The organism is Hymenobacter perfusus, from assembly GCF_003944765.1.
Classification (GTDB): Bacteria; Bacteroidota; Bacteroidia; order Cytophagales; family Hymenobacteraceae; genus Hymenobacter; species Hymenobacter perfusus.
This window is the reverse complement of the sequence record NZ_RWIU01000003.1, coordinates 519,044-576,714: the sequence shown is the minus strand read 5'-3', so window position 1 is coordinate 576,714 and position 57,671 is coordinate 519,044. Positions and strand designations below refer to the sequence as shown.

The 57,671-nt window shown below is 60.9% G+C and carries 42 protein-coding genes and 2 tRNA genes (1 of these 44 cut by a window edge); 25 read left to right on the top strand and 19 right to left on the bottom strand.

The genetic code is table 11. The annotated features are described in order from the left end of the window. Window positions 1–207: 207 nt before the first annotated feature. Window positions 208–1,395: a THUMP domain-containing class I SAM-dependent RNA methyltransferase gene (locus tag EI293_RS12245; RefSeq protein ID WP_125437998.1), complete on the bottom strand. Its 1,188-nt coding sequence runs from the start codon at window positions 1,393–1,395 to the stop codon at window positions 208–210. Between the two features lie 137 nt (window positions 1,396–1,532). Here EI293_RS12245 and EI293_RS12240 point away from each other — a divergent pair, with 137 nt between their 5' ends. After that, entirely contained in the window at window positions 1,533–2,579 is a 1,047-nt protein-coding gene (locus EI293_RS12240) for a hypothetical protein (protein WP_125437996.1), read from the top strand. Window positions 2,580–2,637: 58 nt separating this feature from the next. On the opposite strand, the gene EI293_RS12235 is transcribed toward EI293_RS12240, so the two are convergent. Next, window positions 2,638–3,210, bottom strand: a complete 573-nt coding sequence (locus EI293_RS12235) for a hypothetical protein (protein WP_125437994.1) — start codon at window positions 3,208–3,210, stop codon at window positions 2,638–2,640. A 20-nt stretch (window positions 3,211–3,230) separates the two neighbouring features. Further along, window positions 3,231–4,187: a peptidase associated/transthyretin-like domain-containing protein gene (locus EI293_RS12230; RefSeq protein ID WP_125437992.1), complete on the bottom strand. Its 957-nt coding sequence runs from the start codon at window positions 4,185–4,187 to the stop codon at window positions 3,231–3,233. Between the two features lie 1,258 nt (window positions 4,188–5,445). Here EI293_RS12230 and EI293_RS12225 point away from each other — a divergent pair. The 4 genes from EI293_RS12225 (at window position 5,446) to EI293_RS12210 (ending at window position 11,813) form a co-directional block, all read left to right on the top strand. Next, window positions 5,446–6,843 carry a sugar MFS transporter gene (locus EI293_RS12225; RefSeq protein ID WP_125437990.1) on the top strand — a complete coding sequence of 466 codons (1,398 nt, stop codon included), beginning with the start codon at window positions 5,446–5,448 and terminating at the stop codon, window positions 6,841–6,843. A 149-nt stretch (window positions 6,844–6,992) separates the two neighbouring features. Continuing rightward, window positions 6,993–8,021 carry a UDP-N-acetylmuramate dehydrogenase gene (murB, locus tag EI293_RS12220; RefSeq protein WP_125437988.1) on the top strand — a complete coding sequence of 343 codons (1,029 nt, stop codon included), beginning with the start codon at window positions 6,993–6,995 and terminating at the stop codon, window positions 8,019–8,021. A 205-nt stretch (window positions 8,022–8,226) separates the two neighbouring features. Next, window positions 8,227–9,243 (top strand): hypothetical protein, encoded by a 1,017-nt coding sequence (locus tag EI293_RS12215; protein WP_125437986.1) that lies wholly within the window; start codon window positions 8,227–8,229, stop codon window positions 9,241–9,243. Between the two features lie 269 nt (window positions 9,244–9,512). Beyond that, window positions 9,513–11,813 (top strand): phospholipase D-like domain-containing protein, encoded by a 2,301-nt coding sequence (locus EI293_RS12210; protein WP_125437984.1) that lies wholly within the window; start codon window positions 9,513–9,515, stop codon window positions 11,811–11,813. 91 nt (window positions 11,814–11,904) lie between these two features. On the opposite strand, the gene EI293_RS12205 is transcribed toward EI293_RS12210, so the two are convergent. From EI293_RS12205 to EI293_RS12180, 6 genes are all read right to left on the bottom strand, one after another. Further along, window positions 11,905–12,291, bottom strand: a complete 387-nt coding sequence (locus EI293_RS12205; RefSeq protein ID WP_125437982.1) for a hypothetical protein — start codon at window positions 12,289–12,291, stop codon at window positions 11,905–11,907. Continuing rightward, the gene (rlmF, locus tag EI293_RS12200) at window positions 12,288–13,211 is read right to left on the bottom strand and encodes a 23S rRNA (adenine(1618)-N(6))-methyltransferase RlmF (protein WP_125437980.1); all 924 of its coding nucleotides are present in this window, start codon (window positions 13,209–13,211) and stop codon (window positions 12,288–12,290) included. The genes EI293_RS12205 and rlmF overlap by 4 nt, the downstream gene beginning before the upstream one ends. Before the next feature lie 31 nt (window positions 13,212–13,242). Beyond that, complete coding sequence (locus EI293_RS12195) at window positions 13,243–13,887, bottom strand: Pr6Pr family membrane protein (RefSeq protein ID WP_125437978.1); 645 nt, start codon at window positions 13,885–13,887, stop codon at window positions 13,243–13,245. Window positions 13,888–14,016: 129 nt separating this feature from the next. Next, entirely contained in the window at window positions 14,017–16,434 is a 2,418-nt protein-coding gene (locus tag EI293_RS12190; RefSeq protein ID WP_125437976.1) for an endonuclease MutS2, read from the bottom strand. Window positions 16,435–16,627: 193 nt separating this feature from the next. After that, window positions 16,628–17,386, bottom strand: a complete 759-nt coding sequence (locus EI293_RS12185; RefSeq protein WP_125437974.1) for a TIGR02757 family protein — start codon at window positions 17,384–17,386, stop codon at window positions 16,628–16,630. Window positions 17,387–17,500: 114 nt separating this feature from the next. Then, a complete protein-coding gene (locus tag EI293_RS12180) occupies window positions 17,501–18,511 on the bottom strand; it encodes a LysM peptidoglycan-binding domain-containing protein (RefSeq protein WP_170170357.1) in 1,011 nt (336 codons plus the stop codon). A 213-nt stretch (window positions 18,512–18,724) separates the two neighbouring features. Here EI293_RS12180 and kdsB point away from each other — a divergent pair, with 213 nt between their 5' ends. Beyond that, window positions 18,725–19,474 carry a 3-deoxy-manno-octulosonate cytidylyltransferase gene (kdsB, locus tag EI293_RS12175; protein ID WP_125437970.1) on the top strand — a complete coding sequence of 250 codons (750 nt, stop codon included), beginning with the start codon at window positions 18,725–18,727 and terminating at the stop codon, window positions 19,472–19,474. A 63-nt stretch (window positions 19,475–19,537) separates the two neighbouring features. Here the strand turns inward: kdsB and EI293_RS12170 are convergent, their stop codons facing one another. Beyond that, the gene (locus EI293_RS12170; protein ID WP_125437968.1) at window positions 19,538–21,673 is read right to left on the bottom strand and encodes a glycoside hydrolase family 97 protein; all 2,136 of its coding nucleotides are present in this window, start codon (window positions 21,671–21,673) and stop codon (window positions 19,538–19,540) included. 241 nt (window positions 21,674–21,914) lie between these two features. Between EI293_RS12170 and EI293_RS12165 the strand changes: the two genes are divergently transcribed. From EI293_RS12165 to EI293_RS12145, 5 genes are all read left to right on the top strand, one after another. Further along, window positions 21,915–22,337, top strand: a complete 423-nt coding sequence (locus tag EI293_RS12165; RefSeq protein WP_170170356.1) for a putative quinol monooxygenase — start codon at window positions 21,915–21,917, stop codon at window positions 22,335–22,337. Between the two features lie 82 nt (window positions 22,338–22,419). Next, the gene (locus EI293_RS12160; RefSeq protein WP_125437966.1) at window positions 22,420–23,328 is read left to right on the top strand and encodes an ADP-ribosylglycohydrolase family protein; all 909 of its coding nucleotides are present in this window, start codon (window positions 22,420–22,422) and stop codon (window positions 23,326–23,328) included. Window positions 23,329–23,483: 155 nt separating this feature from the next. Continuing rightward, window positions 23,484–24,572, top strand: coding sequence for an efflux RND transporter periplasmic adaptor subunit (locus tag EI293_RS12155; RefSeq protein WP_125437964.1), 1,089 nt, complete (start codon window positions 23,484–23,486; stop codon window positions 24,570–24,572). A gap of 240 nt (window positions 24,573–24,812) precedes the next feature. Continuing rightward, on the top strand, window positions 24,813–28,010 hold the full coding sequence (locus EI293_RS12150) for an efflux RND transporter permease subunit (RefSeq protein WP_125437962.1): 3,198 nt from the start codon (window positions 24,813–24,815) through the stop codon (window positions 28,008–28,010). After that, window positions 28,003–29,439 carry a TolC family protein gene (locus tag EI293_RS12145; RefSeq protein ID WP_125437960.1) on the top strand — a complete coding sequence of 479 codons (1,437 nt, stop codon included), beginning with the start codon at window positions 28,003–28,005 and terminating at the stop codon, window positions 29,437–29,439. The genes EI293_RS12150 and EI293_RS12145 overlap by 8 nt, the downstream gene beginning before the upstream one ends. A 416-nt stretch (window positions 29,440–29,855) precedes the next feature. Here EI293_RS12145 and EI293_RS12140 read toward each other — a convergent pair whose 3' ends face one another. From EI293_RS12140 to gap, 3 genes are all read right to left on the bottom strand, one after another. Continuing rightward, window positions 29,856–30,200, bottom strand: a complete 345-nt coding sequence (locus EI293_RS12140) for a translation initiation factor (RefSeq protein ID WP_044018934.1) — start codon at window positions 30,198–30,200, stop codon at window positions 29,856–29,858. 109 nt (window positions 30,201–30,309) lie between these two features. Next, window positions 30,310–31,179: a diacylglycerol/lipid kinase family protein gene (locus EI293_RS12135; protein ID WP_246010625.1), complete on the bottom strand. Its 870-nt coding sequence runs from the start codon at window positions 31,177–31,179 to the stop codon at window positions 30,310–30,312. A gap of 220 nt (window positions 31,180–31,399) precedes the next feature. Further along, window positions 31,400–32,407, bottom strand: coding sequence for a type I glyceraldehyde-3-phosphate dehydrogenase (gene gap / locus EI293_RS12130; protein ID WP_125437957.1), 1,008 nt, complete (start codon window positions 32,405–32,407; stop codon window positions 31,400–31,402). Window positions 32,408–32,707: 300 nt separating this feature from the next. Between gap and EI293_RS12125 the strand changes: the two genes are divergently transcribed. The 5 genes from EI293_RS12125 to EI293_RS12105 all read left to right on the top strand — a co-directional run bounded on the left by EI293_RS12125 (window position 32,708) and on the right by EI293_RS12105 (window position 39,257). Next, a tRNA-Glu gene (locus EI293_RS12125) sits at window positions 32,708–32,779 on the top strand. Between the two features lie 117 nt (window positions 32,780–32,896). Next, window positions 32,897–35,650, top strand: coding sequence for an alpha-L-rhamnosidase-related protein (locus EI293_RS12120; RefSeq protein ID WP_125437955.1), 2,754 nt, complete (start codon window positions 32,897–32,899; stop codon window positions 35,648–35,650). Window positions 35,651–35,797: 147 nt separating this feature from the next. After that, entirely contained in the window at window positions 35,798–36,391 is a 594-nt protein-coding gene (locus EI293_RS12115; protein ID WP_246010624.1) for a Crp/Fnr family transcriptional regulator, read from the top strand. A 186-nt stretch (window positions 36,392–36,577) separates the two neighbouring features. Next, window positions 36,578–36,943, top strand: coding sequence for a DUF4260 domain-containing protein (locus EI293_RS12110; protein ID WP_125437951.1), 366 nt, complete (start codon window positions 36,578–36,580; stop codon window positions 36,941–36,943). A gap of 139 nt (window positions 36,944–37,082) precedes the next feature. Beyond that, the gene (locus EI293_RS12105; RefSeq protein WP_125437949.1) at window positions 37,083–39,257 is read left to right on the top strand and encodes a bifunctional alpha,alpha-trehalose-phosphate synthase (UDP-forming)/trehalose-phosphatase; all 2,175 of its coding nucleotides are present in this window, start codon (window positions 37,083–37,085) and stop codon (window positions 39,255–39,257) included. Between the two features lie 357 nt (window positions 39,258–39,614). Here EI293_RS12105 and EI293_RS12100 read toward each other — a convergent pair whose 3' ends face one another. After that, on the bottom strand, window positions 39,615–41,402 hold the full coding sequence (locus EI293_RS12100) for a glycoside hydrolase family 15 protein (protein WP_125437947.1): 1,788 nt from the start codon (window positions 41,400–41,402) through the stop codon (window positions 39,615–39,617). 176 nt (window positions 41,403–41,578) lie between these two features. Between EI293_RS12100 and EI293_RS12095 the strand changes: the two genes are divergently transcribed. The 5 genes from EI293_RS12095 to EI293_RS12075 all read left to right on the top strand — a co-directional run bounded on the left by EI293_RS12095 (window position 41,579) and on the right by EI293_RS12075 (window position 48,721). Next, window positions 41,579–42,304, top strand: coding sequence for a TVP38/TMEM64 family protein (locus tag EI293_RS12095; protein WP_246010623.1), 726 nt, complete (start codon window positions 41,579–41,581; stop codon window positions 42,302–42,304). A 115-nt stretch (window positions 42,305–42,419) separates the two neighbouring features. After that, a tRNA-Glu gene (locus EI293_RS12090) sits at window positions 42,420–42,491 on the top strand. A gap of 168 nt (window positions 42,492–42,659) precedes the next feature. Then, the gene (locus EI293_RS12085) at window positions 42,660–44,819 is read left to right on the top strand and encodes a hypothetical protein (RefSeq protein ID WP_125437943.1); all 2,160 of its coding nucleotides are present in this window, start codon (window positions 42,660–42,662) and stop codon (window positions 44,817–44,819) included. Window positions 44,820–45,067: 248 nt separating this feature from the next. Then, entirely contained in the window at window positions 45,068–46,762 is a 1,695-nt protein-coding gene (locus tag EI293_RS12080; protein ID WP_125437942.1) for an MFS transporter, read from the top strand. A 168-nt stretch (window positions 46,763–46,930) separates the two neighbouring features. Next, window positions 46,931–48,721 carry an ABC transporter ATP-binding protein gene (locus EI293_RS12075; RefSeq protein WP_125437940.1) on the top strand — a complete coding sequence of 597 codons (1,791 nt, stop codon included), beginning with the start codon at window positions 46,931–46,933 and terminating at the stop codon, window positions 48,719–48,721. Window positions 48,722–48,831: 110 nt separating this feature from the next. On the opposite strand, the gene EI293_RS12070 is transcribed toward EI293_RS12075, so the two are convergent. Continuing rightward, complete coding sequence (locus EI293_RS12070; RefSeq protein WP_170170355.1) at window positions 48,832–50,907, bottom strand: T9SS type A sorting domain-containing protein; 2,076 nt, start codon at window positions 50,905–50,907, stop codon at window positions 48,832–48,834. Between the two features lie 185 nt (window positions 50,908–51,092). Between EI293_RS12070 and EI293_RS12065 the strand changes: the two genes are divergently transcribed. The 4 genes from EI293_RS12065 (at window position 51,093) to EI293_RS12050 (ending at window position 54,846) form a co-directional block, all read left to right on the top strand. Then, complete coding sequence (locus EI293_RS12065; protein ID WP_125437936.1) at window positions 51,093–51,983, top strand: M48 family metalloprotease; 891 nt, start codon at window positions 51,093–51,095, stop codon at window positions 51,981–51,983. A 253-nt stretch (window positions 51,984–52,236) separates the two neighbouring features. After that, a complete protein-coding gene (locus EI293_RS12060; protein WP_125437934.1) occupies window positions 52,237–53,139 on the top strand; it encodes a PhzF family phenazine biosynthesis protein in 903 nt (300 codons plus the stop codon). A 71-nt stretch (window positions 53,140–53,210) separates the two neighbouring features. Further along, window positions 53,211–54,029, top strand: coding sequence for a DNA-formamidopyrimidine glycosylase (gene mutM, locus EI293_RS12055; RefSeq protein WP_125437932.1), 819 nt, complete (start codon window positions 53,211–53,213; stop codon window positions 54,027–54,029). Between the two features lie 316 nt (window positions 54,030–54,345). Further along, window positions 54,346–54,846, top strand: a complete 501-nt coding sequence (locus EI293_RS12050) for a DUF5004 domain-containing protein (RefSeq protein WP_170170354.1) — start codon at window positions 54,346–54,348, stop codon at window positions 54,844–54,846. Between the two features lie 104 nt (window positions 54,847–54,950). Here EI293_RS12050 and EI293_RS12045 read toward each other — a convergent pair whose 3' ends face one another. From EI293_RS12045 to EI293_RS12030, 4 genes are all read right to left on the bottom strand, one after another. Beyond that, window positions 54,951–55,232: a hypothetical protein gene (locus EI293_RS12045; protein ID WP_125437928.1), complete on the bottom strand. Its 282-nt coding sequence runs from the start codon at window positions 55,230–55,232 to the stop codon at window positions 54,951–54,953. 15 nt (window positions 55,233–55,247) lie between these two features. Continuing rightward, window positions 55,248–55,526, bottom strand: coding sequence for a hypothetical protein (locus EI293_RS12040; RefSeq protein WP_125437926.1), 279 nt, complete (start codon window positions 55,524–55,526; stop codon window positions 55,248–55,250). Window positions 55,527–55,685: 159 nt separating this feature from the next. Continuing rightward, entirely contained in the window at window positions 55,686–57,086 is a 1,401-nt protein-coding gene (locus EI293_RS12035) for a radical SAM protein (RefSeq protein WP_125437924.1), read from the bottom strand. Window positions 57,087–57,173: 87 nt separating this feature from the next. Beyond that, on the bottom strand, window positions 57,174–57,671 hold the 3' portion of the coding sequence (locus tag EI293_RS12030) for a hypothetical protein (protein ID WP_125437922.1). Its footprint extends 231 nt past the window's final position; the window shows 498 of its 729 coding nt (coding positions 232–729); its start codon lies beyond the right edge, outside the window; the stop codon is at window positions 57,174–57,176.

Here is a 57,671-nt window from a genome sequence, read left to right as displayed (position 1 = left end):
GCGGAAGATACGGGGCAGGCAGCTATAGATAAAGAACGTCATTCCGAGCTTGCCGAGGAATCTCGCGTGCTGACGTTGCTTCACTAGCCCAGGGTTTAAACCCTGGGCTACGGAGCGGTAGTCGTTCGATGGGAAGCCACCATCAGCACGCGAGATTCCTCGACAAGCTCGGAATGACGTTCTACTTGTACTCTGCTATACTGCCGACTACTCCGGCTTGCTCACTTTCCGGGTGCCCTGGTACAGCTCGTATTTCAGCAGGCGGCAGTCGATGGGGCCGTTGTAGAGGGGCGTGCGGCGGCTGGCTTTCAGGCCGATGCGCTTGGCGGCCTCCAGGTTGCCGGTGAAGATGTAGGCGTCGTAGCCCTGGAAACCCGATTTCAGCGTGTCGCCAATGGTTTTGTAGAGGGCATCCATTTCCAGTTCATCACCGATTCGCTCCCCGTAGGGCGGATTCATGATGACGATACCGGGCGCTTCCTTGGCGGGGGCTTTGGCTTCCTTCACGTCGCGCACGCCCAGCCGGATGAAGTCTTCCAGGTCGGCGGCGGCCACGTTCTCGCGGGCCAGCTCGATGAACTCCCTGGACAGATCGGAGCCGGCCAAGTAGGCCTGGGGCTCTTCCAGGCGCATCTGGCGGGCATCCAGCTGCACCGATTCCCAGAGGGCGGCGTCGAAGTCGGCCCAGTTCTCAAACCCGAACTTGCCCTGATGGTAGAGGCCAGGAGCGATGCGCTGGGCAATGAGGGCCGCCTCGGTGAGCAGCGTGCCCGAGCCGCACATGGGGTCGATGAGCGTCTTCTTGCCGTCCCAGCCCGCGAGCAGCAGCAGGCCGGCGGCCAGGGCTTCGTTGAGCGGGGCCACGTTGGTTTGCTGGCGGTAGCCGCGCTTGTGTAGGGATTCGCCGGAGGCATCAAGGCTGAGCACCACCTCATTCTCAATCATGTGCAGATGCAGCCGGATATCGGGGTTCTTCACGTCCACGCTGGGCCGCTCGCCGGTGCGGTTGCGGAACTGGTCCACAATGGCATCCTTGGTGAGCTGGGCCACGAACAGGGAGTGGTCGAAGGTGGATTTGTTGACCACGGCCGTGATGGCAAACGTCTGGTCCTGGCGGATGTACTTGCTCCAGTCAACGCGGCCGACTTCCCGGTACAGGGCTTTCTCGTCGGCGGCGTAGAAGCTGGCGAAGGGTTTGAGGATGCGCATAGCGGTGCGGCACCACAGGCAGGCTTCGTAGAGCAGTTGCGTATTGCCGGTAAACTCAATGGCACGCTGCCCCACCTTTTCGATAGTGGCCCCGAGCTGACGCAGCTCCTCAGCCAGTACTTCTTCCAGCCCGAACTGGGTGGTGGCGGTCATGTAAAACGGGGCGGAGCGGCGGTTATCGGCCATAGAAATGCGGGAACGGTGGCAAAAGTGAAGCCGCAAAGGTCGGCAAAGAAGCCCGCTTCTGCTGCATAGCTTTTGCGGGTAGCGGCCCTGGCTTCGCTCCGCGCCCCACAACCGGCGGCAATCTGCATCTTTGCGCCATGCGTGCCTCTTTTCTATTCGACCCCAACAAAAACTCCCTGTTTTACCTGGTGCTGTTTCTGGCCCTGGCCGTGCTGGGCCTCACGGCCTACGACGCGCTGAACGGCCACTACTCCATTGTGGGCAGCGTGGCCTCGTTTCTGGGGCTGTTCGTGGCATTTCAGAGCTGGAAGGCGGCCGATGAAGCCTCCCGCAACTCCGATCAGGCCATGCAGCAGATGCACCAGCTCACGAGCGAAACCCGGCAGCTGGCCCAGGAAACCCGCCAGCTGGTGGAGCGCTCCAACGTGGTGGAAGAACAAATTCAGAGCGCCGTAGTCACCATCAGCGACGCCACGAGGGAGCTGTACAAGGGGTTTCAGCCGATTATGCAGCGCATGGCCGAGTTTCTGGAGCAGGCTGCCGGCAGCGAGTACTTGGCCCTGCTCACCGACTCGGCCGCCATTGGCACCTTTTACGCCCGCCACCACCGCCCCGAGCTTAACCAGCGCGAAATGCGCGCCCTCACCGACCGGATTCACGACTTGCTGCTGGACCGTGCCCGGGATTCGCGCGAGTTCTACCTGGCCACCCTGGCCGCCGACGAAGCCCCCGAAACCCTCCCCCCCACCGCCGACCAGCACGGCCGCCTGCACCACTTTGTGCAGGGCGTGTGGCAGCAGTTTCACCCCGATGCCGATACCATTTCCCCCGAGTACTGGGAGGAGCACCGGGCTCAGCACCAAGCCACCCTGCGCCAGCTCGACGACGCCTTCCAGACGCTCTCGGAGCACCCCGAGCAGCGGGCCGCCGGCCTGGGCGTGCACCAGTTGGTGCCGGTGCTGCCGTTACAGCTGCTGTTGCGCTTCGATGCCGAGGCTAAGGAGCCATTCCGGGCGCTGGTGGTGTTTCTGGGCCAGTACAACCTCGATAAAGTGGCCGAGGCCCGAGCCCTGCAAACCACCGACCCCGAGCTGGTGCGCACCTTCATCAGCATGTTCGAGAGCCTCACCAGCCTCGATGACCACCCCGGCTACCAGCAGCTGCGCCGGCAGTTTCCGCTGTAGCGCGCCAGTGGTGAGCGGCAACAGGTAGAAGTATCCTATCCCCTTCTGCAGGCAGGCCCTACACCACTGACCCCGGTAAAGAAGTCACCCGACTCGCCCGTGCTACTTTCTCCGGTTTATACTCCAGCACAAACGGCAAACATCCTCCCAGGGCCACCAAGGCACCCAGTAAAGTCGCGCAGGCAACCATCCATTCTTCTAAGCCTGCTTCGTCAAAGCCTCGCTGCATCTGCAGCGCTTCTGCTTTTACCCGCTGGGTCATATTTGCTACCGAATCGATTTTGCGGGCTTCCCAATCCAGCCGCCGCACATAATAGTCATCTATCTGCCGGCCATACACGAATACGCAGGCGGTGCTGAGCAAAACACCCAGCACAGCAGCCCCGATACCATTCCGGAGAAAGAAAGATGCTTTTCGACATTCCTGTTCGTTTGCACCAAGCCGCAGGCTCCGATACAGGAGTACCACCATCAAACCAGCACCAATACCTAATAAGGTCATGTACAGAAAAGGAGAAGCATAAAAGTCCCGACTGATGGTTCTTCCCATAAACAGCAGTAACGACAGTAACGCCAATAGGCTGCCATATCCCAGCATCGTGCCCAATTTGTTAGAGTACATCTGTTTCATTTTTTTTCTTTGAATCCGGGCTAGTCCTGGAGTGCGTCCAATTCCATTCGAACACTGTAAGAATGCGTGATGCGTTGTACCCAGGAGGTAGTAGCACCTGTTCGATACCAGATGGTATTGGTGGGCACAGCATAATTCGCCGTCAATTTTGGATATACCGTCAGAGGAGTAAAAGCCACGACGGATTCTTTTGTAGCCGTGTGGGCTTTTATGAGTAGTTGTGGCTTTTTGCCAGGTTGTAGTTTCACAGATTCCAGCACCAGATCCGGATTCGTCAGCAAACATTCCACCATCACGTACACGCCCTCGGCAGGTACCGTCAGGCTATACGATGCCAAATTCAGCGTCAGGGTTTTGCCGGGCAGATCGGCTAACTCTCGCAAGCCGTACACCATCGGCGTCGGCAGCAAATCCACAACTCCGGGCCGGGGCGGGTTCTGTTCATCGCCTCCCCCAATCACGTTGAGCAGCCGAATGCGCAAACGACCTTCCTTAGGCCGCTCAGCCAGGTAGAGGCGCAAAGTCATCAATTGCAACGCAGTGGCTGTCGTGCGGCGGTCCGGCCGCAAAAGCACGGCCACTGCCTGCCCTGGCAACAACCCTGAGCCGATTAACCGACCGCCGTCGGGAAAGGTAGCCAAGGTAACAGGCCGACCGGGCCGCACCAGTATTTCCTGCAAGGCGGTGGCTTGCGGAAACAGACGGATAGTATCCGGGCGGTTGTCGGAGCGAGCAAGCCGGGTCACTTCCAAGGGGGTATATCCAAGCCTGCTCACCCGAATATGAACCGTTGGGCTGGGCAGAGAGAATTCCCCGTGACTGCTTGCTGTTAACCCACCAATTATTCCTCGGTCATCTAACTGTTCAACGGCAGCAAATTCAACAGGCTGTCCCGTTTTAGCATCCACAATCAATGCTTTATAAACGGGCGCCTGGAGGAAACACCAGAACAAAGCAGCGTAAATCACTTGAAACATGTATATTATTTAGTCAGCGCATAGTACAGGCATCAGACTCTCCTCTGGAGGAAATCTGATGCCTGTATGCTTAGCAAAGCAGAGAATCAATTCGCTTTAGACAGAATCTTTTCGAAAGTAAAACCCTGCTGTATTTTGTTTTTTTCCTACAAAATACAAAATCACTCATCTACCTACAATTAACAGTCAACGGTAGTTACAGATTTGATTTGACCAAACCATCCGTATTCTACTACTTCCGTCTGATTGTTTACACAAGGCATGTATACATCCGTGTGCGGAGCCGGATTCATTATCCTTGCTGATGCCTTATTGAAAACTGCCGTACCGAATACGAGTGACAAAGTCATAGCAGCTGCTACAGCAAATTTAAAATTTTTCATTCTAAAATTTTTACAAAACACTATCCTATGCCTACTCTATCTGCTTTTCGGCCTACGCAACGGTCTGATGTTGGCCAACGTGCGACTGCGTCACATAGATGGGATGATATATTTACAAAAAAAAAATTAAATGATTATTTATATTTAATATCTCAATTGTTCACTTTATGAATTTAAATAGAATCACTACATATCTGATATTTCATCATTAGGCTTCATAATCCGCCCACATGATTTACACGGTCCGGACGTGAACTATGCATTTTCCGGACGTAACATGTATCCTGAGCTTTATAAATAAGTCGTTTACTGTCAAATAACGAAGTGTTCACGCAGCGCCCAGAACAGGTACAACCCACTAACGCCTAACTACGAGCCAACGGCTATGAGGCTCTGTACCAGCGGGTGGCTTCCGCCTATGACTGATGCTGTAACTGCTTTATATAGCTGTTTCGTAAACGCTGTACGTGTGCTGTAGTGGAGACGCGACACTTCGCTTCTCCACGTTGAACGGCCTCAGTGAGGCGGCTCGCATCAGAAGACGCGAAGTGTCGCGTCTCTACACCGTTCGCGAAACTGCTATAAGTCTATATGCACCTCCATCTATTTCTGAGGGGTAAACGCAACTATTCCCCACCAAAAAATAGAAAAAGCTTTTATTTTACTTACCGTACCACCATCAATTACATGAACGCGCAGGTGCAGTTTGCCCGCTGGTAGGCCGGCGGCCGGTGCGCCGGACTCGTGCCCCAGCAAGCCCGTCGGCCACGCCGGCCCGTAATGATTAAGGCATTCTGTACTTCTGACAAAAACTCCGTAGCATTGCTAAGCCGGCCTCACGGGCCGGCTTTTTGTTTCTCTCACCCCCGCCTGTTATGGCCGCTCCGGTTACCTCCTCCACCCCCACCCTCGCGCCCGGCACCACCCGCTCCTACGTGGGCCCGATGGTGCTGATGACGACCCTATTCTTCCTTTTCGGGGCCGTTACCAATTTCAACGACGTGCTCATGCCCTACCTCAAGGACGTGTGCCAGCTCACCGATCTGCAGTCGTCGGCGGTGCAGTCGGCCTTTTTTGGGGCGTATTTCCTGATGTCGTTGCCAGCGGGGCGGCTGCTGGAGAAGCTAGGGTTCAAGCGCGGCATTGTGGTGGGGCTGCTGATTATGGCCGTGGGGGCATTGCTGTTCGTACCCGCTGCCAACTCGCGCACGTTTGGGTTATTTCTGCTGGCGTTGGGGCTGCTGGGGGCGGGCGTTACGCTGCTGCAGGTGGCGGCCAACCCGTACGTATCGGTGCTGGGGCCGGCCCGCACGGCCGCCAGTCGGGTGAGCATTGTGGGCGTAGCCAACGGGCTGGGCGGCACCATCTCGCCCCTCATTGGCGGCCTGATTCTGTTCGGGGGCTCGGCCGTACTGAAGGCGCAGTTGGCGGCTTTGCCGCTGGAGCAGCGCCTTACCCAGGAAGCTACGCTGGTGAAGCCCCTGTACCTGGGGCTGGCCGCCTTTCTGGCCGTGCTGGCGGTGCTGTTTTTCCTGGTGCGCCTGCCCGAAATCGAGAGCATTCCGGCCGATGAGGAAACGGCCGCCGCTCCCGCCGAAACCGGCCGCCGCTCCGCCCTCGACTACCGCCACCTGGTACTCGGTATAGTGGCCATCTTCACTTATGTAGGTGTGGAAGTAGGCCTGGGCTCGTTCCTAATTCGCTACGGCGAGGCCCAGGGCATCAGCCAGCTCAGCGGCTTCACACAGGAGCTGGTGCGCGGCCTGAGCCTGGCCACCAACTGGGCCGCCGCGCTGTTCGGCAACACCCCCGAGCCCATTAATACCACCGCCGGCTTTACCAAAGCGGTAGGCGCGGTGCTGGTAGCATCCTATTGGTTCGGGCTGATGGTGGGCCGTATTATCGGGATTCCACTCCTGAGTCGTTTCAATGCCCGCAAGCTGCTGGTGGGCGTGTGCGCGGCCGGCACTCTGTTCGTGGTGCTTTCCATCTTCAGCCGCGGCGAAACGGCGCTGTGGCTGGTGGTGCTGTGCGGTATGTGCAACTCCATTATCTGGCCGGTAGTGTTTCCGCTGGCCATTACCGGCCTGGGCCGCTTCACCAAGCAAGGTTCTTCCTACCTGATTATGGCCATTGTGGGTGGGGCCATCATTCCGCCCCTGATGGGCCTGGTAGCCACGCACGGCGGCGGCCTGCGGGTGGCGTTTGTACTACCCGCCCTGTGCTACGCTTACCTACTGTACTACGCGCTGAGCGGCTACCGGGTGCGGTAAGCCCAGAGGCTACGCAACGCCAAAAACTTAAAAGGCCCGGCCCACCCGGGCCTTTATTGGTAGCCGCCTACTCCGGCACCAGCGGCAGGCCGAAGGTGTAAGGCAGCCAAACGGCTACCTTTGCCGCACATCATTCGCTCTGCATTGCTATGGCTTCGGCTCCCGTACTTGAACACCACGTTTCCCTGCGCCCTTTCAACACGTTCGGGCTCGAGGTAAAGGCCCGTCTTTTTGCTCGTTTTTCTTCCGTGGAAGAATTGTGCGCCTTACTGGCTTTACCGCAGGTACAGGCGGCCGAGAAACTGATTCTGGGCGGCGGGTCCAACCTGCTGTTTACCCAGGATTTCGACGGCGTGGTGCTGAAGAACGAGATTCACGGGCTGGAAATCGTGGATCAGGAGGAGGATTCGGCGCTGGTACGGGCCGGGGCCGGCGAGTCGTGGCACGGGCTGGTGCAGTACACGCTCAGTCAGGAGCTGAATGGCATCGAAAACCTGTCGCTGATTCCGGGTACCGTGGGCGCGGCTCCGCTCCAGAATATCGGGGCCTACGGCGCGGAGCTGAAAGACACCTTCGACCACCTGGAAGCCGTGGAAATAACTACCGGTCAGCTGCGCACGTTTTCGGCGCAGGAATGCGGTTTTGGCTACCGGGAAAGCATATTCAAAGGGCCGCTCAAACACCAGTATGTAGTAACCGGCGTGGTGCTGCGCCTGCACCGTCGGGCCCGGCCCAACGTGAGCTACGGAGCCATCCAGACTACGCTGGAAGATATGGGCATCGGGGGCGAGCCCACACCGCGCCAGATCAGCGAAGCCGTCATCCAGATCCGCCGCAGCAAACTCCCCGACCCGGCCCAGATCGGGAATGCCGGCTCGTTCTTCAAGAACCCGGAAGTGTCGCAAGGCAAGTTCGATGAGTTGAAAGCACAGTACCCCGACCTGCCGGGCTACCCCGTCCCGGGCGGCGTGAAAGTACCCGCCGGCTGGCTTATTGAGCAGTGCGGCTGGAAAGGGCTACGGCGCGGGGCCCACGGCGTCCACGATAAGCAGGCCCTGGTGCTGGTAAACCACGGTGGTGCCCAGGGCCACGATATCCGGGAGCTGGCCCACGATATTATAGCCTCGGTGCGAGAGAAGTTCGGCATCGAGCTGCACCCCGAAGTCAACATTCTGTAACCCCCTGCCAACGGGCCGGCTGCTGCCTAAGCGGCCGGCTCGTTTTGCTACCGGCTTTTTTCCCAGAGCCGGAAAAAAGTGCAGGATTTTCGGAATCGAAAGGCGTATTTTTACCTCTGCTGGCTTCAGTACCGTTCTGCTTACGCTCGCATTGTCACTTCCTGCTTTTTTAGTAGCCAGTCAGCCCACCACCACCCTTCTACACATGAAACGAGTAGTACTTTCTGTTTTGCTGTTTTCCACGGTACTGGGGGCCCAGGCCCAACGCCAGTCGGCCCGCTCCAAAGTAGCGGCCGCGCAGCCAGCCGCGCCGGCCCCTGCCCCGCCTACCCTCACGGCGGCCCGGGCAGCCGGCCCCGGAGCCACGGTTACGGTGCGGGGCGTGGTCACCAACGGCCCGGAGCTGGGGCAGCTGCGTTTTGTACAGGACCGGCAAGCCGGCCTGGCTGTTTTTTCCACCACCAATACCGACCTGCACGCCCTTATTCCCGGCGACAGTGTGCAGATTACCGGCACGCTCAAGAATTATAACGGCCTGCTGGAAATGGACCCGGTGGCCAGCGTGACGAAGCTTGCCTCCGGCCGCCCAGTGGTGCCCATTGAGGTGGAAGCCGCCGACCTGGCTACCGTATTTACCGATGAGTACGAGGGCCGCCTGATCCGCATTAAGGGACTGACCAGCCTGACTACGGCCACCGGAACGCCCATTGAGGCCCTGAAAGGCAACACCAACTACCTTCTCAACGGGCAGCGGGCCACGCCCGTGCGCATCAACGTGGCCTCCATGGGCGAGAAAGGGCTGCTGGAGAAAACGCCGCCCACCAGCACGTTTGACCTGATTGGCACCGTGAGCCAGTTCACCCAGAACGGCACCGGCGGCTACCAGCTGTTGCCCCGCCTCTACACCGATTTCGTGGTGGCCGGAGGCCTGCCCGCCATTCAGGGGGAGCCTATTCCGACCAACATTTACCGCAACGGCTTCACGGTACTGTTCCAGACGGCCAACCCCGGCACCACCAAAGTGGAGTACGGCAAAACCTCAGCCCTGGGCACGGTTATCAACCTGCCGGCTCCTACCACCAGCCACAGTGTAGATATTCCCAATCTGGAACCCAGCACGTCGTATTACGTGCGTGTTTCGTCCACTAACGCGGCCGGCACCTCTACTTCGGCGGCTGTGCCAATGCTCACCGATAACAAGAAAAAGCCGGCCGCTAAGTAGTATTGCCAGCCGCCTACTCGCTCCACCATTGGTGGAACCGCATGCCGGAGCCGCAGCCCGGAAGCCCACGTTGTACGCAATGATGCAACGCCCGGCTTCCGGCTTGCGGCTCCGGCATCCTGGTTTATTGCGTTTATCCGGCGGGAGGCGCTGCTTGGTCGGGCATCATCAATTCTTCACACTGCGCAGCTCAAATTTCAGGCTGAAAATCAGGATATTTGTTTCCGTTTTTCAGTCGCACATCTTCCCCCCAATCTTTTTCTCATTTGATGAAACAAGTACTCTTGCTGGCCTCGCTTCTCGGGGCGGCCTCGTGGTTGCCGGCGCAGGCCCAGACTGCCATTACCATTGCCCAGGCCAGGGCGCAGGCGCCGGCTTTCAATGCCTCCGGGGCTACTGTTACGCTACGCGGGGTGGTTACCAACGGCCCGGAGCTGGGTGTTATCCGCTACATGCAGGATGGCACGGCCGGCATCGGAGTGTACTCCACCACGCTCACGCCCAACGTGCGCCCCGGCGACTCCATTATCGTGACCGGTACGCTGAAGGACTACCGGGGCCTGCTGGAGCTGGACCCGGTGGCGTCCTTGACGGTGCTGGCGGGCAACCGGCCGCTGCCTACGCCGGTGTCGTTTCCCTCGGCTAGCGCCGCTGCCGCCTACGCCGAGCAGTACGAGGGTCAGCTGGTGAAACTGGCCAATGCTACCACGGTAACTACCGCGGCCGGTGCGGCCGTTACGGCGTTTTCCAGCACTACGTACCGTATCAGCGGCAACGCTACCACCGTCCTCTATGTAAACTCGGCCTCCAACGGCCCCGACGGCCTGATTGGCAAACCCTCGCCCACGGGCATATTTGATGTGGTGGGCATCATGAGCCAGTACACCACCACGGCTCCCACGGGCGCGGGCACCGGCTACCAGCTGTTGCCGCGTCTCTACGCCGACTTCCAGCAGGGCAACACGCCCAACCTGGTAAACGCCCCCTACCCGACCGGCATCAGCACCACCGGCTTCACGGTGAATTTTCTTACCCAGAACGCCGGTAATACCAAGCTGGAGTATGCCACCTCGGCGGCCGGACCGTTCACGGCCGTGAGCAACGCCACCAGCAGCACCAGCCACAGCCTCGCTATTACGGGTCTGCAGCCGGCTACCATCTATTACGTGAAGGCCAGCAGCACCAACGCCACCGGCCTTTCGGAGTCGCGGGTGATTCCTATGATTACGGCTTCCCAGTCGACGGGCAAGATGCGCACCTACTTCACCCGCCCGGTGAATACGGCCCTGGCCAGCCCCGGCAACAACGCTACCTACCTACCTGGCGGCGCCGTAGCTGATACCATTGCCCGCTACATCGGCCGCGCCCAGCAGACGCTCGATATTGCCATCTATAACTGGAACAGCCCGGCTATTCTCACGGCCGTCAACGCCGCCAAAGCCCGGGGCGTAGCCATTCGGGTACTCTACGAAAACGACAACACCAACGCCAGCATTGCGGGTCTGGCTGCCGGCATTCCCAGCCTGGGCCGCCAGACGCAGCAGAACATCATGCACAACAAGTTTGTGGTGATTGACGCCAACAGCACCAACCCCAACCAGCCCTGGGTGTGGACCGGCTCCACTAACTGGACGCCCGCCCAGCTCAGCACCGACCAGAACAACTCCATTGCCATCCAGGACCAGTCATTGGCCAAGGTGTACGCGGTAGAGTTCAACGAAATGTGGGGCTCGGGCACGTTGGCCACGGCCAAGTTCGGCTCCCTGAAAACCGATAACACCCCGCACTACCTCAACATCGGGGGCAAGCTGGTGGAATCGTGGTTCTCCCCCACCGATAACGTGAACGGCCGCCTGATTCAGGCCGTACAAACGGCCGACAACGACCTGCACATTGCCACCATGCTCATCACCCAGACTGACGTCGGCCGCGCCATCCGCGACCAGATTCAGGCCAAAAACATGGCCAGCTGCTCGGAAGTGCTGCTGGACGAAATCACCGCCAATACGGCCGCCCAGAGCATCTTCGACAACATTCAGGGCGTGCTGGGCAACCGAATCATGGTCGATAACGTCTCGGGCCAGATGCACCATAAAACCGCCATTATTGACGCCGGCGCGGCCCAATCGGACCCGCAGGTATTCGTGGGCTCGCACAACTGGAGCCTCTCGGCCAACACGGAGAATGACGAAAACACGCTCATCGTGCACGATGCCCGCGTGACCAACCAGTACTACCAGGAGTTTGCCCAGCGCATTGCCGATCAGAACAAGGGTATTCAGGTGTGTAACCTCGTGCTGAGCAGCAAAACCGCCACCGTGCAGCGCAGCAGCGTGCAGGTGTACCCCAACCCCACCAGCGGCAAATTCCAGCTGCGGGTGCAGTCGGGTGCCGCCCGCACGGCCCGCGTCATCCTGCGCGACGCCACCGGCCGCGTGGTGCTCGACCAGACCACGGCCCTCACCGGCCAGGACGTGAACGTGGACGCCTCCAGCCTCCGCGCCGGCCTCTACCTGGTACACATCGAAACCGCTGAAGCCACGCAGGTTAGCCGCGTAGTGGTAGAGTAGGTTTCTTTTGAAGAAGTTAGATGTGAGAACTTAGAAGACAGACTTCTCATCCAGTAAAAAAGGCGGCTCCCAATATCGGGAGCCGCCTTTTTTACTGGGCTGTGTCTTTTTCCTCGTGACAGTCAATAGATAAGCCGAATCCGCTCCTACCCAACCGTAGCATTTCCTGAGCGTCGAAGCCCAACGCGCATTGATGAGTGTACAGGTAAGTAAGACTTAAACTGATGCTTTCTTTTTCGACACCCAGTCGTAACAGCGCATCAAGCTTCGGCTCCAGCAGGTCAAGAAAGACATCGATGAAGTCGAAATAAGGGGCTTCGTCATCTGAGACAACCAGATAAGACCAGAAGTCCGGTTTCTCAGGACCAAACCAGTGCTTTTCCCAGGGCTCCGGCGTGACACCCAAAAGCTGAGTTATAGCATCGAAGGTTTCGAAACCGGGCTTGTCATACCCGATGCAAAGTCTGTGATACTTCATTTCCACCGCCGGGCGGCCCAGGCCTGGCGCTGTTCGGGCGTCTGGAAGGTCCAGGCCACGAGGCGGCTGACCTTCTGGCCCTGGCTCATGCTAATGGTGCGGGTTTCGGGCGAGCCGGCCAGTTTCAGGAAGTGGTAGATGCTGGGCAGGGTTTCCTTTTTGGAGATGAGCGTGCTGAACCACAGCACCTGCTGACCAACCGCCACGCTCTGGGCCACCATGCGCCTGAGGAAGCCTTCCTCGCCGCCTTCGCACCACAGCTCCGAGTTCTGGCCCCCGAAATTCAGGACCGGCTCCGGCGTTTTTGGGTAGCCCAGGTTACGGCCCTTGCGGCGGCTGCCCTCGGCGGCCTGCTCGGCCGAGGAGTGGAATGGTGGGTTGCACATCACCAGGTCGAACTCCTCACGCGGCTTCACGATGCCATCGAATACGTAGGCGGCGTGGGTTTGCTGGCGCAGGTCGATGCGGCCGGTGAGCACAGGGTTGGCGGCCACCATTGTACGCGCCGATTTCAAGGCCACGGTATCCACTTCTGAGCCCACGAACCGCCAGCCGTACGCCTGCGAGCCGATGATGGGATACACGCAGTTGGCCCCCACGCCCACGTCCAACACCTGCACGGCCTTGTCGCGCGGTACGACGCCGGCGTGGTCTTCGGCCAGCAAATCGGCGGCGTAATGCAGGTAATCGGCCCGGCCGGGAATAGGCGGGCAGAGGTAACCGGCGGGCACGTCCCACTGGCTCACGCCGTAGAACTGCTTCAGCAGCGCCCGGTTCAGGGCCTTCACGGCGGCCGGATTGGCGAAATCAATGCTTTGGTCGCCGGCCGGATTGGGCACCACGAAGGCTGCCAAAGCGGGGCTCTGGGCAATCAGCTGCGGAAAATCGTAGCGGGCGTTGTGGGGGTTGCGAGGATGCAAAATCGAGAGGGAAAAAGATGAGAAAACCGCCTCAGCGGTCTGATAACGGGTTGCGACGGTGCCGCCAGTTGGCCACGCTGCTCAGGAGCAACGAAAACGTCAGCAGCACCAGCAGCACCACGGCACTATTGAGCAGCACGCGCGGATAGCCCAGGGCCGCCGCATCCACGAACGGGTACGGATAAAACCCAGCACCGGGGCCGCGCAGCAGCGTGTAGGCCAGGTACGCCGCCGGGTACAACAGCCAATACGGCACCGTGCGCAGCCGCACCGGCCCACCGGAAACGAACCCGAGCCAATAGCCCAGCACGAACAAAGGTACGAGGCCGTGAATGATGTCGTCGGCCACGCGGCCCCAGCCGGCCACGGGCACCAGCCCGCGCAGCACCGTCTGGTACACCACACCCACCACCAGGATGTACACCGTGAGGGCCGTGCCCACCTCTGGCTGTTGCACCCAGCGCTCCAACCGCCCGGCCGGAACCAGTGCGCGCACCAGAAAATACGCCGTAATCAGCGCATTGGTCAGGATGGTGAAGTAGCTGAAGAAGCGAATGACCGCTTCCAGCGGCGGCAGTTGCCGGTTGGTAAACGTGAGGTAGAACTGCAGCCCCAGGCCCATCAGCCCCAGCATGGCCCCCACTACCGCCCAGCGGCGGCTTCGCGTATCGTTCATGGCAAACCCCTGATCAGGAAGAACCACCAGCGCGGCGGCTTGGGGCAATATACTGGTTACCCCATATAAAACGCCCACCCCGCACCCCATTCGGGCAGCACGAGGCGGGCATTTTAAACAGTGAATCTCCTACTTCAGCACGGCCACCGTAACGCCGTCGCCGCCGCGGTCGGCGTGCTCGTCGGCGACGCTGGCCACCTGGCGGGTGCGGTGCAGGTAGTCGCGGGCAATCTGGCGGAGGACGCCGTTGCCGCGGCCGTGCAGGATTTTGATTTCCGGCACGCCCAGCATCACGGCGTCATCCACGTAGGCCATGATGCGGTTGAGGGCATCTTCGGCCCGCTCACCGCGCAGGTCGAGGGTGGTATTAAAGCCGGCCATGCGGCCCGTAATATCCAGGGTGGCGTGCTGGGCCGGGGCCTTGCGGGCGGCCTGTTTTTCCCGCTCCCGAATTTCGGAACGGGTGAGCTTTTCGAGCTGGCTGACCTTAACAATCGTCTTCATTCCCCCGAAAGAAACTTCCGCCGTCTTGCCCTTCACACTCATGATTTCGCCGTGCCCCTCCTGACCCAGCAGCGCCACTTTGTCGCCGTTTTTGAGGGTATTGGGGTCGGCCATCTCGCGGGTGGCGCGGGGCTTGGGCGGCTCAATCTGGAGCTTCTCGCGCACGAAGGTGTCGAGCTTCTGGCGGGCATCCTTGGTGCGCTCCTTCTCGGCCTGAGCCAGACGGATTTCCTGAATAGTGGCCTCAATCTGCTGGTTGGTATCCTTCAGAATGAGCTTGGCCTTGGCTTTGGCGTCGCGCAGCACCTCCAGGGTGGTATCGTCGAGGTACTTCTTGAGGTCCTGGTACTCCTGGGCCGCCTTTTTCAGCCGCCGCTCGGCCTTGGCGGCTTCGGCGGTGCGCTGTTCTAGCTCGGTTTTCTCCTTTTCCAAGCCTTCTAGCAGCCGGTCGTAGCGGATCTTGTCCTTGCCCACGAGCTGGGTGGCCCGCTCCACAATCTGCTTCGGCAGGCCGATTTTACGGGCAATTTCGATGGCAAACGACGAGCCCGGCTTCCCGATTTCGAGGCGGTAGAGCGGCTGCAGTTGGTCGGGGTCGTAGCGCATGGCCCCGTTCACGATGCCGGGCGTGCGCTCGGCGTAGTTCTTGAGGTTGGTGTAGTGGGTAGTGATGACGCCGAAGGCCCGGGCGCGGTTGAGCTGCTCCAGCACGGCCTCGGCAATGGCCCCACCCAAGCTAGGCTCAGTCCCGGTCCCGAACTCGTCAATCAGCACCAGACTGCGCTTATTAGCCAGGGTCACGAACTGCTTCATGCTGAGCAGGTGCGAAGAGTACGTACTCAGGTCATTTTCCAGACTCTGCTCGTCGCCAATATCCAGGAAGATATCATCGAACATGCCGGCCTCGGAGGTTTCGCCGGCCGGAATCAGCAGACCGCACTGCAGCATGTACTGCACCAGACCCACCGTTTTCATGCTCACCGACTTACCGCCCGCGTTGGGCCCCGAAATCAGCAGAAGCCGCTGTTCTGGGTTCAACTCGATATCCAGCGGCACCACTTCGCGCGGGTCATCCTTGGCGTGGCCCAGGAAGGTGAGGTAGAGCAGCGGGTGGCGCACTTGGTGCCAGCGCAGCAAGGGGCGCGGGTGTAGCACTGGCAGCGTGGCTTCCAACTGCCGCGCCAGCTGCGCCTTGGCCCGGATGAAATCGAGCAGGCCCAGGTACTGATACGCCTTGCGCAGATCCGGAATGTGGGGCCGCAACTGGGCCGTGAGCTGAATAAGAATGCGGACCAGCTCGCGGTGGTAGGCGTTATCGAGGTCCTTGATGTCGTTGTTGAGCTCGAACACGGCTTCCGGCTCAATATACACCGTCTGGCCCGTGGCCGATTCATCGTGAATCAGGCCCTTTACGCGGCGCTTGTGCTCGGCAATAACCGGTAGCACCAGCCGCCCACCCCGAATGGTGGGCTCGGAACCTTCGGGCACCCAGCCTTCACTCTTAGCGTGACGCAGAATCCCGGCAATCTGCTTGCGGAGCTGCCCCTGGCGGGAAATCAACTCCTGTCGGATCTGGCGCAGCAACGGCGAGGCATCGTCGCGCACGAGGCCTTCGTCGTCCACCACTTTATCCAGATTAGACAGCAGGTTACGGTCGACCTGCACGCCAATACCCAGCAGACGCAGCGTGGGGTAGAGAGTTTCTTCGGCGCGGGTAAAAAACAGCAGGGCCTCGCGGATGGTGCGCAGGCTCATCTTCACGGCATAGAAGGCCGCCACCTCCAAGTACGCGCCGGGCAGACTAGCGCGCACCAGGTGCGGGTTCACATCGTGGTAGTGGGAGCTGGGAAATTCGACCCCGCCGTTGAGCAGCTGGCGAAATTCGTCGGTTTGCAGCAGCAGCTTTTCCAGCTGGTCGTGCTTGGTCTGGAAGCTCATTTTGGCCACAAACTGCCGGCCCAGCGCGCTCAGGCACAGGCCGTCCAGCATCTCACGCAGCTGCGTGAAGCCAATTTTCTGCTCAAAATTCTGGGGTAAAATCAAATCGGGGAGTCTTGGAAATCAGAATGGAATGCGAAGATAAACAGTGTAGCGGGGCAGAAAGATTCACTTTATTTAATGTGTGAAGTATGGATAATATGTGAAATGCGAAAATGGAACGCCAGTGCTGTAAAGCAGTACACCAGAACGAGCAATGGCTGACCTATTTCACGTTCGGCATATTCTGACATATTCCCTACATTTCCCCTTCCACGCCCAGCCCGAACAGGGCGAAATCGTACTTCACGGGGTCCTGGGGGTCGAAGGTGCGGAGGTGGGCGGTAAGGTCTTCAGCGGCCAGCCAGTCTACCTGCTTGCGCTCGAGCAGGCCCAGGCGGCGGGCCACGCGCTCCACATGCACGTCGCAGGGGCAGATGAGGTCGGCGGGCGAAAGGCGCTGCCAGAGGCCGAAGTCCACGCCGTGGGCGTCGGGGCGCACCATCCAGCGCAGGTACATGTTCACGCGCTTGCAGGCCGAGCCCCGGGCCGGGGTGGCTACGTGCTTACGGGTGCGCTGGGGGGCGTCATCAAGGCTAAAAAACAGCGTATGGAAGTTTTCGAGCCGCTCCTTCTGCGTATTGCCCACCAAAAACGCGTCTTCCAACGTATCGTGTCGGGTGTAGTACCACCGGAGCCAGTGCACGAAATAGAGCAGGTCGGTGTCGCAGAAAGTGCGGTGGCAGAAACCCAGCAGCCGCTTCAAATCCTCGTCGTGGTGCTGGAGGATGAACTGGTGAGGCGCGTTATCCATGCGCAGCAGCAGCTCCCGGCACTTGCTGATAATGGTGGGCCGCCGCCCCCAGGCCAGCAGGGCCGCAAACAGCCCGCTGATTTCCACATCGGCCCGCTGTGCGAACTGGTGCGGAATGCTGATGGGGTCGAGCGTAATAAAGCCGGGCTGGTCGTAGTGCCGGTATTTCTCATCGAGCAGAGCCCGAACCTGCGCGTGATTCATGCGGTGAAGTGGTGAGTTGGTGATTGAGTGACTTAGTGAGTTTGCCGTTCTAGTTGCGCAGTTTGTGCGAATTGAACGGCAAACTCACTAAGTCACCACTTCACCATTTCACCGTTACGGTACGTAGTTGGTTTCCACGCGGAAGCGCTGGTCGGGGGTGGCCAGGCGCTGCACGGCTTTCTTGGAGAGGCGTACCAGGATGTTGGTGTTCTCGCCGGTATCGGGCAGCTGGCCAATTACCCGCACGTACACCGACTGCCCGTTCATGATGTTGCGCACCTGCATGATGGTGCCCACCGGTGCGGTTTTGTGCAGGGCCAGGTACTTGTCGGATGCATCGGTCTGGATGCTGGTGGCCAGGCCGCTTTCCGACACCCGCCGCACAATCTCGCTGGCTCTCGACGGGCCGCGGTCCTTCTCGGTGGCGGGCGCTTCGGGCGTTACGGCCGGGGCCATAGCCGAGTCGCGGGCCCGTTCGCGGGCGGCCCGCTCCCGGGCTTCCTTCTCACGAGCTTCCCGGGCGTCTTTCTCCGCTTCCTCGTCCCGCTCGGGGCGGGTGGTGGGCGTGGCAGCCCGGGTTGGAGCCGGCGTGGTGGTGGCAACCGGCCGAGCAGCAGCCGGGCCGCTACCGGCGGCTACGATTACTGTTTCTCCCACGCGCACGTTGTAGGTGGTGGCGAAGCCATTGAGGCGGGCCAGCTCGGCGGGCGTAGTCTGGAAGCGGCGAGCAATGGCAAACAGCGTCATGCCGGCTTCCACTTTATAGACTTTGTTGCCCCGGGCATCGGTGGGCAGCGCGCGGGTGGCGGCGGGCACGGCGGCCGTGGCGCGGGGCGCGGCCGGCTGCGTGAGCACCACGCGGTTGCGCGGCACCAGCACCACTTGGCCGGTGACCAGCGCGCCTTTCTGGCCTGAATTGGCTTCCACAATATCCTCCACCGGCACTTTGTAGCGACGGGCCAGCCCGTAGAGCGTTTCGCCGGGCGTCACGCGGTGCTTGATGAGCATCTTATTGCCCCGGTACTCTATCCCAACCGAATCGGGCGGGGCCACCGGCCGCGGGGCCGCCAGGGCGGAGAAACCAGCAAATACAAACGCGGCAGATAGCAACGGAAATCGGGACATACAATTCGGCAGGCAAAAAACGGCAATGGGCAACCCACGATGGGCACGGCCTCCTTGCATAAAGTTTGCCGAAAGTTACGGATTCAGCCGAAAGCACGGGAGATTATCACGGAAGCAATTTTCACTTGCTGAATTTCCGGATGAGCCCCCGGCAAGCCGGTTCTGCGGGTTTTTCGCGTTTTTTGCGCCACTTACTTCCTGTTCCCACTTCGTATGCTCGCCATTGGTATCATTCCCGCCCGCTTTGCCTCCACCCGCCTGCCCGGCAAGCCCCTCGTCGATTTGGCCGGCCAGACCATGATTGAGCGGGTGGTGCGCCAGGCCCGGCAGTCCAGCCTGAGCCGGGTGGTCGTGGCCACCGACGACCAGCGCATTCTGGACCATGTACGCGGCTTCGGCGGCGAGGCCGTGCTCACCCACCCTGACCACCCCAGCGGCACCGACCGGGTGCGCGACGCCTACGAGCAGCTGGGCGTGCAGGCCGACTGCATCATCAACATCCAGGGCGACGAGCCGTTCATCCATCCCAGCCAGATCGACGCATTGGTGCAGCTGTTTGCGGTGCCCGCCCCGCCCCAGCTGGCCACACTGGTGAAACCGGTAGTGAGCGAGGAGGAGCTGTTCAGCCCGCACCTGCCCAAAGTGGTGCTCAACGCCCGGGCCGAGGCCCTGTACTTCAGCCGCCACCCTTTGCCCTACCAGCGCCAGCACCCGCAGGCCGAGTGGCTGCAACACCACCGCTACCTGCGCCACATCGGCCTCTACGCCTACCGCCCCGACGTGCTCCGCGAAATCACCCAGCTGCCGCCCTCGCCGCTGGAGCTGGCCGAAAGCCTGGAGCAGCTGCGGTGGCTGGAAGCCGGCTACCGCATCCAAACCGCCGAAACCACCCTGGAAACCATCGGCATCGACACGCCGGAGGACGTGGAGCGGGCGTTGCAGCACTTGTCTGGACAGAATTAAAAAAGCCCGGTGGCCTTCCCTAGGGAAGGCCACCGGGCTTTTACTTACTCGTTTCAACTCGCCTTACTTGGCTTCTACCACGCTGATGGCGTAGCCGCCACCCGGCGCGCAGTACTGCGTGAGCTTGGATTTGCGCGTCACGTTGACTTTGCGGATGGTGTAGGCTTTGGGGTTTTTCTCGTAGTGGGCGTCCTTGGCGTCGGCGTAGATGGTGGCCACGTACTTCTTGCCGGATTCCAGGAAATCGAGCTTGATGTTGCTGGTGCGGCCCTGCTCGTCGCAGGTGCTGCCGATAAACCAGCTGCTTTTGCCCTTGGCCTTGCGGGCGTAGGTGATGTAGTCGCCGGGCTCGGCTTCCAGCACTTTGGTATCGTCCCAATCCACAGCTACGTCCTTGATGAATTGGAAGGCGTCGAGGTGCTGGTTGTAGTGCTCGGGCAGGTCGGCGGCCATTTGCAGCGGGCTGTACATGGTCACGTAGAGGGCCAGCTGCCGGGCCAGCGTGCTGTGCACAAACGACGTGTTGCTGGGGTTGAACGAGCTGATTTTCGTCTCGAAGATGCCCGGCGTGTAGTCCATCGGGCCGCCGATGAGGCGGGTGAAGGGCAGAATGGTGGTGTGGTCGGCGTTGTTACCCCCAAACGACTCGTACTCGGTGCCGCGGGCGGCCTCGTTGCCGATCAGGTTAGGGAAAGTGCGGCTCAGGCCGGTGGGGCGCACGGCCTCGTGGCCGTTCACCATGATTTTGTGCTTGGCGGCCTGCTCCAGCACGTAGTTGTAGTGGTTGATGAGCCACTGGCTGTAGTGGTGCTCGCCCAAAGGCAGCACGTCGCCCACGTAGCCGGTTTTCACGGCGTTGTAGCCGTTGTCGTTCATGAACTGGAAGGCCTGCTCCAGGTGCCGCTCGTAGTTGCGCACCGAGCCCGAGGTTTCGTGATGCATCATCATCTTCACGCCCTTGCTCTCGGCGTAACGGTGCAGCTCCTGCACGTCGAAATCCGGGTACGGCGTCACGAAGTCGAACACGTAGTCCTTGTGCTTGCCGAACCAGTCTTCCCAGCCGGTGTTCCAGCCTTCCACCAGCACCGCATCAAAGCCATGCAGGGCGGCGAAGTCGATGTACTCCTTCACGTGGGCGGTGTTGGCGCCGTGGGTGCCGTTGGGCTTCACGGTTTTGTAGTCGATGGAGTCGAGCTTGATGTTCTCCTGGTTGGTGTACGACCACGAGCTTTTGCCCGTAATCATCTCCCACCACACGCCCACGTACTTCACGGGCTTGATCCAGGACACGTCCTGGAACTTGGTGGGCTCGTTGAGGTTGAGCACCAGCTTGGACTGCAGAATATCAGCCGCTTTGTCGCTGACAATCACCGTGCGCCACGGCGACTGGCAGGGCGTCTGCAGGTAGCCCTTGTTGCCCACCGCGTCGGGCGTCAGGTGCGAGGTCAGCACAAACGTCTTGTCGTCCAGCTCCAGGTGCATGGCCGAGTAGTCGATCAGGCTGGCTTCGTGGATGTTCACGTAGAGGCCATCGGGGCGCTTGAGCATCAGCGGCGTCTGCAGGCCGGTGGGCGAAAACGGGGTCTGGGAGGCGTTGGGCGTGGTAGAGGCTTTCATCAGCCCGCGCACCTGCGAGAGGTTCGAGGTGACGGTGCTGTACTCCTGGGTGTCGTAGTCGCCGGGCAGCCAGAAGGCTTTGTGGTCGCCGTTGAGGGCAAACTGGGTTTTCTCTTCCTTCACCACGAAGTAGGCCAGCTCGGGCTGACGCGGAAACTCGTAGCGGAAGCCCAGGCCGTCGTCGAACAGCCGGAACCGCACCCGCATTTCGCGCTTGGTGGCGGGCTGGGTGAGCGTCACGGCCAGCTCGTTATAGTGGCTGCGGATGGTTTTCACCTCGCCCCACACCGGGTTCCAGCTTTCATCTACCGAGCGGCGGGTGGCGGCGGTTTGGGTGAAGCCGCTGGTGAGGGCCACCGCGTTTTGCAGCTCCAAACCCAGCTTGCTGGTGTTGAGCACCGGCCGGCCTTTGTAGCTGAGGCTGTAGGTGGGCACGCCGTCGGCCTGCACGTTCACGCTCAGCGTCAGCTGCTTGTTCGGCGACTGGAGGTCTTCGGCCTGGGCCGTGGCGCCCCACGCCAGCAGCGCCAGCAGCAGGCCCCGGCGGGCGGCGGGCAGAAAGGAAATAGTGGGAATATTCATGCGGAGAAGGTGGAAATAAAGATGGTTCGGCCCACCGGGCCAAGGGTCGGAGATGAGGACTGCAAGTTGCGTTGCGGCCGGGGCTTTTACTACCGTCCTGTTGCCCGGTTTACCTGCGGTGTTGATTTTTGCGGCGTGTTCCGGCCCGGCAATGGCAGGGTTTGGGGGCCGCCGCGGACATTTTGCTGCGCGTCACTCCCAATTCCCGTACTTTCCTGACTGCTACCAACCATTCGGGAATATGAAACCAGCAACTGCCCTTCCCCTCCTACTTGCCGGCGCGCTGCTGGCGTATTCGTGCAGCCGCCCGCCGGGCAAAGCGCCAGCCGCGGCGCCCCAGAATATGATGATCCGGTTGTCGGAAATCGAGATTGAGCCGCGCTACCTGGCCGAGTACACGGCCATTCTGCGGGAGGAGTCGGCGGCGTCGGTGCGGCTGGAGCCGGGCGTCATTTCCATCTACCCGATGCAGCAGCAGGCCGACCCAAATCAAATCCGGATTCTGGAGATATACGCCAGCCGGGCGGCGTATGAGGCGCACCTGAAAACGCCCCACTTTCAGAAGTACAAGACCTCGACCCTGCACATGGTGAAGGCCCTGCGGCTGATTGATATGCAGGCCCTCGACCCGGCCACCATGCCCGCGCTGTTTCGGAAGCTGTAACAGGCCGTCGCACCGTAGCGCGAACTACACGGTACACACTACGGTGCTACGCCCCCGATTACCTGACTTTATCAACCGCACTATGTTACGCGAGAAATTTGAAGCCTGCCTGCTTGCCGGAGCCATCGGAGATGCCTGGGGCAGCAGCTTTGAAAACGAGCAACCCGCTGCCGCTACGTTTTATCTCGGCGGCCAGCCAGCAGCCCCGGTCCGGCGCTGGGCCATTACCGATGATACCCAGCTGACGCTGGCCACCTGCGAGGTGCTGGCGGCTGGCCCCTTCGACCCCACCCGTCTGGGGCAGCAGTTTGTGGCCTACTACCGGCAGGGCCGGCTCACCGGCCTCGGGGCCAGTACGCTGCAAGCCATCCGCAACGCGGAGGCGGGAATGCCTTGGACGCAAACCGGCCGCCGGGGGCAGTACGCGGCGGGCAACGGGGCGGCCATGCGCATCGCACCCTTCGCCTTCTACCCCACTACCACCCGGCAAATTCTTCACGACGCCTGCGCCCTGACGCACCGGAACGAGGATGCTTATGCCGGCGCGCTGGCCGTGTACCTGGCCATTCGGGCCGCTTTAGACCACACCTGGACCGGCCACAACAACCTCCTGGCCCTGCTCCTGCCAGACCTGCCGGATACCAACCTGACGGACCGGCTGCGAGAGCTAAGCGCATATCCGCCCGACGCTACCATTGCCGAGGCCGCCCGACTGGGCAACAACGGACATGTCGTCAACTCGGTGCCCTTCGCCCTGTTCTGCGCCACTAAAATCCGGAACCTGGGCCTGACACGGCTGCTGCTGCAGCTCATAGCCAACGGGGGTGATACAGATACCAACGCCTCGCTGGCGGGGCAGGTAGCCGGGGCGTTGGTGGGGCCGGCGGGTCTGCCACCGAAATTACTGCAGCGGCTGGCGCAGCTGCCGGAATATCCGTGGATACGGAGCGTGCTGGGGCGTACCGGGCCAGAAGTAGCGAGGACTTTGTAGTTCGCGCCTCACACCGTTGCGGCCTTGTGAACGGCACCTTAGCGCGAACTACACGGTGCGCGCTACGGCCCGGATATAATTTTCGGCTTCACACGGCCTTCATGAAGGCGGCGGTTGCTTTGTGTCATTCAATCAGGATGGCACGCAATACGCATATGAAAACAAGGTTTTTGCTGGCGCTCATGAGCATGGGCGTAGTGGCGAGCAGCACGAGCTGCTCCAAGGAACACAAGGAAAAAGAGGAGAAAATCAAGTTCCTCGTCACCAGCCCGCTCCAGAAAGACACGACCATCACCAAGGAGTACGTGTCGCAGATTCATGCCTACCAGCACATTGAGGTGCGGGCGCTGGAGAAAGGCTACCTGCAGAAGATCTACGTGGACGAAGGCCAGCGCGTGCAGCAGGGCCAGCTCATGTTCCAGATCATGCCGATGGTGTACAAGGCCGAGCTGCAGAAGTCGAAGGCCGAGGCCAACTACGTGGGCATCGAGTACCAGAACACCAAGCTGCTGGCCGACAAGAACGTGGTATCCAAAAACGAGCTGGCCCTGGCCCAGGCCAAGCTCGACAAAGCCAATGCCGAAGTCGGACTGGCCAAAACCCACCTCGATTTCACCACCATCCGGGCGCCCTTCAGCGGCATTATGGACCACTTCCAGGCCCGCCTGGGTAGCCTCGTGGATGAAGGCGACCTGCTGACCACCCTCTCCGACAACAGCAAGATGTGGGTGTACTTCAACGTGCCCGAGGCCGAGTACCTGGCCTACAAAGCCCACGCCCGCACCGAAGCCGAAACCAAGGTGAAGCTGATGATGGCCAACAACGAGGTGTTCACCCACCCCGGCGTGGTGCAGACCATCGAGGCCGACTTCAACAACGAAACCGGCAACATTGCCTTCCGGGCCACCTTCCCCAACCCCGAAGGCCTGCTGCGCAACGGCGAAACCGGCTCGGTACTGATGACCGTGCCGCTCAAAAACGCCGTCATCATCCCGCAGAAAGCCACCTTCGAGGTGCTCGAAAAGAAGTTCGTGTACGTGGTGGATGCCAAAAATAAGGTTCACCAGACTGAGGTAACCGTGGCCTCCGAAATGCCCGACCTCTACATCATCTCGGCCGGCCTGAAAGCCACCGACAAAATCATGCTCGAAGGCATCCGCAAGGTGAAGGAAGGCGACAAAATCCGCTTCACCTACGAGGAGCCGAAAGCCGTGATTTCGCACCTGAAAGTGTACTCGGAATAGAGCTTCATTCTAGAATAGACGGTCATGCTGAGCATGTGGCGCATAAAGCCAGTGTGCGCAGCCGCAGTCGAAGCATCTCTACCGCCAAACTAATTCCTTCTTATCGCACGATTTCCGCTCCATAGCCCAGGGTTTAAACCCTGGGCTGGTGAACCGTGCAACGAAGCAGGCGAGATGCTTCGACAAGCGGACGCCAGATCAAGCATGACGGCCTTCTAACAGCAACGAACAGTAACTATCATGTTCAGTAAATTCATTCGCCGACCCGTGTTTGCCATCGTCATATCGGTGGTCATCATGTTCCTGGGCATTCTGGCAATCAAGACGCTGCCCACGTCGCAGTTCCCCGAGATTTCGCCGCCGATGGTGATGGTGAGCACGGCGTATCCGGGCGCCAGCGCCAAGGTGCTCACCGAATCGGTGCTGATTCCGCTGGAGCAGGCCATTAATGGCGTGCCCGGCATGAAGTACATGACCTCCGACGCCGTATCGGCCGGTGAGGCCAACATCCAGATTGTGTTCAATCTGGGCACCGACCCCGAGCAGGCCGTGGTGAACGTGAACACCCGCATTGCGCAGGTGCTCAACCGCCTGCCAGTGCTGGTGCAGCGCGAAGGTGTGGTGGTGAACCGCGTGGTGCCCAACATGCTCATGTACGTCAACCTCTACAGCAAAGACAAGAATACCGACATGCGGTACCTCTTCAACTTTGCCGGGGTGAACATGCTGCCCGAAATCCAGCGCATTGATGGCGTGGGGCGGGCCAGCATTCTAGGCTCGCGCCAGTACGCCATGCGCGTGTGGCTGAAGCCGGACCGCATGCGGGCCTACAACCTGTCGGTGGATGACGTGATGGAAGCCCTCAACGATCAGAGCGTGATTGGCTCGCCGGGCCGCATCGGCCGCTCGGATGGCAAGGAGGCCTCGGCGCTGGAGTACGTGCTGACCTACAAAGGCCGCTTCAACGACGTGGAGGAATACAAGAACGTCATTATCAAGGCCAACGCCAATGGCGAATCGTTGCGCCTGAAGGACGTGGCCAACGTGGAGCTGGGCTCGGAATTCTACGACATCTACTCCAACCTCGACGGCTACCCTTCGGCGGCCATCATGCTCAAGCAAACCTACGGCTCCAACGCCCTGGACGTCATCAAGAGCGTGAAAACCAAGCTGGAGGAGCTGAAGAAAACCATGCCCCCCGGCATGGACTACAAGATCAGCTACGACGTGTCGAACTTCCTCGACGCCTCCACCGAAAACGTGATTCACACCCTGCGCGACGCCTTTATTCTGGTGGCCCTGGTGGTGTTCCTGTTCCTGGGCGACTGGCGCTCCACGCTGATTCCGATTATTGCGGTGCCGGTATCGTTGGTGGGCGCGTTCATGGCCATGCAGGCGTTTGGGCTCACCATCAACATGATAACGCTGTTTGCGCTGGTGCTGGCCATCGGGATTGTGGTGGATGACGCCATTGTGGTGGTGGAAGCCGTGCACGCCAAGATGGAGGAAAAGCACCTCTCGCCCTACGGGGCGGTGCGCGAGGTTATCGGGGAAATCAGCGGGGCTATTATTGCCATTACCATCCTGATGACGGCCGTGTTCGTGCCGGTGGCCTTCATGAGCGGGCCGGTGGGTATTTTCTACCGCCAGTTCTCGATTACCATGGCTGCCAGCATCGTCATTTCGGGCATCGTGGCCCTGACGCTGACGCCGGTGCTCTGCGCCATGATTCTGAAGAACAACCACGGCCAGCCCCGCAAGAAAACGCCCATCAACCGGTTTATCGACTGGTTTAACCGCGGCTTCGAGCGTCTGACCGGCCGCTACACCAACCTGCTGGAAAAAGTGGTGGACCGCCGCGTGCTCACCTTCGCGGTGCTCATTGCCTTCGGACTGGGCATTTTTGGCATCTCCACCACCCTGCCTTCGGGCTTCATTCCGGCCGAAGACCAGGGCATGATTTACGCCGTGCTCCAGACGCCGCCCGGCTCCACCCTGGAGCGCACCAACGACTTGTCGCAGCGCCTCCAGAAGCTGGCCGAAAAAGTACCCGGCATCGAAAGCATTTCCACGCTGGCCGGCTACGAGATTCTGACCGAAGGCCGCGGCTCCAACGCCGGTACCTGCATCATCAGCCTCAAGCCCTGGTCGGAGCGCAAGGAATCGGTGCACGACGTTATCATGTCCCTGGAAGAAAAGGCCAAGGAAATTCCCGGCGCGACCATCGAATTCTTCGAGCCACCGGCAGTACCGGGCTACGGCGCGGCGGGCGGTTTCCAGCTGCAGATGCTCGACAAAACCGCCACCGGCGACTACAAGGCCCTGGAAAAAGTGAACGAGGAGTTCATGACCGCCCTGAAAAAGCGCAAGGAGCTGGCCGGCCTGTTCACCTTCTTCTCGGCCAACTATCCGCAGTACGAGCTGCAGATTGACAACCAGCTGGCCATGCAGAAGGGCGTGAGCATCGGCAACGCCATGAACACGCTCAGCATTATGGTGGGCTCGACCTACGAGCTGGGCTTCATCAAGTACCAGCGCTTCTTCAAGGTGTTCGTGCAGGCTTCGCCCGAGTACCGCCGCCTGCCCAAGGATATTCTGGACCTCTGGGTGAAGAACGACAAGGGCGAAATGGTGCCGATGTCGGCCTTCATGAAGATTGTGAAGGGCCAGGGCGCCAACGAAATCAACCGCTACAACATGTATCCCACGGCCTCTATCCGCGGCGACGCGGCGGCGGGCTACAGCTCCGGCGAGGCCATCAAGGCGGTGCAGGAAGTAGCCGCCAAAACCCTGCCCCGGGGCTATGATATCGACTGGGGCGGCTTGTCGAAAGACGAGGTGAGCCGCGGCAACGAGGCCATCTACATCTTCCTGATTGTGCTGGGCTTCGTGTACCTGGTGTTGGCCGCGCAGTACGAGAGCTTCCTGCTGCCGCTGTCCGTGATTCTGAGCTTGCCGGCCGGTATTTTCGGCTCCTTTTTGCTCATCAAAACTATGGGCCTGGCCAACAACATCTACGCCCAGGTGGGCCTCGTGATGCTGGTGGGCCTGTTGGGCAAAAACGCCGTGCTGATTGTGGAGTTTGCGGTGCAGAAGCACGAGGAAGGCATGACGGTGCGCGAAGCGGCCATTGAAGGCGCCAAAGTGCGTTTCCGGCCCATTCTGATGACCTCCTTCGCCTTCATTGCCGGCCTAATTCCGCTGGTCATTGCCCACGGCGCGGGCGCTATCGGCAACCGCACCATTGGCACGGCGGCGCTGGGCGGCATGCTGTTCGGCACCGTGTTCGGGGTAATTCTCGTGCCCGGCCTGTACTACATTTTTGGCACGCTGGCCGCCGGCCGCAAGCTGATCCAGGATGAGAATGAAAACCCGCTGTCGGAATTTGAGCCGCACGTATTAGTTGATGAAGAAATTCCGAGCCACAGTCATGCGTAACAAACGCCTCTTTCAAGGCCTGAGCGCCGCTTTACTGGCCCTTTCGGTGGGCGCGTGCAAAACGCCCGAACTGGCCACCAAGGCCGCCGGCCGCCCGGTACCCGCCACCTACGCCACCACCACCCCGGATAGCACCAACACCGCCCGCACCCAGTGGCGGCAGTTCTTCACCGACCCCAACCTCATCGGCCTCATCGATACGGCTCTGCAGCGCAACCAGGAGCTGAACATCTCGCTGCAGGAAATCCAGATTGCCCGCAACGAGGTGCAGATCCGCAAGGGCGAGTACCTGCCCTTCGTGGGTTTGGGCGTGAAGGCCGAAACGGCGCGGGCCAGCAAAAACACGCTGCAGGGAGCTACCGAGGAAGCCATCAACATCCGGCCCGAGCACCGCAACCCCAACCCGCTGCCCAACTACCAGATCGGGGCGTTTGCCAGCTGGGAAGTGGACATCTGGCACAAGCTGCGCAACGCCCGCAAGTCGGCCGCGCTGCGCTACCTGGCCACAGTGGAAGGCCGCAACTTCACCGTCACGAACCTGATTGGCGAAATTGCGTCGTCCTACTACGAGCTGCTGGGCCTGGACAACCAGCTGGCCATCGTGCGCCAGAACATCGAGCTGCAAACCAACGCTTTGGAGCTGGTGAAGCTGCAGAAGGAATCGGCCCGCACCACCGAGCTGGCCGTGCAGCGCTTCGAGGCGCAGCTGCACACCACCCGCAGCCTGCAGTACGACATTCAGCAGCGCATCACCGAAACCGAGAACCGCCTCAACTTCCTGGCCGGCCGCTACCCCCAGCCCATTGCCCGCAACTCGGCGGCGTTCAATGAGCTGCTGCCCGCCCCGGTGCAGGCCGGCGTGCCGGCCCAGCTGCTGCAAAACCGCCCCGATATCCGGCAGGCCGAGCAGCAGCTGGCCGCCGCCAAGCTGGACATCCAGATTGCGCGGGCCAACTTCTACCCGGCGCTGCGCATCACGGGCGGGGCCGGTTTCGGGGCCTTCAAACCCGGCCTGCTGTTCACCACGCCCGAGAGCATGCTGTACTCCCTGGCCGGTGATTTGGTGGCCCCGCTGGTGAACCGCAACGGCATCAAGGCCGTGTACGGCAACGCCAACGCCGTGCAGATTCAGGCCGCCTACAACTACGAGCGCACCATCCTGAACGCCTACGTGGAAGTAGCTAACCAACTGGCCAGCATCAACAACCTGCAACTGAGCTACGACGAGAAGGCCAAGGCCGTGCTGGCCCTCAACCAGTCAAGCAGCATTTCCAACAGCCTGTTCCGCTCCGCCCGCGCCGACTACACCGAAGTCCTCTTCACCCAGCGCGACGCCCTGGAATCGAAGTTCGACCTCATCGAAACCCGGATGCAGCAGCTCAACGCCTCCGTAAACGTGTACCGCGCCCTGGGCGGCGGCTGGAAGTAAGCTGAGCGTCCCGGTCCGGCGGCTCCTTCAAGCCGTCGGACCGGTCGCCGTCAGAACGATGTAGAGACGCGACACTTCGCGTCTCCTCGTTGCTGATGTTGTTTTGTCCGGCGCAGGCCCGGCCGTTCAACGACGAGACGCGAAGTGTCGCGTCTCTACACCGCCACCTGCGCTTGCCACCCCGACAGCACACGTTGTCACCCTGCCACCAGGCGTTGCCATGTCGTCACAATGCGTTGCCACCTCCCCACTAGGTGTTGCCACCCGGTCACGAAGCGTTGCCACCCGGTAACGAAGCGTTGTCACCCGGTCACGGAGCGTTGCCACCTCGTCACGAAGCGTTGCCACCCCGCCAGCCCCCATTGCCACCCCGGCAATGGGGGCTGTCACATTAGCAACAGTCGTTGACGCGCCCGCTACCCGCCGGCCTTCTTGGCCTTATAGCCTTTCTCCAGCAGCACGGCCATCACCTTGTCGCGGAAGTCGCCCTGGATGATGATTTCGCCGTCTTTGGCGTTGCCGCCCACGGCGCACTTGGTTTTGAGCAGCTTGCCCAGCGTCTGCAGGTCAGCATCCTGGCCCACGAAGCCGGTGATGAGCGTGACCTGCTTGCCGCCGCGCGCTTTTTTATCGAGCTGCACGCGTAGGTTCTGCTGCTGCGGGGGCAGCGTGACGGCGGCGGGCTCATTGGTATCCTGGTACTCGAAATCGGGGTTGGTGGAGTAGACCACGCCCTCCCGGCGGTTTTTATCGGCTTTCATATGGTGAGATGGTGATTTAGCGAGTTAGTGATTCAGCGAATTCAGGCTGCTCATTCAGCAAAGAAACGGCATTACCCACTCACTAAATCACTCAGTCACTAAATCACCGCTACACCGCCACCTCCAAAGCCAGGGGCGTCAGCTCCACCTCAAAGTCGGTGGCGTCGGCTACGTAGTCGCCATCCACGTGAAAACCGATAGGCTGAGCGGCCGCCACCCGGATGTGGCGGCTGGTATGATACGCCGCCCCGCCGGAGGTGGCCAGGGTACCCAGGGCCAGCCCCACCCCCACCCGTACCGCGCGCAGCATGGGCAACTCATCAATCAGACACACATCCAGCAGGCCATCCTGAATATCGGCGCGTGGCGCGATGTAGGCGTTGTTGCCGTACTGAGCCGCATTGGCGAAGGCCAGCACATAGCAGTGCGTATCGAGTAGCAACGCATTTTCCAGCTGTACCTGCACCGGCACGGGGCGGTAGCGGCGGTATTCGCGCAGGGCTACTTTCACGTAGGTACTCAGCCCTCGGGTACCCGCCTTTGCAAACATCTTGCTTACGTGCGCATCAAACCCCAGCCCGGCCGTGCAGAAAAACCAGTGCCCGTTAATCCGGCCCGCATCTATGCGCTGGAAGGTGGGCTGGCAGGCGCGGCGTACGGCACCCGGCAAATCCAGCGGAATACGCAGGTGCCGGGCCAAGCCATTACCTGAGCCCCGGGGCACGATACCCAGGGCAGCGGCCGTACCCAGCAGGCCCCGGGCCACTTCGTTCACGGTACCATCTCCCCCCACGGCAACTATTACCCGATAACCTTCAAACGCGGCTACCCGGGCCAGTTCGGTGGCATGGCCGGCATACTCAGTCAGACGAATAGAAAAATCAGCCCCGGCAGTTGTAGCGTAGCGCGTCAGCAACACCGGAACGTCCTGCGTGCGGTTCGTACCGGAAGTCGGGTTCAGGATAAAACAGATGCGCACGGGCGGAAGCAGATGAAGTATAAAGGAGAAGTAAATATACTGTCATCCGGAGCTTGCAAGGACATATGGTTCACTCCCTACAGCACAGTTTTGCTGTTTGTAGAGAGTGAATCGCGCCCTTCGCAGACTTCAAATGACAAATGGCTACCGCCGCAAAATACAAAGCCGCCTGCCCGGTTTCCCGAACAGACGGCTCATTTTTACGCGAAAACCCGAGGGTTTAGCCGTTCATTTTCTCGCCCAGCTTCTGGATGAGGTCGGCGGTGCGGGTGCTGTAGCCGGTTTCGTTGTCGTACCAGCCTACCACTTTCACGAACGAGCCGTTAGCCGAGGTCAACTCCGAGTCGAAGATGCACGAGTGGGGGTTGCCCACGATGTCGATGCTCACGATAGGGTCGGTGGTGTACTCCAGGATGCCTTTCAGCGGGCCATCAGCGGCGGCCTTCATGGCCGTGTTGATTTCCTCCTTGGTTACGTCCCGCTTCAGCAGCACGGTCAGGTCGGTGGTCGAACCGTCCGGAATAGGCACGCGCATAGCAATACCGTCCAGCTTACCCTTCAGTTGGGGCAGCACGAGGCCAACGGCCTTGGCAGCACCGGTGCTGGTGGGGATGATGCTGTAAGCAGCGGCGCGGGCGCGGCGCAGGTCCTTGTGGGGCGCGTCCTGCAGGTTCTGGTCAGAGGTGTAGGCGTGCACCGTGGTGATGTAGCCTTTCTCGATGCCGAAGGCATCATCCAGCACCTTGGCCATAGGGGCCAGGCAGTTGGTAGTGCACGAAGCGTTGGACAGGATGGTTTCCTCGCCCGTCAGGATGTCTTCGTTCACGCCCAGTACTACCGTGGGGATGTTGCCGGTAGCGGGAGCCGAAATAACCACTTTCTTGGCACCGGCGGTCAGGTGCTGACCAGCACCTGCCTCGTCCACGAAGCGGCCCGTCGATTCCAGCACCACGTCGATGCCCATATCGCCCCAGGGGAGCAGCTTGGGGTCACGCTCGGCGAGGGCGGCAATGCGCTGACCGTTTACCGTCAGGCTCTCCTCGTCGTAGGCTACCGTGCCATCGAAACGGCCGTGTACGGAGTCGTACTTGAGCAGGTGCGCCAGCGTTTTGTTGTCAGTCAGGTCGTTGATTGCCACGACTTCCACGTTCTCACGCTGCAACAGCGCTTTGAACGTGAGACGGCCGATGCGGCCGAAGCCGTTAATGGCAACTTTGATTTTAGCCATAGTGGTATGGGGAAATGGGAGGTTTACCGGTCCGGAAGGGCCGGGTGAAAACGCGGAGCGAAGGTAACGGGCTGGGGGTACTTCGCCAAATCAAACCCAATATCCTGCTACGCCCACCGGCCGCGCCGCCTCCGTTTACGGCCTGACAAGGTTTCGGGCGGGTTCGACCGGAAAAATTTCCACCTGAAAATCAGTCAATTTACCCTGATGGCTGCTTTTTTTTCGAAACCAGGTATTGCGCCGAAAGATCGGGCTACTATCTTTGCATCACCAAAACGGAAAACGCTCCGCTGGTTATCTGGTCCGTTCGTCTAGGGGTTAGGACAGTAGATTTTCATTCTACCAACAGGGGTTCGATTCCCCTACGGACTACTCGAAAGGCCTTCTGCTACTCAGCAGAAGGCCTTTTTTTGTTGCCTTTCGCTCCGGCGCATCACGCTGCGCAGCCGGGCGCAACCGCTGGGCGGAGTTCTGCGTCTGGTAGCGGTGATGTCGTACTCCTGCCCTGCGCTGGGCGGCCTGCTGGCGTTGGCCCTGCTTGGCTCCTGCCAGACGCCCAAACCCGCTGCCCCCGTGAAATCTGCCGCCCTGCCGTCTTCGCCGCTTCCGGTCGAAGCCCCGCTCATCTGGAAGAACGAGGCCTTTGCCCTCTACGCCGACCGCGTGGAGCAGGGGCCGTATGTATCCCGGGCCGTGTCGCGCACCGAGCTGACCTCGAACTACCAGAGCCCGGCCAACGCCTACCAGGATCCGCGCATCACGTTCAAATTCAGCCTCAACGGCCAAGACAACGAAATGGCCCCGGGTCAGGACCATCGTATCGTGGCCATTCCCCGAGCCGGCAGCACCGCGGTAGAAACGCCCGTACTCACCTTCGGGCAGCAGTTCGTGGATAAGACTGAAGTACCCGCCAACACCTATCTGGCCCCGAACACGCCCCTCACCGTTCGGCTGGATCTGCGGCCGGTGCTGGCGGCTTTCAAGAAACAGGGCTACTTCACCACCTATACCGGGGAGAAGCTGTACGCCCAAGACTTTAAAGGGGTGTTCGTGGCCGGTAACATGGCTCCGCTGAGCTGGGACTTTGCCAACCTCAGCAACCAGCAGGGCGCGGAGCTAAAAGACCCCGATGGCAACGGCATTTACGAGGTTACGCTGGTGCTGAACCAGCCCGCCGCCGCCAAAACCACGGCCGGCCGCTGGCAGCAGACGCTCAACACGGCCGATTTTCCACAGTACCGCTCCGACTTCCCGCTCACCGACGCGCTGTACAATCTGGCCCTAGAGGAAGCCCGCCGGGCCGTGGAGCCCGACAGCACCTTCCGCACCGGCCAGGAATGGGCCGGCGTCTGGACGCGCGACATCAGCTACTCTATCATCCTGGCCCAGGCGACCTTACAGCCGAAAGTGGCCATGAACAGCCTGCTGCGGAAGGTGTCGAAGCAGGGCCGCATCATTCAGGACACCGGCACCGGCGGTGCCTACCCCTGCTCCACCGACCGGATGATCTGGGCCGTGGCCGCCTGGGAAGTCTACTTGGTAACGGGCGATGAAGCCTGGCTGCGCAAAGTCTATCCTATCATCAAAAACTCCCTCGAAGACGACCGGCAGAACGCCTACGATGCGCAAACCGGCCTCGTGCGCGGCGAGTCGTCGTTTCTGGATTGGCGGGAGCAGACGTATCCGCGTTGGATGCAGCCGGTGGATATTTACCAGAGCGAAAACTTGGGCACCAACGCCGTGCATTTTCAGGCCAATAAAGTACTGTCGGAAATGGCCGAGCAGCTGGGCGACACCGCTACCGCTGAGCAGTATTGGCAGCTGGCTAAAACCATCCGTACCGGGATAAACAAGTACTTGTGGCAGGAAGAAAAAGGCTACTACGGACAGTTTTTGTACGGCCGCAACTTCCTAAGCCTTTCGCCCAAAGCCGAGGCCCTGGGGGAGGCGCTGAGCGTGTTGTTCGACGTGGCCAGATCCTCAAGGGCCACCTCCGTCGTAGCCCGCACGCCCACCACCGCCTTCGGCATTCCGTGTATTTACCCCCAGATTCCGGGCATTCCGCCCTACCACAATAACGCGGTGTGGCCGTTTGTGCAGAGCTTCTGGGGGCTGGCCGCCGCCAAGGCAGGCAATGAAAAAGCCTTTCTGGAAACCATGGCGGCGGTGTACCGGCCGGCGGCACTATTTCTGACCAACAAGGAAAACTTTGTGGCGCAGAACGGCGACTTTGCCGGTACCCAGATCAACAGCAGCAATATGCTCTGGAGCCTTTCGGGCAGCCTGGGTCTGGTATATAAGGGGCTGTTTGGGATGAATTTCGAAACTACCCAACTGGTGTTCCGGCCCTTTGTACCTCAGGCGTTGCAGGGCACCCGCCGGCTCACCGGCTTCCGCTACCGGGGCGCGGTGCTGGATATTGAGCTGACCGGCTACGGCAACCAGATTGACAGCCTGACGCTTGACGGCCGCCCCCTGCCGGACAATGCCGTACCGGCCACGCTCACGGGCCACCACCAGATACGGATTACGTTGGTGAACAGCTCTCCGGAGCCCAGCTATGCGGTTACCCACGCTGAAAACGCCTTTTCCCCCGAAGCGCCCGCCGTGCGCTACGCCGCCGGCCGCCTCAGCTGGCCCCCGGTAGCCGGGGCCAGCGCCTATCAGGTGCTGCGCAACGGCCGGTTCGCGGCCCGCACCACCGAAACCAGCGTGGCCGTAACCCCGGCCGCCTACGCCGAGTACCAGGTGGTGGCCGTGGACGGGCAAGGGCTGGAGTCGTTTGCCAGTGAGCCGCTCGTGGTGGCCGCCCGGCCGGCCCAGCTGGTGCAGCTGGAAACCCGCGCCGCCAAATCGGGCAAGCCGTACAAAGGATTCAGCGGGGCGGGCTTCGTGGAAATCAGCAAAACGGTGAATACCCGCCTCACCATTCCCGTAACGGTGCCCGAAACCGGCCTCTACGCCCTGGATTTCCGCTACGCCAACGGCAACGGCCCGCTTAACACCGATAACAAGTGCGCCCTCCGCACGCTCCGCCTGGACCAGCAGCCGCTGGGCACCGTAGTGCTGCCCCAGCGCGGCGTGGCGGAATGGTCGAACTGGGGCTTTACCAACCCGATTCTGGTGCAGCTCCCGAAAGGCCCGCACACGCTGACGCTCAGCTTTGAGCCCGCCAATGAGAATATGGACGGGGAAGTGAACCAAGCCATGCTCGACTACCTGCGGCTTACGCGGGTGGAATAGGATGCGCGCTCCGGTCCGGTGGGCGCAGCCCGTCGGGCCGGTGGCCGTCAGCTGATACCTGCACGACGACGTAACAACCTCAGCACGCAGCAACCGGCCCGACAGCTTGCAGCCGCCGGACCGGGCACTATGTACTACCTTACCCATATGCACCCGCTCCGCGCCTATATTCACCGCTTTGTACCGCTTACCGATGCCGAGTGGGCCCCGCTGGCGGCCGGGCTTAGCGTGCGGCAACTGCGACGGAAGCAGGATTTCGTGACGCAGGCGCAGCCGGCTCCGGAGCTGGCGCTGGTGATTTCGGGGGCCTGCCGGCTATTTTACACGGGAGCCGATGGCGAGGAGCGCACCACCTATTTCTTCTTCGAAAACCATCTGCTGGGCAGCTACCAGAGCTGCCTCACGGGCCAGCCCAGTCAGTTCAGCATTCAGGCACTGGCACCTACCGAGCTGGTTACGTTTCCGTACGCTTTGCTTCGCCGGCTGTTCGATGAATATCCGGTGTACGAGCGGTTCGGGCGGCTGCTGGCCGAGTACCACCTGCTGGGCACCGATGCCCGCCTGACCGAGCTGCTGCTCCTAAGCCCCGAACAACGCTACCAGGCCCTGCTCCGCAGCCACAAAACCAAGATTCTGGAGCGCGTACCTCAACAGTACGTGGCCTCCTACCTGGGCGTAACGCCCGTCTCGCTCAGCCGCATCCGCGCCCGCCTCCTGGCCGACGACGCCGAACCGATGTAGAGACGCGACACTTCGCGTCTCGTCGTTGCTGACGTTGTTTGGGCCGCGCGGCTCCGGTCGTTCAACCAGGAGACGCGAAGTGTCGCGTCTCTACACCGGTGGCCGGATTTCTTAGCGTTTGTTAAGGAGTTTCGGTGGACCGGCGGTTGACCTTTGGGATGTTGTTTTACTTCATTCCAAAGCTTCATGAAAACCCTGCTTAAACTCGAAGAACTGGCCCAGTTGCTGGTTGCAACGCTGGTTTTTGCGCACCTCCCCTACGCGTGGTGGTGGCTGCCGGCCCTGTTTCTGGTGCCCGACCTGAGCATGCTGGGCTACTTGGCCGGCCCCCGGACGGGAGCATTCAGCTACAACCTGCTGCACCACAAAGCCCTGGCCCTGCTGGTGGGGCTGGCCGGCTGGCTGCTCGCGGAGCCGCTGCTGCTGCTGGCCGGTTCGGTGCTGCTGTTTCACTCGGCCTTTGACCGCCTGCTGGGCTACGGACTCAAGCACGGCACCGGCTTTCAGGACACGCACCTGGGCCGCGTTGGCCGGGAGCCGGTGGCGGCCTGAAGCCGCTGGCGTAGCCGGTTTTTACGGTTGGGCGCAGCTACTTACGAAGCGGGCGCGGTAACAGAAACGGGGAAACAAACTAATGGCCGCCGCCGGTTTTCTCCCGTAAACCTACAGGTTCACCAACCCAAAACAGCCTATGTCGCGCACCATTATTGTCTCGAATCGTCTCCCTACCAAAATCCTTCGCACCGATGACAGCCTCACGTTTCAGCCCAGTGAGGGCGGATTAGCTACCGGCCTGGGCTCCATTTACCGGCAGGAAGGCAACGTGTGGGTGGGCTGGCCGGGGCTCTTTGTGGAAGATGCGTCCGAAGAAGAATATGTGTGCGAGCAGCTGCGCCAGGACAGCATGGTGCCGGTGTTCCTGACCGAAGCCGAAATCCGGGACTTCTACGAAGGGTTCAGCAACTCCACGCTCTGGCCTACTTTCCACTACTTCACGCAGTACGCCACCTACGAGCAGGCCCACTGGGACGCCTACGTGGCCGTCAACGAGAAATTCTGCCGGGCGGTGCTGGAGCTGGCCGGCCCCGAGGACACCATCTGGGTCCACGATTACCAGCTGCTGCTGCTGCCGGCCATGCTGCGCCGCGAGCGGCCCGAAGCCACTATCGGCTTCTTTCTGCACATCCCCTTCCCCTCCTACGAGCTGATTCGGGTGCTGCCCTGGCGCACCGAGCTGCTGGAGGGCATGCTGGGGGCCGATTTGCTGGGTTTCCACACCTTCGGCTACATGCGCCATTTTCTGAGTGCGGTGGCCCAGCTGCTCGGCCTCTCGGCGCAGAACGGGCAGATCGAAACCGGCTCCCGCACGGTGCTGGTCGATGCTTTCCCGATGGGCATCGACTATGACCGGTACGTGCAGGCGGCGGCCTCCGACACGGCCATGCAACACGAGGCCACCTACCGTGAGGCTTTGCGCGACGTGCGCGTGATTCTGAGTATCGACCGGCTCGACTATTCCAAGGGTATTGCCCAGCGGCTGCGGGCCTTCGAGCTGCTGCTGCAACGCTACCCCGAGTGGCGCGAGCAGGTCAGCCTGATTATGGTGGTGGTGCCCTCCCGCGACCAGGTAGCCCAATATGCCAGCCTGAAGGAGGAAATTGATGAGCTGGTGGGCCGTATCAACTCCCAGTACCGCACCATTTCCTGGACGCCCATCCACTACTTCTACCGCTCCTTCCCGCTGGAAGAACTGGCCTCCCTCTACCGCCTAGCCGAAGTGGCGCTGGTAACACCCATGCGCGACGGCATGAACCTGGTGGCCAAGGAATTCGTGGCCAGCAAGGCCGATCAGAAGGGCGTACTCATCCTCAGCGAGCGGGCCGGCGCGGCCCGGGAGCTGTCGGATGCCCTCATCATCAACCCTACCGATACCGGCGAGCTGGCCGAGGCCATGCACGATGCGCTGGTGATGCCCGAGGACGAGCAGCAGCTGCGCATGGGAGCTATGCAGGCCCTGGTACGTCAGTACAACGTGTTTGCCTGGACCAAGCTGTTCATGGGACGCCTGGCATACAGCAAGATGAAGCAGCACACGCTCGATACGGAAACCCTGAAGCCCGTAGTAGTGGAGCAGTTGCTGACCGAGTTCCACGCCGCCCCTTCGCGCCTGTTGCTGCTGGATTACGACGGTACACTGGCTCCCTTCCACCCCAACCCCCAGCGCGCCCAGCCCGACCAGGAGCTGCTGCTGCTACTGCGCGCCCTCACCGATAACCCGCAGAACCGCGTGGTCATCATCAGTGGCCGCGACCGGACGACGCTACAAGCCTGGCTGGGCCACCTGCCCGTCGATTTTATTGCCGAGCACGGCGTGTGGCTGCGGGCGGCCGGCGAGGAGTGGCAGCTGTTTCAGACCCTCAACAACGACTGGCAGCGGGAGCTGCGCCCGATTCTGGAGCTGTACGTGGCCCGCACCGCCGGCTCGTTCATTGAAGACAAGGAGTACTCGTTGGTGTGGCACTACCGCCGCGCCGATGCCGAGCTGGGGGCCGTGCGCGCCCGCGACCTGCTCAACCACCTCACCTTCATGACGGCCAACACGGAGCTGCAGGTGATGGAAGGCAACAAAGTCATCGAAATCAAGACGGCCGGCATTCACAAGGGCACGGCCGCCGCCCGCTGGCTGGCTACCTATCAGCCCGCCTTCACCCTGGCCCTCGGCGACGACCGTACCGACGAAGATACCTTCCGGGCCATGCCGCCCGAGGCCTACACCATCAAAGTAGGCACCGCTGCCCGCTCCCTGGCCCGCTACCACGTCGCCTCCACCACCGATGTGCGCAAGCTCCTGCGCGGCTTGCTATAACCGCCCGTCATTGCGAGGAGGCACCTGTCATTGCGAGCATGTGGCGCATCAAACCAGTGTCGAAGCAATCCGTCCTTTTCCTTGCTCCCAGTTCTGTTTTATTCAAAAGCCCCTGACGCCAGCATGGACGTCAGGGGCTTTTATGTGGGAATATCTGCGCGACAGTAGCGCGAACTTTACAGTTTGCGTCCCCGCGCCGTAGGGGAATACGTTCTGTCGGCGCGGAGGCACGGACTACAAAGTTCGCGCTACTGCTTATTCACAGGTGGAAAGAGTGTGTTGTAACCAGGCTTGGAGCATCGGAAAGGAAGGATTGCTTCGCTCTGCTCGCAATGACAACTTCTACCCTTTCATACCCTACACGAAATTAGGTTTGGCCTGTTTCTGGGCGATGCGGTAGGCGGCGTTGACGAGGCCGACGTGGCTGTAGGCCTGCGGGAAGTTGCCCCATTGCGAGCCGGTTTTGGCGTCCACGTCTTCCGAGAGCAGGCCCAGGTGGTTGGTGTAGGTGGTCAGCTTCTCGAACTCCCGGATGGCTTCCTCCACCCGGCCCACGCTGGCCAGGGCCTCTACGTACCAGAAGGAGCAAATCAGGAAGGTGGTTTCGGGCGTGCCGAAGTCGTCGGCGTGGCGGTAGCGGTAGAAAAGGCCTTCGGGGGTCATCAGGGCGTTTTCCAGGGCCGCCAGGTGTTTGCGGGCGCGCTCCGAGGCCGGATCGAGGTAGCCCATCAGGATCAGCTGCATGCCACTGGCATCGAGGTGGGGCGAGCCGATGGCGTTGGTGTAGGCTTCCAGCTCGGGGTTGTAGCACTGCTCAATGTGGTCGGCGGCGGCGCGCATCAGCCGCTCGGCGCGGGCTTCCATTTCGGTGTTGCCCACGGCGCGGGCCACCTTGCGGGCGGCGTGGCTGCCGGCCCAGTGAAACAGGTAAGTGTAGCAGTGCTTCTGGGCCAGGTTGCGGAACTCCCACAGACCGGCGTCAGGCTGATCCATAGTCTGCTCAATAAGGGCCAGTGTGTCGTACACCAGCTTTTCCGGGGCCAGCCGCTCGGGGTCGAGGAAGCGGCAATCCACGTAGAGCGGCAGCAGCGCCACCAGTACTTGCCCGTACACGTCGTTCTGAATGTGGGTGTAGGCGTCGTTGCCGATGCGCACCGGCTGATTGCCTTGGTAGCCGGCCAGCGGCAGCTCCTGCTCCACCAGCTTCGACTGCCCGCTGATGCCGTACAGCGGCTGGTACCGGTCCTGCACCTTGGTGGAGATGTTCACGATGTAGTGAAAATACCGCTCCATCTCCTCAAAATGCCCGATGTTGTTGAAGGCCGTGAGAATGTAAAAAGTGTCGCGCATCCAGCAGTAGCGGTAGTCCCAGTTGCGGGTGCTGCCGGGGGCCTCGGGCAGGCTGGTGGTGGTAGCCGCAATGATGGCCCCGGTATCCTCGTACTGGTGCAGCTTCAAAACCAAAGCCGAGCGCAGCACCTGGCTCTGCTGGAAGCTGCCGATGCTGGTGCTTTTCACCCAGGTGCGCCAGTAGTCAATGGTAGCGCGCAGAAACCGCTCGGCGGTGCTTTCCAGCGGGGCTTCCAGCGGGGCACCGTAGGTCATCACCAGGTATTTGGGCTCGTTGAGCACGAAATCTTCCTCCTCCAGCACGTAAGTGAGCGGGATGTTGGTAGTGAGGCGTATTTCCTCCTCCAGGCCCAGAAACGCAATGTGGTTGGAGCTGCGGCGGCGCGTGAGGGCCAGCTCCCCGTACTGCCCTACCGGCCGGCACGTCACCCGGATGCGGGGTGTGTCTTGCAGCGGCTCCACCTTCCGGATAAACATCAGCGGCTTGTAGTACCGGTCGTACTGCGGAAAGCGGGGCGCAAAATCCGTGACGCGGTAACTGCCGTCGGCCGTGGCAATATCGGTTTGCAGCACGTTGGTGTTGGCCAGGTAGGTCTGGTGGGAGGTGAACTCCTGCGCCGGATCGGCGGGCCGGATGCTGTATTCGCCGCCCTTGTCCTCGTCCAGCAAAGAGCCAAACACGAAGCTGCTGTCAAAGCGGGGCCAGCAGAGCCAGCGCACGGCCGTATCGGTACCAATCAGGCCCAGGAAAGCGCAGTTGCCGATCAGGCCGAAATCATAGGTATGTTTTGTCATGAAGCAAAGAATTTGCCCGGCAGCCTTGGGGCTGCGGGCGCCGTATGGTAGGTGATAGTACCCCGCCCGCGCCGTTGAGGTTGTGTCAGCCACGGATTCGCCGGGTGCGTATGCCCGGGAATTGCCGCCGTTCCGGGCTAGTTTTATCCTGTATTTGTCTTCTTACTTTCCTGATTTTGCCCGCTACCGCCGTCGCCGCCCCATCCGCCCAAAAACGCAGCAGCCGTTTGCCGCTCTACATCACCTTGTTGTTGCTGGCCACGCTGGCGGGCTGCTGGTTTGGCTGGCCGGCTTTCCAGGAAACTGCTCGGGAAGCCTGGGCGGTGCTCAAATCGGGGGAACAGCCGCGCATTGCCGCCTGGATGCGGCAGTTCGGCTACTGGGGGCCTGTGGTGCTGGTGCTGGCCATGGTGGTGCAGATGTTCCTGTTCGTGGTGAACGTGGTGCTGCTGATTCTGGTGGCCATTCTGGCCTACGGGCCGTGGTGGGGCTCGTTGCTGGCTTTGGCGGGCGTGGTGGCGGCTTCCTCGGTGGGGTACGCGCTGGGCCGGGCCTTGGGCGAGTCGTTCATTCAAAAGCTGCTGGGCCGCAAAACCGAGCAAAAGGTGCTGGACGTGGTGGACCGCTACGGCGTCTGGGCCATCATCATCGCCCGCCTCTCCCCCGCCCTTTCCGACGACGCCATCAGCTTTGTGGCGGGCCTGGCGCGCATGGGCTACTGGAAGTTCATGGCCGCTACGGTGGCCGGCGTGGTGCCCCTTATTGCTTTACTGGCTTACCTGGGAGAAGACAGTGAGCGGCTAAAAACCGGCCTGCTCTGGGTGACGGGCATCAGCGTGGTGCTGTTCGGGGCCTACGTGTGGTGGGACCGAAACCGGACAAAGCAAAAACAATCGGCTTGATTCTGCGGTATTTAGCCCGCGTTATCAAATATTTTGAACCTCTGTGTTTGCATTGAGCCGGAAACGTTCTACTTTTGCATCACCAAAACGGAAAACGCTCCGCCATTGGTTATCCGGTCCGTTCGTCTAGGGGTTAGGACAGTAGATTTTCATTCTACCAACAGGGGTTCGATTCCCCTACGGACTACTCAAAAGGCCTTCTGCTACTCAGCAGAAGGCCTTTTTTGCTTTTCCGGCAGCCTCCTATTGCCTAAGATTTATTACAAAAACCCCGGCCGGCCGTGCAACTGCCCGGTGGGGCCGCCTACCTTTGTGGGGCCTCCGGTGGGTCGGGGGCCGTTTTTCTTTGTTTGCCGTGTTACATCTTTCCGGGATTCGCCGACAGGCGGGCGTTTTCGTCACCTGCCTGCTGCTGTTCTGTGCCCTGACTACCCGCGCCCAGCGCGCCCCGCTCCTGCGCGACCTGAGTTTGCGCACCGATACCACCCGCTACAGCCTGAGCCGTAACACGGCCCTGGTGCAGGGCGAGGCCCAACTCTATTTCTACTACCGCCAGGATGATGAGGTGGCCGAGCTGCTGGTATACCCCGAAGCGCCCGGCCGTCAGGGCCTGCGCCTGCAACGCTCCGCCGATTTTACCCTGCTCGATTCCCTGACGGCCATGGATGGCGGCCAGTACTACCGGGCCAAAATGCGGTTCAAGGACCTGAGCAGCAACAAATTTCTGAGCATCACCTTCCGGCAGCCGTCGGATTCGGTGGGGTTTGCGCCCCAGACCCAGACCGTAAAGCTGCTGCCCGTCACGCGCACTACGCTGGAGTTCCGGCCTTCGGATACCGAGCTGTTCGTGGGCGAGGAAAAGGTGTTCGAGCTCAGCAGCAACAACGCCAAAAACATCCGGGTAAGTCCTGAGTGGACGCGCGGTCAGGACATTGACTACCGCCTGGAGCAGGAGAAAGGAGTGCTGCGCCTGCACGTGCTGCCCAACGCGCTGGGCACCCGCCAGCTCACCATCCGGCCCCAGACCGAGCGGCCCTTCCTCACCGACAACAACCGCCGCGTGACCTACGCGCTGCCGCCCATCCGTCAGGAATTCACCGTGAAAGCCTCCCGGCTACGGTTTCTGAGCGTCGATAAAAAGGAAATCACCCTGGATGAAAACTCGCGCCGCAAGGGCGTGGAGCTGATTCTCGACAACGGCCGCACCTTCGACCTGAAGCGTACTTACCGCATCGAGGACCAAGAGGAAGCCGGCGGCTCGCTCATTGCCGAGCTGTTTACCCGCCAGTACCTCACCAACGACCGGGTGCTGTGCTGGTTGCGCGTGTATAACACCCACCGCCAGACCGAAAGCTACCTCTACATCAAGGAAAATGACCTGGCCAAGTACATCACCAACTTCAACATCTCCCCCAAAACCACCATCAGCACCGTGAGCGTGCGGCACCGGGGCGGCGACTGGACCAACAGCGCCACCGTGAACCCCGGCGAAACCGTGGACGTGCGCCTGGAGGGTGAGTCGCTGACGCGGGCCCGGTTTCACTTCGAGGATGTGCAGGTGATTCCCTCCGACTCCAGCATCCGCTCCGACGCGGCCGTGGTGTACCGCATTAAGGTACCCCTGACCATCGACAAGAAGCGCATTACCATCTTCAACGCGGGCCAGCCCACCGGCGCGGGCCTCACGGTGCGGGAGTTTCAGCGGCCTCACCCGCTCGATTTCGTGGGCGTGACCTTCGGCGAAGCTCCCCGGCCCGTGACCCGCCTCAACGGCCCGGTACTGTACGACCGCACCATCCGCGACGTGGTGTTCAGCTTCAACTCCGGGGCCATTGATACCGACCAGCAGCTCTACGGCAAGCAGTACCTCAGCTTCGATATCCGGACGCAGAACGCCAAGGGCGAGCTGATTGAGATGCGCACCATCGACAACGTGGTGGTCTGCCCCGATGGCAACTCGGTGCGGGCCGCTTTCTACCAGGATAAGCAGTGCCAGGTGGGCAACCTGAGCCTTAACAACCTGCTCAACTCCCGCAAAACCTACGACCTCGACGACTGGAGCACCATCATCATCACCATCCGCCACAACCAGAGCCAGTACCAGGAGCCCGGCTTCACCCAGAAGCTGGAGCTGGTATTGCAGCGCCGGGTGAAGTTCGATATCGACATCAGCTTTCCGGGGGGCTTGCTTACCAAGTACAAAGGCGAGTCGAGCTTTACCTCGTTCGGGGGTATCTCGCTGGCTACACTGGCGCAGTTCAGCTTTTACCACCCCACCAAAATCAACAAGCTACGCCCCTATAAGGTGGGCGCGGGCTTCGTTGCCCTGAACGCGTTTAACCTCAGCCAGGATTCCAACGTGAACCGCGACCTGGGTATTGTGGTGCTGGGCTCGGTGTACCCCACCCGCTCCGATGCCAAGCTCACCTTCCCGCTCTACCTGGGCGGCGGCTACCTGATGAATAAGAAGTCGTTGTTCTTCCTGTTCGGCCCGGGTATCGGGATTCGGTTGTGAGTTAGGGTGTGAGGGTAAGATGGTGGGAGGGTAGGTGTCATTGCGAGGCGCAGCCGAAGCAATCCGTCCTTCACAATGCGCGAAATATCAACCTACGCAAAAGCCTCTGACATCCGAGCCGACGTCAGGGGCTTTTCAGTTTTCAGGGCTTGGTGCTTAATGAGGACGGATTGCTTCGCGCTGCTCGCAATGACACCTGCCCTCCTACCCCCATACCCTCCTACCCTACCTTCACGTAAGGGAGCAACATGTCTGCTCCGATTACTGCCCCCGCGCCGCCCGCCACGTCCACGTCGCCCTTCACCCCGCTGAAGATTCCGTTTTTCCGGATGCTGTGGATTGCCTCTTTCGTGTCGAATATCGGCACCTGGATGCAGAACGTAGGGGCCGTGGGGCTCATGACGGAGCTGACGGCCTCGCCGGTGCTGGTGGCATTGCTCCAGACGGCTTCGGCGCTGCCAGTGTTTCTGCTGAGCCTGCCCGCCGGCGCCCTGGCCGACTTGGTGGACCGCCGCCGGATGCTACTGGCCACCCAGACGTGGATGGCCGCCGTGGCACTGCTGCTGGCCGCCGTGACGCTGCTGGGACTCAATAACCCCTGGCTGCTGCTCACGCTCACGTTTCTGCTGGGGCTGGGCGGCGCGCTCAATAATCCCGTGTGGCAAACCGTAACGCCCGAGCTGGTGCCACGCCAGGAGTTGCCCCAGGCCATTGCCCTCAACAGCGTAAGCTTCAACCTGGCCCGGGCCTTCGGGCCGGCGCTGGGCGGGTTGGTGATTGGGTACTTCTCGGCGGGCGCGGCGTTTCTGCTGAACGGGTTGTCGTTTCTGGCCACTATCTACATGGTGTACAGCTGGAAGCGGGCCCCGCAGGCTACCTCCACGCTGGCGGCCGAGCGGGTGGTGGCCGCTATCCGGGGCGGGGTGCGCTACGCCCGGTTTGCGCCGGCCGTGCAGCACATTTTGGTGCGCGGGGTGAGCTTCACGTTCGGGGCTAGCGCGCTATTTGCTTTAATGCCGGCCGTGGTGTCGCAGCGGCTGCAGCTGCCCACGTCGTTCTACTCCATGCTGCTGTCGTGCATGGGACTGGGGGCCGTATTAGCGGCCGTCACCCTGCCCCGCCTCAACCGCCGCCTCACCATCGACTGGCGCGTGACGCTGGCCACGGTAGCCTTCGCCACCGGGCTGCTGGGCCTGGGCTACGCCGATAACCACTGGCTGCTGTACGGGCTACTCACGCTGGTGGGCATGGCCTGGATGCTGGTGCTTAACTCGTTCAGCGTGGGGGTGCAGACGGTGGTACCGCGCTGGGTGCAGGCCCGCACCATCAGCCTGTATTTGCTCACCATTCAGGGAGGTATGGCCCTGGGCTCGGTGGTGTGGGGCACGGTAGCCGAGCGGCTGGGCGTGACGGTAGCCCTCACCGGGGCGGCCGGCTGGCTGGGCTTTACCACCCTGCTGGTGCTCAAATTCTCCCTGCGCAACCCGCCCGAGGCCCTCGACCACACCCCCGCCCGCCCCCGCCCCGAGCCGGTGCTGGCCGAGCAGCCGGTGCCCACCGAAGGCCCGGTCATCATCACGACCACCTACCGCGTGCGACCCGAAAACCGGCCCGCCTTCACCTACCTCATGGAGCAGCTGGCCCGCATCCGCCGCCGCGAAGGAGCCATCGGCTGGGGCCTCTACGCCGATATGGCCGACCCCGAACGGATGGTGGAGTACTTCATGACGGAATCGTGGGAGGAGCATGCCCAGCAGCACGAGCGGGGCGTAAGCCGCGACGAGGCGGAGCTAAAAAACCAGATCTGGCCCCTGCACGAAGGCCCGGAACGGCCGAAGGTGTCGCACCTGCTGGCCCAGCACTACCGCCCCACCGCTGAGCCCGTACCCATGGTACCCGGCAGCACCCGCCTGATAGCCAGCACCGCCGGCGAGGCCACCTGAAGCAGTGGCGGAACCGTCTGCTGCCACGCCCCAACGTTCCGCTGCCTGGCCCGGGCTTCAGCCCTGGGGAACCCGGAGGAACCTGCATGAATCCGTGCGACCTTTGTGCGAACTGAACATTTCGCCGGTCCTGGCGCTTGTAGCCTTTCTCCCCTCTCTCACTACCGCATGAAACTACTATACCGCTACCTGCGCCACTACAAGGGCCTGCTGGCGCTGGCTTTGCTGCTGGCCGCCATCAACCAGGTTTTCTCCCTGCTCGACCCCTACATTCTGGGGCAGATTATTGACCGCTACGTGTCGCCGGCCCTGAAAAACACCCAAAAGCCCACGTTCTGGGTATTTCTCATGGGCGGCGCCGGGCTGCTCGTGCTCAAGGCCCTGGGCGTGGCCATGGTGTCGCGCATCGCCAAGAACTTCCAGGACTACTACACCAACGTCATCACCCAGCGGCTAGGCGCCGAGCTGTATTCCGACGGCCTGCGCCACTCGCTGGAGCTGCCCTACCAGGTGTTTGAGGACCAACGTTCGGGCGAAACGCTGGGCAAGCTGCAGAAGGTGCGCACCGACGTGGAGAAGCTCATTCAGAGCTTCATCAATATCCTGTTCATTTCGTTGGTGGGCATCATTTTCGTGACCTGGTACGCCCTGAGCGTGTACTGGCCCATTGCCGTGGTGTACTTTCTCACCATTCCGCTGCTGGCTACGCTGAGCTTTTTTCTGAGCAAGCGCATCAAGGTGATTCAGAAAACCATTGTGGCCGAAACCACCGCCCTGGCTGGTTCCACCACCGAAAGCCTGCGCAATATTGAGCTGATCAAGAGCCTGGGGCTGGCCCAGCAGGAAACCCAGCGCCTGAACGCCACCACCGAAAAAATCCTGAAGCTGGAGCTGAAAAAGGTGCGTTACCTCCGCTCTTTGTCGTTTGTGCAGGGCACGTTCGTGAACCTAATGCGCAACGTAATTCTGCTGATGTTGGTGTTTCTGGTGGTGCAGGGAGTAATTGAGCCGGGCAAGTTTATCACGTTCTTCTTCTACTCCTTCGCCATCTTCGGGCCGCTGCAGGAGCTGGGTACGCTCATCAACATCTACCGCGAAACCGAGGCGTCCCTGGCCAACTACCAGCAGATTCTCGACACGCCCAAGGAAGTCAAGCCGGCCCACCCCAAAACCATCGACCAGATCGAAACCCTGGCCTTCGACGACGTGCATTTCCAGCACCTCACGGCCAGCGCCCCCGCCCTCGACGGCATCAGCTTCCAGACCAGGCTAGGCGAAACCATTGCCTTCGTCGGGCCGTCGGGCTCGGGCAAAACTACGCTGGTGAAACTGCTGGTGGGCCTCTACCCGCCCGCCCAGGGCCGGATTCTCTACAACGGCATCCCCGGCCCCGAGCTGGACCTCGACACCCTGCGCGAGCAGATTGGCTTCGTCACCCAGGACACCCAGCTGTTTGCGGGCACCATCCGCGAAAATCTGCGCTTCGTGGCCCCTAACGCCACTGACGAGCAGTGCCTGCACGCCCTGCACCAGGCCGCCGCCGATACGCTGCTGGCCCGTGCCCCCCTCGGCCTCGATACGGTGATTGGCGAAGGTGGCGTGAAGGTATCGGGTGGCGAAAAGCAGCGCCTGAGCATCGCCCGCGCTTTGCTGCGCCGTCCTACCCTGCTGGTGTTCGACGAAGCCACTTCAGCCCTCGACTCGCTGACCGAGGAAGAAATCAGCCAGACGGTGCGCGAGCTGTCGGGCTCCCGCCGACATATCACCATCCTAATTGCCCACCGCCTGAGCACCATTCTGCACGCCGACCGCATCTTTGTGCTGGAGCGCGGCCACGTCGCCGAAGCCGGCCGCCACGAGGAGCTCTTGGCGCAGCGCGGCCTCTATTACGCCATGTGGCGCCAGCAGATTGGCGAGCGGCCCCAGGCCTCCATCCGCCCCCAGCCCCAGCCGGTTTAAGCAGTAGCGTGAACTTTGCAGTTCGCGCTACTGCCCGCTTCCATCATATAAAAAGCCGCCGGCCCGAAGTATTTCGGGCCGGCGGCTTTTTAGGCAAAAATGAGACGAATCTACTGCTTCACTACCCGGGTGCGCACCAGCCGGCCGCCGCCCGTACGCCATTCCAACAGGTACACGCCCGGCCGCACATCGGCAGCCAGCAGCTCCACGGCGGTTTGCCCGGCCGGCACCGGCTGCTCCCGCACCAGGTGGCCCGCCAGGTCATAGAGGCGCAGGGTAGCGGCTTCGGCGGCGGGCAGTGCCACCCGCAGCTCCGCGCTGAAGGGGTTCGGGTAAGCCACCAGTTCGCCGGTGCCGGCCACCTGCACCGTTACCACGGCGGAGTAGTACACGGTACCATCCTCATCCTGCTGCCGCAGCCGGTAGTAGCGCGGCCCGGCCGTGGTTCGGGCATCGAGGTACTCGTAATTGCGCACGGTGAGGGAATTGCCGGCGGCGGGCTGCCGTTGCAGCTCCTGCCACTCGCCGGCCGGGTTTGCGGTAGTTTCCACCGCGAAGAAGGCACTGTTCACTTCCGCTGCCGTCTGCCAGCGCAGCCGCACGCCCCCGCTCACCCGCCCGGCCCCGAAGCTAACCAGCGTGACGGGCAGCGTGGATGCCAGACGCACGTAGCTGGGGTTGCCGCAGCGCGGGGCACCCAAGCTGAAGTCGATTTCGGCGTTGCCGCCGGCCACGTCGTTGGTGGAGTTAAGTACCCGGTTCTGGGTGTTGGCCGCAATGGAGAAGTGCATCACCGCGCCGGGCTTAATGATGTGGCCCAGCTGAATCCCGTGGCCCTGCTCGTGCAGCGACACGGTTTCAAAGTCCGTCTGGCCGCCGGTGGGCGCGGCCGGGCCATACTGCCAGTTCCGCTCCCCATCGAAGATGTAGTCGGTGCCTGATAATACCCAATTAAAGCCGCCCGCCCCGTTGGAACAGCCGGAGAAGTAGGAGTACGCCACGCCCAGCACGCCGGCCGGCAGCTCGGTGGCATCATCAAAGCTCACCACGTTCACGTTATCATTGGCCACGTTGGAGTTGATGGTAGTGGTACCGGCTGCTATTTTGCGGTTGGCACCCACTCCGTTGCGCCAAGTGGTAAGGGCCCGCTCGAAGGATGCCGTAGCGGCGGCGTTGGCCGCGAAATTCTGGTTGTATGTGAGCGTATAGCCGCCGGTGCCGTCCCGGCTCACCAAGGCCACCGGAGCCGGGGCCCCGTTTGATTCAATGTTGGCCAAAGCATAATCTACCGTCAGATTGGTGCCGCTCAGGCTGCTTTCCGAGGTACCGTTGGTAATCAGCAGCCGACCCGTGCCGGCCGGCCCGGCCCCACCCACCGTCACGGAAGGCACCCGCACCTGAATTTCGGTGTCCGACCAGCTCAAATATTCCCCGGCTAGCGGCGACACGAACGAAGTGCCGCCATTGTTGGCGTTGCTGAACCCCACCGTCCCGTTGCCCTGCGTGGCCCCGAACCCCGAGCCGGTAATCGTCAGCACCGTGCGGGTGCCGGCCGTGACGGTTGCGGGGCTGAAGCCGGTAATAACCGGCGCGGCGGCCGGCCGGGCCACCCGGCTCAGACGGGCTACAAGCAACTCGTTTGGCTGAATCTCGCGGTACGCCTGCCCGGTTTGCGCCTGAAGCGTGGGGTACAGCTCCTCCGTGATGGAGGTGTAGCGGCGGAATGGGTCGGCAGCGGTGGCCGTGGTCAGATCCAGCCGAATCAGGCCCTGGGGGCCGGCCGCCAGCCGGTAGCGGCCGGGCTGGGTGGGGTCGGGTTGCAGCAGGAAGATGGCCTGCTCGCCGGCGGCCAGCGCGGGTGCGTTCGACACTTCCTCGCGGCGTGGGCCCACGGTGCCGCCTTCCGTTACCAGCGTTAGTTTTCCGGCCGGCAACGCACCTCGGAATACTTTAAATACGTCCAGCTCGTTGAAGGTGAGGATGTGCAGGCCGGTGTCCTGGCTGCGCACGGCCTGTACCCGCGCCTCCACTACCAGTGGGGCCTCCTGCAGCCGTTGCGCCCACGACAAGGGCTGCAACAGACACGCCTCCTGGGCCTGTGCGGAGCCCGCTAATGCCCAGACCAGACCAACTGCACCAAGCCCTGCCCGCAGGAACCCTTTCCCTAGTAATTGTGTTTTTTTCATGTAGCTCAGAAATTTTCCCACGCCCGCTCGTCTCCTCTCGCTCACCATTGCAGCGAATATCTGCGGTGGCGAATATACAAGGAAATTGCACAACGCGCCGCTAACCGGCAAAATTCCGCACAGCACTGCTTGTTATTTCCGGCAAGGTAATTGCCAATTACTTTTCACACAAAAAGCACTTTTCCATGAACCACCCATGCTTTTTCCGCCGCTTCGCAGGTCTGGTACTTGCCGGGTGGCTTGTCATAACGGGCTCAGCCGAAGCCCAATCGGCTGCTACCAGCCAACGCGACGTGCTACGCGAAATCACCGATGTGGTGGGCCTTAAGCCTCGCTTCCAGCTGCGCGCTACCACGGAAGTACAGAATGCCGCCGCCGTGGTGTACGGCGGCCAACGCTACCTGCTGTATAACCCGCAGTTTGTGGCTGCCGTGAACCGCGCCGGCCGCACCGACTGGGCGGGTATCAGCATTCTGGCCCACGAAATGGGCCACCACCTCAACGGCCATACGCTGCGCCCCGGCGGCTCCAATCCCGCCGATGAGCTCGAAGCCGACGAGTTTTCGGGTTTCGTACTGCGGAAGATGGGGGCCAGTCTGGCGCAGGCGCAGGCCGGCATGGCGGTGGTTTCCGATGAGGAAGCTTCGCCTACGCATCCCGGCCGGAACTCCCGCCTGACTTCCATCGGGGAGGGCTGGCAGCGCGCCAGCCAGCAGATTGTGGCCAGTAACCGCATGGCAGCGCCTTCGGCGGCCCCGGCCGTACTGGCCAACCGAGCTACTGCGCCTGTGCGAACGGTAGCCGCCAACACGGCCTCGCCGGTGAGCGTGCTCGGCAAAATCACCTTCCGCGACAATCCCGACCAGGATTATTACATCACCAACCGCCTGAGCGTGGTGCGCTTCGATGCCGATGCCCGTACGACGCAGATAGTGGGCCGCCTCACCCGCTCCGAGAGCGTAAACTACCCGTACGTGCTGGTTGATGGGCAAGAGCGCCGCCTGTACATCAGCCGCTCGGGCAGCATTTTCGACACCAGCGGCCGCCACGTAGCCCAGCTGGCCGACCCGTCGTAGGTTGAAACGTAGTAAATAGAACCTTATAGAACGTCATGCTGAGCTTGCCGAAGCATCTCTACCGCTTCGTTGCAATGCTATTCAGACGAAGCGGTAGAGATGCTTCGGCAAGCTCAGCATGACGTTTGACGAACTTTCTAAACAGCTTCTACCGTTCAAACAGCACTGGTACCGTACGCGGCCGGCTTCCCGGCATTGGGAAGCCGGCCGTTACCTTTGCGGCTTCTTTCACTTGCTGAGCTACCTGAAGCCGATGGCCGAATATCCTTTCCTGCTGGTCGATGCCTTTACTGAAACCGCGCTGGGCGGCAATTCCTGCGCTGTGGTACTCGATGCCGACGACCTCCCGCCCGAGCGGATGCAGCAGCTGGCCCGCGAGTTCAATCAGCCCGAAACGGCCTTCGTACGCCGCTCTGCCTCGGCCGATTTTGCGGTGCGCTATTTCACCCCGGCCGAGGAAATTCCGCTGGCCGGCCACCCCACCATTGCCACCCTCACGGCCCTGCTGCACACCGGCCGCTTGGCCCGCCCCACCGGCTCTGCCGAGCTGGCCCTCACCCTGGAACTGCTGCACGGCCCCATTGCCGTAGCGGTAGAAGCCGCCGAGCCCGGGCGGCCCTGCCGGATTCATATGACCCAGCGCCGCCCCGTGTTCGGCCCCCTGCACGATGCCACTGAAGTGTTGCCGATGTTCGGCCTCACCCCCGACGACCTGCTCCCAGGAGCTGTCATCCAGACGGTGAGCACCGGCACGCCCCAGCTGATGGTACCCCTGCGTGACCTAGACGCGTTGCGCCGCGCCGGCCTGCCCCAGCCGGCGGCCCTGGAAGCCTACCGGCGAGCCAGCGGCTTTTTCAGCTCCCATCTGTTCTGTTTGCAGGGCGCTACGCCGGCCGGCCAGACTTTTGCCCGCCACATCTGTACCCCACCCGATGTGCTGGAAGACCCCGTTACGGGCTCCGCCACGGGCGGTATGGCCGCTTACCTATGGCACTACGGGCTGCTGGCTTCCCCTACGTTTGTGGCTGAGCAGGGCCATTGGCTGGGCCACCCCGGTACGGTGCAGGTGCAGGTACTGGGGCCGCCGCAGGAGATTGAGGCGGTGCGCATCAGTGGTAAGGCCGTGGTGGTGGTAGAAGGCCGCCTAACCCTGTAAATCGCCCTGGGCGCAACCGAAACCGCGCCTCGGCAGTTACTACCCGGTACTCCACCCGCTGCCCTGCTTTCATGCCCGAATTACCCGAAGTCGAAACCTACCGCCGCTTTCTCGATGACCTGGTGACGCACCAGACCATTACCGCTTTCGAAGTAAAAGACGCCCACGTACTGGGCACCGACGAGGATGTGCTGCGCCCGGCCTTGGTGGGACGCACCATCATGGGGACCAGCCGTTTGGGCAAGAACTGCTTTCTGCTGCTGGACGATGGTCGGGTGCTGGTGCTCCATTTTGGCATGACCGGCGACGTGGGCGCTTACCGCGACGAGGCCGATGCCCCGCGCTTCACCCGGGTGGCCCTGCACCTGAGTTCCGGGCTACGTGCGGCCTTCGTGGATCCGCGCAAATTTGGGCGTATCCGGCTGGCCGAGAGTGTGGACGCCTACCGGCAGGCCAAGAAGCTGGGACCTGATGCGTTGGATATTACAGCGGAGGAGCTGCAAACCAAGCTCAGCCGGCGCAAGACGATTCTTAAGCCCTTGCTGCTTAACCAGAGCCTGACGGCCGGACTGGGCAACTGGATTGTCGATGAGGTGCTGTTTCAGGCCAAAATTCATCCGGAACGCGTGGCCAACACGCTTACGACGGCGGAGTTTAAGCGGCTGCACGCGGCCATCCAATTGGTATTGCATACGGCAATTCAGCACGAGGCTAACTACCGACAGTTCCCGGCCAGCTTCCTGATTCACGCCCGGGAATGGGACGATTCTGCTACCCCCGGCACCGATGCCCACCTGCACTGCCCCCGCCACCCTCGTACGCTAATAGCAAAAACCTACGTTGGCGGTCGGGCCACGTACACCTGCCCGAAGTGCCAGCCGGAAATCTGACAGAAGAATAGTTCTATTCCTAAAACTTCCGCCCCGACTTATCAAAAAGTCGGGGTATTTTGTTTTATAAGGATTTAACGATCAAATAATCAAGAAAATACGCTAATTATAGTACTTCTCAGATACACCGTTGGAAGAAACGACCAAATTACCCAACCACCTGAACCAGTACGATTTATAATTAGTTAGATTTGCACAACGGCAGTCACCAGGCAGCCTGAGTAGTAGAGAAGTTGGACGTTTAACTGTGAGGCACATGCCGCAGAAGTACTACGCCGAAAAGCGTGTTGTTGCACATTCACCAAAAACCGTTTTCATGAAGAAACTGCCCGTATTCCTGAGCCTGTTGGCAAGCACTCTCGTATTTGCCTCGTGTGAGAAAGAAATTGAGGAGATAAAGGACCCCGCCCAGGAAGTGGCAGCTGCCGCTGCAAATGCCCAATCGAAGCCCGAGTTGCTGGCCGCCGGCCCCTGGCACCTGACCAGCCTCACGCTGGCCAGTATCACTCCCGGCACTGCCGCCGCACCGGCCGTCGATATCCTACCCCGCATGAAAGCCGCCCAGCGCGACAATCAGCACACGTTTAAAACCGATGGCGGTTACGTTCTCGACGAGGCTGCCGAAAAAGCCTACGTCGAAGCCCCCCAGCAAATCACCGGCAACTGGAAGCTGAATGGTGACTCGCTTACCGTAACTCAGCCCAACGTTACCCGCCACTTCTTCGTGGAGGAGCTGAACACGACCACCCTGCGCGTGAAACTCACGCAAAAGGGTGAGCAGGGTACCACTACTTACACCTCCGTATTCTCGCGCTAAGCGCCTCCCTAGTTCCCAACCACCGTTCACGTATTGCAACACGGCCCCGCTGGCACCAGCGGGGCCGTGTTGTATTTAAGGCCGGGTTACTCAGGCCAGACAGCTCAGATTTTTCCCAGCCCGCCCAGCATAAACATGGCCGCGCAGGAGCCAAATCCAATCAGAAATACCAGCAGCGCGCTCAGGAAATACGCCGCCGGCCCGCGCCGGAAATGCACGATGCCCAGCACTATATTTACCAGCGCCAGCCCCAGGTACACCACTACAAATAGCACCACGGTAGTACCATCGGTGGGTTTGGCCAGCACGCCCAGCAGTACGGCCGCGCCCAGCACCACCAGCAGATTATTGCGCAGAATGCGGGAAGTGGGCGTTGGTTCAGTCATAGCAGCAGGCAGTAATTAGTGCATGTTCCCTAGCTTCAGATGCGTGGCGCAGTCGCCGAACCCAATCATAAACACCAGCAGCGCCGCCAGCAGAAACCCGATACTGGTTTTGCCCCGGCCGCTGAATAAACAGATCATGAACAGCACACTGTTCACGAAAGCCATAGCAAAGAGCAGCACAAAAATACCTTCGTCGCCGCCGGTGAGCAGTTGCCGCCCGATGTGCAGCACCAGCACCACGCCCAGATTGATGAGCAGGATACGGCCGATGTAGTGTTTGGGAGCGGGTTCCATTAATCTGGTAGTTTGACGAACCGGCCCCGGTCCGGCGGCTGCAAGCCGTCGGGCCGGTTGAAGTGCGCTGATGTTGTCACGTCGTCGTTCGGTTGTCAGCTTACGTCGACCGGCCCGACGGCTTGCAGCCGCCGGACCGGCACACGGCTTTTGGAGCTGCTACAGTACCGGAATATCGCGCAGTACCTGCAGGCGGGCCAGTTTCTCCTCGTCGCGGTAGAGCAGGTTCATGGTTTCGAAGGGGATAATCTTGAGGTCCTTGCTCACGATGTGGACGCAGGACTTTTTGATGGCCCGCACGTCGAAATTCCAGGCATCCATGAACTGCAGAATGATGATGCGGAACAGGTTGTCGTAGCCCAGATTGGGGGCCTGCACCTGCGGCAGGCAGCACAGCAGCTGGTTCATCTCGGGCAGCACGGTATCCACGGTGTTGGCGGTGCTGAACAGCTTGAGCAGGTGCTGGCGCAGGCGCGGGTCCCGCTCGTACACGATGGTGTTGCCGCCGCTCTGCAACAGGTCGGCGGGGTCGATGTAGCGGGTCAGCGGGAATACCTCCCCGTCGAGTTTGAGGGCGTAGGCCATGGCCAGCGCATCGGGGTTGCAGGGCACCGGCAGCAGGTCTTCGGCCGTGAATACGGGGCTTTGGTCTATGATGCCCTGGCGGACTTCGGTGAGGCTGAGCCGGTCGGTGGCGGGGTCGAAGTGCTCCAGGCGGCCGGCGGCCTGGGTGGGCTGGAACGTGACGCCGCGCACGCACTTCTGCTTCAGGGCGAAGTCGATGATTTCGCCCATTTCGTCGTCGTTGAGGCCTTTTTGCAGCGTGACCACCAGCGTGGTGCTGAGGTTGTACTTGTTGAGGTGCTCCAGGGCCTGCATCCGCACCTCGCGCAAATCACGCCCGCGCATGTTCTCCAGCACCTCCTTCCGGAACGAATCGAACTGCAGGTACACCTCAAAAGCCCCGGCGTAGGTAGCCAGCCGGGCCACAAACGCCTCATCCTTGGCCAGGCGCACGCCGTTGGTGTTCACCATCAGGTGCTTGATGGGCTTGCGCTTGCACATATCCAGAATTTCCCAGAACTGCGGGTGCAGCGTGGGCTCCCCGCCGGAAATCTGCACTACGTCGGGCTCGCCCTCGTTTTCCACCAGCACGTCTACCATCGCCTCCACCTCGGCCAGGGTGCGGTGCCGGCCGTGCAAAGGGCTGCTTTCGGCATAGCAGGTGGGGCAAGTGAGGTTGCAGCGGTCCGTTATTTCGATGACGGTGAGGCAAGAGTGCTGCTCGTGGTCGGTGCAGAGGCCGCAGTCGTAGGGGCAGCCGTAGTGGGTGGCGGTGTTGAAGCGGCGGGGCGTTTCGCTGGGCTTCACGTAGTTGCGGATGCTCTTGTAGTACTCCACATCGGTGGCAATGAGCACGCGCTGCCGGCCGTGCTCGGGACAGCGCTTGAGCATGTACACGTTGCCGTCTTCAAATACAATCTTGGCTTCCACCCGCCGCAGGCAATGCGGGCACAGGCTCAGGGTGAAGTCGTAGTAGGTATAAGGACGTTCGGGCATAGTGAGGGGGGCTTAGATTATTGTTGAGAGCAGACTACAAGCACAAAATCTACTTATACATACTAGAATAAAATCAGCAAATGCATACTATTTGACCGGCAGCTGTAACTTCTTCTGCTTCCGATATCTATTTCGTTCTTGTTTCATTCTCATAATATCACCATAAGTCATTATTTTCGAAGTAATAGTAGCTCCACCATTCATCCACGATTTAAACGGGATACTCATATGAAAGTAATTACTCCTTTCTTTCTCATTAATAACAAGAACCAGCTCATCTATAAACTCCTCCAAAACCTCTGCCTCATGAACATCTTTTTGCGCTGAAGGTGTCCAATAATTTTTAAATTTATACTTCCAATTTACTTTATCTTCTATGATGTATTCAATACCATCCAGACCATTTTTCCAATTTTTTATATACTGACTGCTAGGCATTTGCCTGATTTCATACTTATTCATAACAGATAATATACTGGCGCAGGCGAGTGAATCTAAGTCATCTTTGATGACAAAATATCTATCTGTAGCTTCTTCTTCATATGGAACATACTCTTCCACCCAGTGAATCAGCCTGCCACCTAA

Excerpts from the sequence above, each read along its gene's own strand:
- EI293_RS12045 (WP_125437928.1), bottom strand. The coding sequence starts at position 55,232 with ATGACTGAACCAACGCCCACTTCCCGCATTCTGCGCAATAATCTGCTG.
- EI293_RS12060 (WP_125437934.1), top strand. The coding sequence starts at position 52,237 with ATGGCCGAATATCCTTTCCTGCTGGTCGATGCCTTTACTGAAACCGCG.
- mutM (WP_125437932.1), top strand. The coding sequence starts at position 53,211 with ATGCCCGAATTACCCGAAGTCGAAACCTACCGCCGCTTTCTCGATGAC.
- EI293_RS12205 (WP_125437982.1), bottom strand. The coding sequence starts at position 12,291 with ATGAAGTATCACAGACTTTGCATCGGGTATGACAAGCCCGGTTTCGAA.
- EI293_RS12035 (WP_125437924.1), bottom strand. The coding sequence starts at position 57,086 with ATGCCCGAACGTCCTTATACCTACTACGACTTCACCCTGAGCCTGTGC.
- EI293_RS12230 (WP_125437992.1), bottom strand. The coding sequence starts at position 4,187 with ATGTTTCAAGTGATTTACGCTGCTTTGTTCTGGTGTTTCCTCCAGGCG.
- EI293_RS12140 (WP_044018934.1), bottom strand. The coding sequence starts at position 30,200 with ATGAAAGCCGATAAAAACCGCCGGGAGGGCGTGGTCTACTCCACCAAC.
- gap (WP_125437957.1), bottom strand. The coding sequence starts at position 32,407 with ATGGCTAAAATCAAAGTTGCCATTAACGGCTTCGGCCGCATCGGCCGT.
- EI293_RS12040 (WP_125437926.1), bottom strand. The coding sequence starts at position 55,526 with ATGGAACCCGCTCCCAAACACTACATCGGCCGTATCCTGCTCATCAAT.
- EI293_RS12215 (WP_125437986.1), top strand. The coding sequence starts at position 8,227 with ATGAAACGAGTAGTACTTTCTGTTTTGCTGTTTTCCACGGTACTGGGG.
- EI293_RS12170 (WP_125437968.1), bottom strand. The coding sequence starts at position 21,673 with ATGAATATTCCCACTATTTCCTTTCTGCCCGCCGCCCGCCGGGGCCTG.
- EI293_RS12150 (WP_125437962.1), top strand. The coding sequence starts at position 24,813 with ATGTTCAGTAAATTCATTCGCCGACCCGTGTTTGCCATCGTCATATCG.
- EI293_RS12180 (WP_170170357.1), bottom strand. The coding sequence starts at position 18,511 with ATGTCCCGATTTCCGTTGCTATCTGCCGCGTTTGTATTTGCTGGTTTC.
- EI293_RS12235 (WP_125437994.1), bottom strand. The coding sequence starts at position 3,210 with ATGAAACAGATGTACTCTAACAAATTGGGCACGATGCTGGGATATGGC.
- kdsB (WP_125437970.1), top strand. The coding sequence starts at position 18,725 with ATGCTCGCCATTGGTATCATTCCCGCCCGCTTTGCCTCCACCCGCCTG.
- EI293_RS12100 (WP_125437947.1), bottom strand. The coding sequence starts at position 41,402 with ATGACAAAACATACCTATGATTTCGGCCTGATCGGCAACTGCGCTTTC.
- EI293_RS12070 (WP_170170355.1), bottom strand. The coding sequence starts at position 50,907 with ATGAAAAAAACACAATTACTAGGGAAAGGGTTCCTGCGGGCAGGGCTT.
- EI293_RS12050 (WP_170170354.1), top strand. The coding sequence starts at position 54,346 with ATGAAGAAACTGCCCGTATTCCTGAGCCTGTTGGCAAGCACTCTCGTA.
- EI293_RS12075 (WP_125437940.1), top strand. The coding sequence starts at position 46,931 with ATGAAACTACTATACCGCTACCTGCGCCACTACAAGGGCCTGCTGGCG.
- murB (WP_125437988.1), top strand. The coding sequence starts at position 6,993 with ATGGCTTCGGCTCCCGTACTTGAACACCACGTTTCCCTGCGCCCTTTC.
- EI293_RS12080 (WP_125437942.1), top strand. The coding sequence starts at position 45,068 with ATGTCTGCTCCGATTACTGCCCCCGCGCCGCCCGCCACGTCCACGTCG.
- EI293_RS12110 (WP_125437951.1), top strand. The coding sequence starts at position 36,578 with ATGAAAACCCTGCTTAAACTCGAAGAACTGGCCCAGTTGCTGGTTGCA.
- EI293_RS12120 (WP_125437955.1), top strand. The coding sequence starts at position 32,897 with ATGTCGTACTCCTGCCCTGCGCTGGGCGGCCTGCTGGCGTTGGCCCTG.
- EI293_RS12195 (WP_125437978.1), bottom strand. The coding sequence starts at position 13,887 with ATGAACGATACGCGAAGCCGCCGCTGGGCGGTAGTGGGGGCCATGCTG.
- EI293_RS12155 (WP_125437964.1), top strand. The coding sequence starts at position 23,484 with ATGAAAACAAGGTTTTTGCTGGCGCTCATGAGCATGGGCGTAGTGGCG.
- EI293_RS12145 (WP_125437960.1), top strand. The coding sequence starts at position 28,003 with ATGCGTAACAAACGCCTCTTTCAAGGCCTGAGCGCCGCTTTACTGGCC.
- EI293_RS12115 (WP_246010624.1), top strand. The coding sequence starts at position 35,798 with ATGCACCCGCTCCGCGCCTATATTCACCGCTTTGTACCGCTTACCGAT.
- EI293_RS12185 (WP_125437974.1), bottom strand. The coding sequence starts at position 17,386 with ATGAATCACGCGCAGGTTCGGGCTCTGCTCGATGAGAAATACCGGCAC.
- EI293_RS12165 (WP_170170356.1), top strand. The coding sequence starts at position 21,915 with ATGAAACCAGCAACTGCCCTTCCCCTCCTACTTGCCGGCGCGCTGCTG.
- EI293_RS12240 (WP_125437996.1), top strand. The coding sequence starts at position 1,533 with ATGCGTGCCTCTTTTCTATTCGACCCCAACAAAAACTCCCTGTTTTAC.
- EI293_RS12105 (WP_125437949.1), top strand. The coding sequence starts at position 37,083 with ATGTCGCGCACCATTATTGTCTCGAATCGTCTCCCTACCAAAATCCTT.
- EI293_RS12210 (WP_125437984.1), top strand. The coding sequence starts at position 9,513 with ATGAAACAAGTACTCTTGCTGGCCTCGCTTCTCGGGGCGGCCTCGTGG.
- EI293_RS12245 (WP_125437998.1), bottom strand. The coding sequence starts at position 1,395 with ATGGCCGATAACCGCCGCTCCGCCCCGTTTTACATGACCGCCACCACC.
- EI293_RS12160 (WP_125437966.1), top strand. The coding sequence starts at position 22,420 with ATGTTACGCGAGAAATTTGAAGCCTGCCTGCTTGCCGGAGCCATCGGA.
- EI293_RS12225 (WP_125437990.1), top strand. The coding sequence starts at position 5,446 with ATGGCCGCTCCGGTTACCTCCTCCACCCCCACCCTCGCGCCCGGCACC.
- EI293_RS12065 (WP_125437936.1), top strand. The coding sequence starts at position 51,093 with ATGAACCACCCATGCTTTTTCCGCCGCTTCGCAGGTCTGGTACTTGCC.